A 56,366-nucleotide genomic window follows, 5' to 3' on the forward strand; every position below is an offset into this window, starting at 1 on the left:
ACCGAGCGCTCCTTCGGGCTGTGGAAGGTCTTGGCATCGGCCGTGCCGAGCTTGGCCAGGTCCGCTCCGGCAGGAGCGGACACCCCCTTGGCCACCGGCGCCGACGGCCCCCCGGCCGGGCCGGCCGCCTGGGCCAGGCCCGGGATGAAACCAACGCTGGCCGCGACGACAACGGCAGCGGAAACTACAAGACGGCGACTGCGCACCGGCCCCCCATTTTCTGTTACTGCTTGAACGCGTTCGAAAGCTCGCTCATCGTACAGAGTTCGAACAGCAATTCATCAGAAAATATGGGGCCTGATCGTACGCCTCATGCCGGGGAGCTAGCCGCGCACGGTCCGCAGGCCGTCGAGGGCCATGTGGACCACCGCGTCGGCCAGTTGGTCCGCGGTCGTACCGGGGTGCGGGCGGTACCACTCGACCAGCGAGTTCACCATGCCGAACAGCAGGCGGGTGGCCAGCCGGATGTCCACGTCCGCCCGCAGGTCCCCGTCCGCCGCCGCGGCCTTCAGGAGCTCCGCGACCTGGTGGTCGAACTCGCGGCGGCGCTCCAGGGCCCAGCGCTCCGTCCGCGTGTTGCCCCGCACCCGCAGCAGCAGCGTCACGTACGGGAGCTCGGAGACCAGGACCTCGACCGTGCGGCGCGTGACGTACTCGACCCGCTCGACCGCCCGGCCGCGTACCGCGCCCGGCTCCTCCAGTACGGCGAAGAGCCCGTCGAGCGCACGGCTGACGGCGCGCTGCAGGAGCTCCTCCTTGCCCGCCACGTGGTGGTAGATCGAGGACTTCGAGATGCCCGCCGCCTTGGAGAGGTGCTCCATGGAGGTGCCGTCGTACCCGCGCTCGTTGAAGACCTGGACGGCGACGGACAGGAGCGTCTCGGGGGTGTAGGTGTCCCGCTTGGCGGTGGTCACGCGGTCTCCTCGGCGGCGCTCTCGTCGCTGTCCTCGTCGCCCTCGGTGTAGCCGAGTTTGAACAGCGCCAGCGAGGGCGCGTAGCGGCCGCCGGGACAGCGCTCGTCGAGGTGGTGCAGCAGGTCGTACGCCCAGTCGCGGCCGAGCCGGTCATGCCATTCGGACGGGCCCAGCGGGTAGTTGACGCCGAGCCGCATCGCCGTGTCGATGTCCTCGGCGGTGGCCGCGCCGCGCGCGACGGCGTCGGCGGTCAGGTCGATCAGCATCGCGACGGTGCGGGCCACGATCATGCCGGGCACGTCGCCGATGACGGAGACCTTCTTGCCGAGCTTCTGGAAGAGGCCGACCGCCTCGGCGAGGGTCCGCTCGCTGGTGTCCTCGCCGGCGGAGAGGGCGATCCGGGTGGCCCCGCGGTAGTCGAGCGCGAGGTCGAAGTAGACGACGTCGGCGAACTCGATCGAGGTCTTGCCGTCCGCGAGCACCAGCTGGCCCTCGCCGGGCAGCTGGATGTACGGGCCCCCGTGCTCGGTGGAGGTGACCGCGATCCCGGCCTCCTCCAGCAGCTCGACGAGCCCGGCGGCGGGACCGAGGTCGCCGACCACGGTGACCTTCTCCGGGGCCTCCTCGGGACCGGCGGTGTGCGGGGCCGCGGCCTCGGCGTCCGGACCGTACGGGAACCAGCCGTGCCCCGACTTGCGGCCCAGGCGGCCCGACTGGACCAGCCGGCGCTGCGCGAGGGAAGGGGTGAACTTGGGGCTCCGGAAGAACGACTCCCACACGGAGCGGGTGACGGCCTCGTTGACGTCCTGGCCGATCAGGTCGGTCAGCTGGAACGGGCCCATCTTGAAGCCGCCGCTCTCGCGGAGCACGGCGTCGATGGTGGCCGGGTCGGCGCCCTGCTCCTCGTACACCGCGAAGGCCTCGGCGTAGAAGGGGCGGGCGATCCGGTTGACGATGAAGCCGGGGGTGTCGGCGCAGCGGACCGGCGTCTTCCCCCAGCCCAGCACGGTGCCGTACGCGCGCTCGGCGGCGGCCGGGTCGGTCGCGAAACCGCTGACCACCTCGACGAGCGGGAGCAGCGGGGCCGGGTTGAAGAAGTGCAGGCCGAGGAAGCGGCCGGGGTGCGTGAGGCCGGCGGCGAGCTCGGTGACGGAGAGGGAGGAGGTGTTGGTGGCCAGCAGGGCGTCCGGCGCAACCACCTCTTCGAGCGTTTCGAAGAGCGCGCGCTTGATGGCGACGTCCTCGACGACGGCCTCGATGACGAGCGCGGCGCCCGCGAGGTCCGCGAGGGCGGAAGCCGCTTCGATCCGGCCGATCGCGTCCTCGGCCTCGGCGCGATCGAGGCGGCCCTTGGCGGCCATGCGGTCGACGCGGTCCTGGACGATGCCGACTCCGCCGGCGGCGAGCGTGGCGTTGATGTCGTAGATCAGCACCCGGTGACCTGCGAGGAGGGCGACCTGGGCGATGCCCTGTCCCATGGTGCCGGCTCCGACGACCGCCACAGTGCGGGACCGCTCGATTGCTGTCATGTCCTGATCCTCCCGCACCGGGTTATCCACAGGCCTGCCGGGCCCTCTTGTCCCGACCGATCGTTCGGTTACTCTAACTCCAGTCTGCTCTTCTTCACCCGCCCCTGCCTGATCTCAGTCTGCGACCCAGCCTGATCTTGCCCGGCTCAACGAGGAGTTGGTCCCTGATGGCCGCCGAGCTCACCGTCCCCCTGCTGTCCGACAAGCACCGGTCCACCCTGGACCAGGCCCTGGCGGCCATCCGCAGCCGCGCCTACTGGTCCCCGCATCCGGAGCACCCCAAGGCCTACGGGGAGACCGCGCCGGCCGACGGGCTCGCCGCCTTCGAGGCCGTCCGCGGCACCCGGTTCGACCTGGGCCAGCCCGGCACCGACGGCTGGACCGGCGGCGAGGTGTCCCCGTACGGCCCCGAGCTGGGCGTCGAGTACCCGCACGCCGACCCGGACGTGCTGCTGCCCGCGATGAAGGCCGGCATGGGCGCCTGGCGGGACGCCGGGCCCGAGGCGCGCGCCCTGGTCTGCATCGAGATCCTGGCCCGCATCGGCGCCCGGACGCACGAGTTCGCGCACGCGGTCATGCACACCAGCGGCCAGGCCTTCATGATGGCGTTCCAGGCGGGCGGCCCGCACGCGCAGGACCGCGGCCTGGAGGCGGTGGCGTACGCGTACGAGGAGCAGACGCGCGTCCCCGGCCAGGCCGACTGGTCGAAGCCGCAGGGCAAGAGGGACCCGCTGGAGCTCGGCAAGACCTTCACGGCCGTCCCTCGCGGCATCTCCCTGATGATCGGCTGCAACACCTTCCCGACCTGGAACGGCTACCCGGGCCTGTTCGCCTCCCTGGCCACGGGCAACGCGGTGCTGGTCAAGCCGCACCCGCGCGCCGTGCTCCCGCTGGCGCTGACGGTGAAGGTGGCCCGCGAGGTCCTCGCCGAGACGGGCTTCGACCCGAACCTGGTGGCGCTGGCCGTGGAGCGGCCGGGCGAGGGCATCGCCAAGATCCTGGCCGTCCGCCCCGAGATCAAGCTGATCGACTACACCGGCTCTACCGGGTTCGGCGACTGGCTGGAGACCAACGCCCGCCAGGCCCAGGTCTACACGGAGAAGGCCGGCGTCAACACGGTCGTCGTGGACTCGACCTCGAACTACAAGGGGATGCTCTCCAACCTGGCGTTCTCGCTGTCCCTCTACAGCGGCCAGATGTGCACCACCCCGCAGAACCTGCTGATCCCGCGGGACGGCATCGAGACGGACGCCGGCCACAAGTCGTACGACGAGGTCGTCGCGGACCTCGCGGCCTCGGTCGGCGGCCTGCTGGGCGACGACGCCCGGGCCAACGCGCTGCTCGGCGCGCTGGTCAACCCGGACGTCAAGGCCCGCCTGGAGGCGGCTGCCGCCCTCGGGGAGGTGGCACTGGCCTCGCGCGAGGTGGTGAACCCGGAGTTCCCGGACGCGGTGGTCCGTACGCCGGTGATGGTGAAGCTGGACGCCTCCAAGCCGGATCCGGAGGCCCCGTACCTGTCGGAGTGCTTCGGTCCGGTGTCGTTCGCGGTGGCCGTGGACTCGACGGCGGACGCCCTGGACCTCCTGCGCCGCACGGTGCGGGAGAAGGGTGCGATGACGGTCGGCGCCTACACCACGTCGGCCGACACCGAGCGGGCCATCGAGGAGGTCTGCCTGGAGGAGTCGGCGCAGCTCTCCCTGAACCTGACGGGCGGGGTCTACGTGAACCAGACCGCCGCCTTCTCGGACTTCCACGGCTCGGGCGGCAACCCGGCGGCCAACGCGGCCCTCTGTGACGGGGCCTTCGTCTCCAACCGCTTCCGCGTGGTGGAGGTCCGCCGCCAGGCCTGAGGCCGCGGACGGGCGGGCCCGGCGTGGCGGCGCCGGGCCCGCTTGACCCTCGACCTGGTGGAGGTCCCAGAGTCGTGGGCGTGGAGAGCGACATGCGCAGCATCGGCGAGATGGGCCGGGACAGCGGGCTGGGGGTGAGCGCCCTGCGGTTCTACGACCGCGCGGGCGTCCTCGTACCGGCATGGGTCGATCCGGTGACCGGATACCGCTGGTACGCGCCCGAGCAGCTCGGCGAGGCGCGGCTGCTGGCCCGGCTGCGGCGCTCGGGGATGCCGCTCGCGGACATCCGGCTGGTGCTGGCCGGCTGGGCCGGCGGGGAAACCGGTCTGGTGCCCCGGCTGCTCGACGGGCATCTGCGCCGGCTCGAACGCGGGCTGGCCGAAGCGCGCGAAGAACTCTCCACGGTACGAGCCCTACTCGGACACCAGGAGACCTCCATGACCACCGCCCCCGCCACCGCCACCGCCCGGCTGACCGTGCCGGGCAGCGAGCTCGCGGCCGCGCTGGACGCCGTACGCTTCGCCGCCGGAACCGACCCCGAGCTCTCGATGCTCGGCGGGATCCACTTCGACATCGAGGGCGGGGCCCTTCACCTCGTGGCCACGGACCGCTACCGGATGGCCGTCGCCCGTACATCCGTCACCGGCCACGGCGGCGGGCGGGTCCGGGTGACCGTGCCCACCCCGCTCGCGGACGCGATGCGCGCCCTGCTGACCGGCGAAGCCCCGGCCCGCCTCACCGTGGACGGGGACAAGGTGGAGCTGGAGACCCAGGGCCGCCAGGTCGCCGGGCAGAGCCTCGGCGGGGAGTTCCCCGACTACCGCCGCCTCACCCGGCTGCCCGAGGGCCGCCGCCTCACCCTGGACGTACCGGCCCTGCGCCGGGCCCTCGGCGCGCAGGACGGCGAGGTGTGCGTCCTCGCCCTGACGGACACCGTGACCGTCGGCGACGAAGACTCCGCCGGTGACCGGGTGGGGGTCAACCCCGCCTTCCTGCTCGACGCGCTCGCCGCCGGGGAGGAAATGCTGCTGGAGTACGTCGGCCCCAGGGCCCCCGTCGTCCTCCTGCGCCCCGACGTCGAGGACGCCTTCTCGCTCCTGATGCCGGTCAGTCTTGAGGCATGACCTTCGGCCCGCCCCAGTGGAAGAGGGTCATGGCCACGCTGGTGGCCAGGTTGTAGCTGGAGACCTGCGGGCGCATCGGCAGGGCGACCAGGTGGTCGGCCCGTTCGCGCAGCTCGGGTGAGATGCCGTGCCGCTCCGAGCCGAAGGTGAGCAGGGCGTCGTCCGGGAGGGTGAGGGCGCGGATGTCCTCGCCCTCCGGGTCGAGCGCGTAGAGCGGCCCGGCGGGCAGGGTGTCGATCTCCACCCGGTCCACGGTGGTGGCGTAGTGCAGCCCCGCTCCGGCGCGGACCACGTTGGGGTGCCAGGGGTCGAGATCGCCGCGGGTGACGACGCCGGTGGCACCGAACCCCGCCGCGAGCCGGACGACGGCGCCGACGTTGCCGAGGTTGCGGGGGTTGTCGAGTACGACGACGGGCGCGGTGCGGGGCTGCCGATCGAGCCGGGCCCGCCCCTCGGCCCGGTCGGGCCGCACGGCCAGCGCCGCGACCCCGGTGGGATGCACCCGGTTCACGAGCGCCCGCAGCTCGCCCCCGCGCACCAGCCGCCCCACCTCACCCGCCACATCCGGAGCCAGCTCGCCGGCCAGCGCCCGTACGGCATCGGGATCGTCGGCCACGACGATCCGCACATCGGCCCCGAACCGCAGGGCGTGCTTCAACGCGTGAAACCCGTCGAGGAGTACGAGGTCCTCCCGCCCGGCGGCCTCGCGCCACTCCCGCCCGCTCTGCTCCAGCTCACTCATACCGCTGAGCGTAGTCAGCCGGTCAGCGCCCGCGCGGACTCGGACCCGCCTCCGCCGGCGGCAGCCGCCCACCGGCGCCCCACCACGCCGGAGGCCCTGGCTCCGAGCCAGACCAGGAACGCCGTCGGCAGGAACACCGCGTCGGCGGCGATCATCGCCAGCGAGAAGAACGGCAGCCCCAGCAGCACGGCGATCCCCGCATGCTCCAGCATCATCAACGCCAGCAGCACGTTCTTGATCCGCCGGTTGAACACCGTGAACGGAAACGCGACCTGCACCGCCACCGTCCCGTACGACAGCAGCATGACCAGCGTCCCGCTCCCCGCCAGCACCCCGGACAGCCCCGGCCACGGCGTGAAGTAGTCCAGCCCGAGCGGGTAGTACAGCGCGGTCCCGTCCTGCCACCGCGACCCCTGGATCTTGTACCAGCCGGCCGTCGCGTAGATCAGGCAGACCTCCGCCATGATCACCAGCAGCCCCGCGTTGTGGACCAGGTTCGCCAGGACGTCCAAGGCCGCCCGCCCCTCGCCCTCCGGCTCGTACCGGTCCACCATCCACCACAGCGCGCACACGACCCACAGCGCCGCGAAGGCAGCCAGCCAGCCGTAGCCGAACCGCTCCGTCACCCCGCCGTACGCGAACAAGACGCCCAGCACACCCCACAGCACCGGCCCGGCCGCCCCCGCCGAGGCCGACCCCCGCAGCCGTGCGCGCCGCGCGTCCAGCGACCACACCTGCGCGCACCGCGTCAGCACCAGGTAGATCGCCATCAGGTGGATGACGTTGTCCCCGCCGTCGCCCATGAACACGCTGCGGTTCTGCAGCGACAGCACTCCGACCATGAACACCACGGACGTCGCGCGCGTCCGCCAGCCCAGCATCAGCAGCAGGCTCGACAGCACCGACACCGCGTAGACGGTCTGGAACCACAACCCCGAGTCCGACCACATCAGCACCGAGAAGGCGTGGTTCGAGGCGATCAGCCGCTCCGCCAGCCCGAAGCTCCATGGCCCGTCCGGCCCGTACAGCTCGCCGCGGTTCGCGAACTCCCGCAGCAGGAAGAACAGCCAGGTCGCCGAGAAGCCGATCCGGACGACGGCGCTCTGGTACGGGCCCAGTGCCCGTCCGCTGACCTGGGCGACCGCCCGGCCGGCGGCGGCCCGGGCCCGTGCGGCAGCCCGCACAGCCGCTCGCGCAGCCACCGGTGCCCGCCTCACACCGTCCACCACGGCAGCTCCCGGTAGTACGTCTGGGTGTCGGTCTTCTCGTCGCTCCACGGCGGCGCCGCGACCGCCCGCGTCGCCGAGCGCAGCTGGATCCGTACGATCTCGTTCCGGGCGATCCCGTCGTCCTTGAGCCGGTTCAGCGCGATCCGCCGCAGGTACTGCTCCGACAGTTCGCCGCGCTCGCCGATCGGCTTGTTGTCCTCGTCGTGCGAGCCGGTGAAGAAGTCCCAGGCCCGCCGCAGCTCGTTCTGCCGCGTGTGGCTCGGCAGCAGGCTGTGCCGGATCGCCGCACCGTCCTGCGCGGACAGGTCGCGCCAGCCGCCGGCGGCCGGTGCGCCGCCGGGCGTGCGGAGCTCCGCCCGTACCTCCACCGCGATGTTCTGCTGGAGCGGGTTGGGGGCGAAGAGCTTCCAGTTCTGTTCGAACTCCGGATAGATCCAGTCGTCGACCGTCTGCGCGTGCTGCTTGCTCACCGTGTTGGACGGGGCGACGTGCAGGAAGACCAGCGCCAGGTGTCCGCAGGCGGCGAGGCCCACGGCCGCCAGGGCGAGGGCCGTGACGACCCGGTACGGAGCGGACAGACCCGCGATCCCGGGAGCCCGCGCCGGCTCCGCCGGGTCGACGGGCAGCTCGCCCGCCGGGTCGACGGGCAGCTCGGCCACCGGGTCGACGGGCAGCTCGGCCAGGGGCTCGACCGGTGGATCCGCCGGGGGGCGGGCCGACGGAACGGCTACTGCGGCGACCGGCGGATCGATCGGCGGATCGGCCGGCGGAGCAGCTGCTTCCGCGGGCTCGCGCTCGTTCGATTCCATCCCGCCCCGATCGTCCGGCTTCCACAGGGTTGACCTCAGAGGTTGACACCCTACGGGCCGCCGACCCACCATTGAAGAGTACGAACCGAACGATCGGTCGGTCGGGCGGTCAACAATCTCTGGCAGGGGGCCGGGATGGTGGCAGTGACCCCGGAAACGGGGCAGGACTCAGTCCTCGGGGCTGACCTCGGGGCACAGCTCGCGGCGGCCTTCGACGCCGCCGTGGCGGCCGAGGAGCGCGTCGAGCCGCGCGACTGGATGCCCGAGGCGTACCGCGCCTCGCTGGTCCGCCAGATGGCCCAGCACGCCCACTCCGAGATCATCGGCATGCAGCCCGAGGCCAACTGGATCACCCGCGCGCCCTCGCTGCGCCGCAAGGCGATCCTGATGGCCAAGGTCCAGGACGAGGCCGGGCACGGCCTCTACCTGTACAGCGCCGCCGAGACCCTGGGCACCAGCCGTGACGAGCTGCTCGACAAGCTCCACTCCGGCAAGCAGAAGTACTCCTCGATCTTCAACTACCCCACCCTGACCTGGGCCGATGTCGGCGCGATCGGCTGGCTCGTGGACGGCGCGGCGATCACCAACCAGGTGCCGATCTGCCGCTGCTCGTACGGGCCGTACGCCCGCGCGATGGTGCGGATCTGCAAGGAGGAGTCCTTCCACCAGCGCCAGGGCTTCGAGCTCCTCATGGCCCTGTCCAAGGGCACCGAGGCGCAGCACGCGATGGCGCAGGACGCCGTGAACCGCTGGTGGTGGCCCTCGCTGATGATGTTCGGCCCCCCGGACGACGAATCGGCGCACTCCGCACAGTCCATGGCCTGGCGGATCAAGCGGCACTCCAACGACGAGCTGCGCCAGCGCTTCGTGGACATCGCCGTTCCGCAGGCCGAGGCGCTGGGCCTGACCCTGCCCGACCCGGACCTGAAGTGGAACGAGGAGCGCGGGCACCACGACTTCGGCGCGATCGACTGGGCGGAGTTCTGGGACGTGCTCAAGGGCAACGGCCCGTGCAACGACCAGCGGATCGGCCAGCGCCGCCGGGCCCACGAGGAAGGCGCCTGGGTCCGCGAGGCGGCCGTGGCGTACGCGGAGAAGCACAGCGCACACCACGCCGTACAGAGCACGGCGACGAACGAGGAGGCAGGGGTATGACGCAGAACTGGCCACTGTGGGAGGTGTTCGTGCGCTCGCGCCGCGGCCTCTCGCACACGCACGCGGGCAGCCTGCACGCGCCCGACGCCGAGATGGCCCTGCGCAACGCCCGCGACCTCTACACCCGGCGCGGCGAGGGCATCTCGATCTGGGTCGTGCCCTCCACCGAGATCACCGCGTCCTCGCCGGACGAGCGGGACCCGTTCTTCGCCCCCTCGGCCGACAAGCCGTACCGGCACCCGACCTTCTACGAGATCCCCGAGGGGGTGAACCACCTGTGACCAGCACCGATGCCGTTCAGCCCGATGCGGTTCAGTCCGATGCCGTTCAGCCTGAGGTCGTCCGGTCGGCCGCCCTCGTGCTCGGGGACGACGCGCTGATCCTCTCCCACCGCCTCGGCGAGTGGGCGGGTCACGCCCCCGTCCTGGAGGAGGAGGTCGCCCTCGCGAACATCGCGCTCGACCTGCTCGGCCAGGCCCGCATCCTGCTGTCCATGGCCGGCGACGAGGACGAGCTGGCCTTCCTGCGCGAGGAGCGGTCCTTCCGCAACCTCCAGCTGGTCGAGCAGCCGAACGGGGACTTCGCCCACACCATCGCCCGCCAGCTCTACTTCTCCTTCTACCAGCACGAGCTCTACGCGGAACTGGCGGCCGGCGACGGCCCGTTCGCCCCGCTCGCGGCCAAGGCCGTCAAGGAGACCGCGTACCACCGCGACCACGCCGAGCAGTGGACCCTGCGGCTCGGCGACGGCACGCAGGAGAGCCGCGCCCGCATGCGGGCCGCCCTGGACGCGCTGTGGAAGTACACCGGCGAGATGTTCCAGCCGGTGGACGGCGTCGACGCAGTGGACTGGGCCGCCCTGGAGGGCCGCTGGCTGGCCGCCGTGGGCGGCGTGCTGGAGCGGGCCGGGCTCGCGCTCCCCGAAGGCCCGCGCACCGGCGCCTGGGCCGCCGGGGCGGGCCGCCAGGGCCTGCACACCGAGTCGTTCGGCAGACTGCTCGCCGAGATGCAGCACCTGCACCGCAGCCATCCGGGGGCGTCATGGTGACGGACACGCCCCGCGCCGCGGCCCCTGCGGGCGGGCCCGAGGCACAGGCACCGGAGGCCTCCGAGGCGATGACCCGCCTGGAGGCGGAGCTGGCCGAGCTGGCCGGCTCCGTCCCCGACCCCGAGCTGCCCGTCCTCAGCCTCGCCGAGCTGGGCGTGATGCGCGGGGTGCGGATGTACGAGGACGGCCACGTCGAGGTCACCCTGACCCCGACCTACACCGGCTGCCCCGCCATCGAGGCCATGTCCGCCGACATCGAGCGGGTCCTGACCGGCCACGGCATCCCGGACGTGCGGGTGCGCACCGTCCTGGCCCCGGCCTGGTCCACCGACGACATCAGCGCCGAGGGGCGGCGCAAGCTCGCCGAGTTCGGCATCGCCCCGCCCCGTCCGCACGCGGCCGGCGGGCCGGTCCCGGTCGCCCTCTCGGTCCGCTGCCCGAACTGCGGATCGACCGACACCGAACTGCTCAGCCGGTTCTCCTCCACCGCATGCAAGGCGCTGCGCCGCTGCACCGCCTGCCGTGAACCGTTCGACCACTTCAAGGAGCTGTAGATGGCCGCGTCCACGCCGTCGCCCACGTCGGGCTCCGGGCGCCCCGCGCGCCACGGCGCCTTCCACCCGCTGACGGTGGCGGCGGTCGACCGGCTCACCGACGACTCGGTGGCGCTGACCCTGCGCGTCCCCGAGGAGCTGCGCGGCGAGTACCTGCACGCCCCCGGCCAGCACCTCACGCTGCGCCGCCGCACCCCCGAGGGCACGGAGGTCCGCCGTACGTACTCGATCTGCTCGCCCGCCCCGGCCCCCGCGGGCCCGGGTCCGGCGGCGCTGCGGGTGGGTGTGCGGCTGGTGGAGGGCGGCGAGTTCTCCACGTTCGCCCACAAGGAGATCGCCGCCGGGGACGTGCTGGACGTGATGGTCCCGGCCGGGCGCTTCGTCCTGGAGCCTGCCGCCGCCCCGGCCGCCGGGCACTACGCGGCGATCGTCGGCGGCAGCGGGATCACCCCGGTGCTGTCGATCGCCGCCTCGCTGCTGGCGGCGCGGCCCGACGCCCGGTTCTGCCTGGTCCGCAGCGACCGTACGGCCGCGTCGACGATGTTCCTGGACGAGGTCGCCGACCTCAAGGACCGTTTCCCGGACCGGTTCCAGCTGGTGACCGTCCTGTCCCGCGAGGAGCAGGAGGCCGGGCTGCCGTCCGGCCGCCTCGACGAGGAGCGGCTGAAGGCCCTGCTGCCCGCGCTGCTGCCGGTCGCCGAGGTGACGGGCTGGTTCCTGTGCGGCCCGTACGGGCTGGTCATGGGCGCGGAGCGGGCGCTGGGCACGCTCGGCGTCGTCCGGACCCGGATCCACGAGGAGATCTTCCACGTCGAGGACACGTCTGCGCCGGCCCCCGCCGCGGCCCCGTCCCACGTACGGGTCACGGCCCGCCTCGACGGCCGCTCCGGGACCTGGCCGGTCCAGGACGGCGAGTCCCTGCTGGACGCCGTGCTGCGCAACCGCGCGGACGCCCCGTACGCCTGCAAGGGCGGGGTCTGCGGCACCTGCCGGGCGTTCCTGGTCACGGGCGAGGTCCGGATGGACCGGAACTTCGCGCTGGAGTCGGAGGAGACGGAGGCCGGGTTCGTGCTGGCCTGCCAGTCGCACGCGGTGACCGAGGAAGTGGAGATCGACTTCGACCGCTGAGGCCGTCCCCTTCCTCACCCTGTGCATTTTCAACCGCGTGCTCTATCTTGACGCACCGTCAGGCCCGGACCGGCCGGGCCTGGCCGGGATCCGGTGCGCGCGGGAGGACAGGCAGTGGACTTCACCTTCACCGAGGAGCAGCAGGCCGCCGTCGAGGCGGCGAAGGCCGTCTTCGCGGACGTCGCCCCGGACGGCGTGCCCAGCCCCGCGCTGACCCCGGGGGCCGTCGCCGAGGACTTCGACCGGCCGCTGTGGGCCAAGCTCGCCGCGTCCGACCTGCTGAGCCTGGTCCTCGCCGAGGAGCACGGCGGCGCGGGCCTCGACGCGATCGCCCTGTGCCTGGTGCTGCGCGAGGCGGCGAAGGTGCTGGCCCGGGTGCCGCTGCTGGAGCACTGCGCCACCGCCATGGCCGTCCAGGCCCACGGCAGCCCCGAACTGGCCGCCGCCCTGCTGCCCGGTGCCGGGCGCGGGACGCTCGTCCTCACCGCCGCCGCACACGGCCGCAGCGGCCACGATCCCGCCGAACTCGCCGTCACCGCCCGCCGCGAGGGCACCCGGTGGACCCTCGACGGGGTACAGACGGCCGTCCCGTGGGCGCACGGCGCCGACTGGATCGCCGTACCGGCCCACACCGGCGAGGGGGAGGCCGTTCTGGCGCTCGTCCCGCGCACCGCCGAGGGGCTCACCCTGGCCGGCCAGGTCTCCACGAGCGGGGAGCGGCTGGCCGAACTCGCCCTGGACGGCGTACAGGTGCCCGCGAGCCACCTCATCGACGCCCCGGGCGCCTGGGAGCGGCTGCGCCAGCTCCTCGCCACCGGGACCTGCGCCCTGGCGCTCGGCCTGGGCACGGGCGTGCTCACCATGACCAGCCAATACACCAGCAAGCGCGAGCAGTTCGGCTTCCCGGTGGCCACTTTCCAGGCCGTCGCCGTCCAGGCCGCCGACCGCTACATCGACCTGCGCGCCATGGAGGTCACCCTCTGGCAGGCCGCCTGGCGGCTCGACGCGGCGACCGGTGGAGCAGGCGGCCCGCTGCCGAGCGCCGGGGACGTCGCCGTCGCCAAGATCTGGGCCTCGGAGGGGGTACGACGGGTCGTGCAGACCGCGCAGCACCTGCACGGCGGCTTCGGCGCCGACACCGACTACCCGCTGCACCGCTACCACGCGTGGGCCAAGCAGCTGGAACTCCAGCTGGGCCCGGCCGCCGCGCACGAGGAGGCGCTGGGCGACCTGCTGGCCGCCCAGGCCCTCGCCTGAGGTTCGAGAGCTAGAGCACGAAGGCCGGATTCCCGTTGTCGGTCACCATCGGGCGCCCGACGCCGTCCCAGGCCTGCATGCCGCCGTCGATGTTCACGGCGTCGATGCCCTGGCGCACCAGGTACTGGGTGACCTGCGCGGAGCGCCCGCCGACCCGGCACATCACGTGCACGCGGCGGCCGTCCTCGACGGCCTCCGTCAGCTCACCGAAGCGGGCCACGAAATCGCTCATCGGGATGTGCAGGGCACCTTCCACATGTCCGGCAGCCCATTCGTCGTCCTCACGGACGTCGAGGACAAAGCCTTCGGAGGGCACCGCGGCGGCGTCCACCGAGGGAAGCGGTCCGAAGTTCATACGTCGCCTTCTCTCATCGCAGATCTATGTCCCAACCTATCCAACGAGCGCGGCGAGCTCCGCCTCACGCTTCGCGACATCCGCGAGCAGCTGCTCCGCGATCTCCTCCAGCAGCCGGTCCGGATCCTCCGGCGCCATCCGCAGCATCGATCCGATCGCGCTGTCCTCCAGCTCGCGGGCCACCGTCGACAGCAGCTCCTTGCGCCGTGCCAGCCACTCCAGCCGGGCGTACAGCTCCTCGCTCTCGTTGAGCCGCCGTACGGCCTCCGGCACGGGACCCGCCGCCCACTCCTCGGCCAGCTCGCGCAGCAACTGCTCCTCGCCGCGCCCGTACGCCGCGTTGACCCGCGCGATGAACGCATCGCGACGCTCGCGCTCGGCTTCGTCCCGGGCGAGGTCGGGGTGCGCCTGGCGGACCAGCTCGCGGTAGAGGCGGCGCACCTCCTCCGTCGGCCGCACCCGCTGCGGGGGCCGCACCGGCCGATCGGTGAGCATCGCCGACGCGTCGTCGGAGATGCCCTCCGAACCCATCCAGTCGTGGAACAGCTCGTCCACCCCGGGCATCGGCATCACCAGCGAGCGGGCGTCCCGGGCCCGTCGCAGATCCTCGGCGTCCCCGCTGCGCTCCGCCTTCGCTTCGGCGATCAGTGCATCCAGCTCGTCGAGCCGCGAGTACATCGGGCCGAGCTTCTGGTGGTGCAGCCGGGAGAAGTTCTCCACCTCCACCCGGAAGGTCTCCACCGCGATCTCGAACTCGATCAGCGCCTGCTCGGCGGCCCGAACGGCCCGCTCCAGGCGTGCCTCGGGACGCTCGTCGCCCGTCTCTTCAGTCTGCTGCTCGCTCACCCGGCCAGCCTACGGCCGGTAGGCCCGGGTCGATGTTTCACGTGAAACATCGACCCGCGACCGTGACCCGCTCAGACCCCGGCCTCCGCCGCGATCCGCCCGGACTTCACCGCTGCCACCAGATCCTCGTGGTCGGCCTCGCTCCGGTCGGCGTACGCCACCGCGAAGGTGGCCATCGCCTCGTCCAGCTCGTCGTTCTTGCCGCAGTACCCGGCCAGCAGCCGCGGATCGGCGCTGTGCGCGTGCGCCCGGGCCAGCAGGGCGCCGGTCATGCGCCCGTAGTCGTCGATCTGGTCGGGGGCCAGCGCCGCCGGGTCCACGCTGCCCTTGCGGTTGCGGAACTGCCGTACCTGGTACGGCCGCCCTTCCACCGTGGTCCAGCCCAGCAGGATGTCCGAGACCACCTGCATCCGCTTCTGCCCGGCCACCACCCGGCGGCCCTCGTGCTCCTCGACCGCGCTCTCGAAGCCCAGGGCGGGCAGGTACGGCAGCAGCACGGACGGCCGCGCCTCCTTCACCTGGAGCACCAGCGGCTCGCCGCGGTGGTCCAGCAGCAGCACCACGTACGAGCGGGTGCCTACGCTCCCGGTGCCCACCACCCGGAAGGCCACGTCATGGATGGCGTACCGGGCCAGCAGCGGCAGCCGGTCGCCCTGGAGGGTCTGCAGGTACGGACCCAGCGCGGCCGCCACGGCCGCCGCCTCCCCGTCGCCGACCCGGCGCAGCACCGGCAGCGCGTCCACGAAGCGACGGGCCCCGTCGGCGCCCGCCTCGGTGGACTTGGCGGCGAACCGCGCCGAAGTGTTGTTGCGGGCCTTCTCCGAGACCCGCTCCAGGGTGCCCAGCAGGTCCCGGGCATCGGTGTGCGAGACGAGCTCCTCGTCCGCGATGGCGTTCCAGGCGTCCAGCGCCGGCAGCTTGGCCAGCAGCCGCATGGTCCGGCGGTACGCGCCCACCGTGTCGTGCGCCGCGGCCCGGCAGGTGTCCTCGTCCGCGCCGGCCACCCGCCCAGCCAGGACCAGCGAGGTCGCGAGCCGCTTCACGTCCCACTCCCACGGGCCGAACACGGTCTCGTCGAAGTCGTTCAGGTCGATGACGAGCCGGCCGCGGGCATCCCCGTACAGCCCGAAATTCGCCGCGTGGGCGTCACCGCAGATCTGTGCGCCGACACCGGTCACCGGGCCGCCGGACAGGTCGTGCGCCATCAGCCCGGCCGCCCCCCGCAGGAACGCGAAGGGGTTCGCGGCCATCCGGCCGACCCGTATCGGCGCCAGCTCGGGGACCCGCCCGACGTTGGACTCCTCCACCGCCCGCACCGCGTCCGGCCGTCCGGCCGGGGCCTCGAAGTGCGCGTGCGCCGAGCGCGGCACCCGCAGCCGCAGAGCCTTGCCCGCCTCCTTGGGCGAACCCGCCACGGCCCGCGCCGCGAACCCGTCGACGGACGGGATCCGCCCGCCGGACGGCGCGCCCAGCGCCCCTGCCGGCTCCGCCACTCGCTGCTCCGGTACCAACACCATCCGTGCCGCCCCCGCCCGTACCCGTCGTACTGTCCCGGCCCGACGGCATCGATCCGCCCGGCTCCACCAACATCGATTCGGCCCGACCGTATCTACAGCCCGGCGTCCCTGGCCAGCAGGGCGGCCTGAACCCGGTTCTCACAGCCCAGCTTCGAGAGGATGCGGCTCACGTACGTCTTCACCGTCGCCTCGCTCATGTGCAGCCGACGGCCCGCGTCCGCGTTCGACAGCCCCTCACCCAGCAGTGCCAGCACCCCGCGCTCCCGCTCGCTCAGCTCCGCCACCCGCCGCCGGGCCTCCTCGCCGCGCGCCGCGCCCCGCCCCGAGGCCAGCTGGTCGACCACGTGCCGGGTCGCCCCCGGCGAGAGGTACGCGTCCCCGGCCGCGGCCGCCCGGACCGCGCCGATCAGCTCGCCCGGCGCCGTGTCCTTCAGCAGGAACCCCGCGCCGCCCGAGCCCAGCGCCCGCAGCACGTTCTCCTTCTCCCCGAAGGTGGTCAGGATCAGCGCCCGGACCTCCGGCACCGCCCGCCCCAGCTCGCCGAGCGCGGTCAGCCCGTCCATCACCGGCATCTGGATGTCCAGCAGCATCACGTCCGGCATGTGCGCGCGGGCCAAGTCCACGGCCTCGCGCCCGTTCGACGCCTCCGCGACGACCTCGATGTCCGGTGCCGAGGTCAGGATCATCCTGATCCCGGCCCTGATCAGCGGCTCGTCGTCAGCGATCACCACTCGGATCACCTTGGCTGTCACCCGCGCTCCTACTTCTCGGACTGGTACGCCTGCTTGTCGATCAGCTTGCCGTCCTTGAAGCAGAACCGGAAAACAGTATCGGTGGTCAGCCCCGAGTCATCCGAGGACAGCAGCGCCAGACAGTCCGAGCCCGCCGGCCGCTCCGGGCCCTTCCGGTCCAGGCCCTCGGTCATGAAGCTGTCGCCGTCGGGCAGCTTCTTGCGGACCGCCTCCTCCGACTCGCCCACCTGGACCTTGTCGTAGTCGGCCTGGCTGATCATCGCGCTGCCCGCGGAGCCCACGAGCAGCACCACCCCGGCCCCGATCACGATCACCAGCAGCACCACCGCCGCGACGGCGATCCCGCAGCCCATCGCGACGCCCCCGGCCCGGCTGCGGCCCCCCACGGCCAGCTCCTTGTCCACCGCCGCCCAGTCCATCGGCGGCGGCGCCACCGCGAACCCCCGGGCCTGGGCCTGGGCCTGCGCCTGCTGTCCGAAGTCGTCGGCGATGTCCTCGACCCCCGCCGGCTCCGCCCCGTACGGGAGCACGCCGGCCACCCGGAAGCCGCCGCCCTCGGTCCCGCCCGCGTGCACCATCCCGCCGACGAGCCGGGCCCGCTCCCGCAGCCCGGTGAGCCCCTGCCCACCCGAGACCACCGCGCCGACGCCCGGCCCGGCCGCCGGCCCGTTGGCGATCTCCACCACCAGCGAGTCGTCCTCGTACCGCAGTTCCACCGAGATCGGCGCCCCCGAAGCGTGCTTGTACGCATTGGTCAGCGCCTCCTGCACGATCCGGTACGCCGCGTGGTCACACGCCGCGACCAGCGGCCTCGGCCGCCCCGACACGGTCATCCGTACGTCGGTCCCCGCGCCCCGCGCCGCCTCCACGATCCCGGCGATCCCGGCCACCCCGCGCGCCGCCGGCTGCGCCTCCTCGGCCGGCAGCGGCGCCTCGACGCCGTCCCGCAGGATCCCGACGACCTCGCGCAGCTCGTGCATCGCCGCGACCGAGGCCTGCCGCAGCACCCCCACCGCCTCGCGCTGGCGCTCGGTGAGCTGCGGGTCCACCTCCAGGGCGCCGGTGTGCACCGCGATCAGCGCCAGCTGATGGCCCAGGCTGTCGTGCATGTCCTGGGCGATCCGCTGGCGCTCCCGCAGCCGGGCCTGCCCGGCGACCATCACGCGCTCGCGCATCAGCTGCCCGTTGCGCTCCTGGAGCGCCTGGAGCAGGGTCCGGCGCTGCGACCAGTAGCGGCTGGCCAGACCCGGCATCACCGTCGTCGCGAGGAAGATCAGCGTGGAGAACACGATCACCAGCACGGGCCGCTGGTCGGACCACGCCTGCACCACGCCGAAGCCGACCGCGGCGAGGAAGGCCACGGTGAACGCGGTCAGCGCCCGGCCCACCCCGACGATCCGGCGCCCCGCCGACCAGCCCAGCAGAATGGTGATCAGGAACGAGCCGGGCAGGAACGGGGAGACCGCCGACGCGACGATCAAAGTCGCGGCCGGCAGCCGGCGCCGCGCCAACGTGAGCAGCACCACAACCGCGGCGCTGGCCGCCATCCGCTCCACGCTGCCGTTGTCGAGCTCCTCGACCCCCAGCCCGAGCAGCGCGATCACCCCGGCGATCACCAGATCGCCCGCCAGCATCCGCCGGGTCCACGGCTCGGGCCCCTTCAGCCAGTCCCAGCCCGCCCGCATCCTCGCCGTCGCATCCACGCGCCCGACCCTAGACACCGCCGCCCCCGCCGGGCCGCCCTCTTTCGTCGCGCCCTGCCCGACGAAAGTCGTCCGGCGGACACCACGGCCACTCCACCCGTCACCGTGACCGGGACCGGTAGCGGAGCCCCAACTCCCCGGACACGGCACGGGATCGTCCCGCCCGCGATCAACACCCCACCAGCGCACGGGAAATGCGAAACGGCCGCCACCGCTTTCGCGATGACGACCGTTTCGTCGATGTGGGCGAGGGGGGATTTGAACCCCCACGTCCCGAAGGACACTGGCACCTGAAGCCAGCGCGTCTGCCGTTCCGCCACTCGCCCGAGCAGCTCCCCAGTGGATCTTCCCTTTCGGTCCGTTCCCCTGGCGACGTCGAAACATTAGCACGTCGGACGGGGTGGATTCACATCGCTTTCCCCGCACCCCCGGGCCCGGTTCCGGTTGCCCCTCCCGCACCGCGCTCCCGGTGCGGGACACTGTTCCCTGAGCGCCCCTACGATCCCTTGTGAGTACCAACACTCATGCGCATGGGACCCAGGGGGAACCACCCGAATCCGCCACGCGTGGATACGATCAGTAAGCAGTACAGGGCGACAACGACGGAGGAGGTGCCCCATGGGAGTCCTGAAGCGGTTCGAGCAGCGACTCGAAGGTCTGGTGAACGGCACCTTCGCCAAGGTGTTCAAGTCCGAGGTCCAGCCCGTCGAGATCGCCGGCGCCCTCCAGCGCGAGTGCGACAACAACGCGACGATCTGGAACCGGGAGCGGACGGTCGTCCCCAATGACTTCATCGTCGAGCTCAGCACCGGCGACTACGAGCGTCTGAGCCCCTACTCGGGGCAGCTCGGCGACGAGCTCGCGGGCCTCGTCCGCGACTACGCCAAGCAGCAGCGCTACAGCTTCATGGGACCGATCAAGGTCCAGCTGGAGAAGGCCGACGACCTCGACACCGGGCTCTACCGGGTCCGCAGCCGCACGCTCGCCTCCAGCACCTCCCAGGCGCCGCCGCAGGCGGCCCCCCAGAACCAGCAGGGCGGCTACGGTTATCCACCCGTCGCCGCACCGCCGATGCCGGCCGGACCGCCCCCGGGCGCACCCGCACGCCGGCCGGGCGCCGCGGAGCCGGCCCCCGTGGCCGCCGGAGGCGCCACCCGGCGCCACTGGATCGAGATCAACGGCACCCGCCACCAGATCTCGCGCCCCACGCTCGTACTCGGCCGAAGCACCGAAGCCGATGTGCGGATCGACGACCCCGGCGTCTCGCGCCGGCACTGTGAGATCCGGACCGGGACGCCCTCGACGATCCAGGATCTCGGGTCCACCAACGGCATCGTGGTGGACGGGCAGCACACCACCCGCGCTACGCTCCGCGACGGCTCGCGGATCGTCGTGGGCAGCACCACCATCATTTACCGGCAAGCCGAAGGGTGAAGCGGGGGCAATGTCAGAGCTGACCCTGACGGTCATGCGGTTGGGTTTCCTGGCCGTTCTGTGGCTGTTCGTCATCGTGGCCGTTCAGGTCATCCGGAGCGACCTCTTCGGTACGCGCGTCACCCAGCGCGGCTCGCGCCGCGGCGGGAACGCGCCCGGAGCGCCGGCGCAGGGCGGCCGCCAGGCCGCCGCGCCGCCACAGCAGCGCCAGCGCCGCGGAGCGCCGACCAAGCTCGTCGTCTCCGAGGGCACCCTCACGGGCACCACGGTCGCCCTCGCGGGGCAGACGATCACGCTCGGCCGGGCACATGACTCAACGATCGTGCTGGACGACGACTACGCGTCCAGCCGCCATGCCAGGATCTACCCCGACCGTGACGGCCAGTGGATCGTCGAGGATCTCGGGTCCACCAACGGCACGTATCTCGACCGGACCCGGCTGACCACCCCGACGCCCATTCCGCCGGGCGCCCCGATCCGCATCGGCAAGACCGTCATCGAGCTGCGGAAGTAGTACGAGAATGAGCGAGCGGAGCGAGCGAGCCGCGGCAGTCCGGACCACCCAGGACACGGACCCGAGCGCGCTCCCGACCGGAGGGTGGGCAGTGTGGCTCGAGACCGGTTGTACCCGGAGGAATCGACTGGGCAGGTGCGCATGAGTCTGTCCCTGCGGTTCGCCGCCGGATCCCACAAGGGCATGATCCGCGAGGGCAACGAGGACTCCGGCTATGCCGGTCCCCGTCTCCTCGCGGTCGCCGACGGCATGGGCGGCCAAGCCGCCGGCGAGGTCGCCAGCTCCGAGGTGATCTCCTCGCTCGTGCAGCTCGACGACGACGTCCCGGGCTCCGACATCCTCACGTCGCTCGCCACCGCCGTGCAGCGCGCGAACGACCAGCTGCGCGTCATGGTCGAGGAGGACGCCCAGCTCGAGGGCATGGGCACCACCCTGACCGCGCTCCTGTGGACCGGCCAGCGCCTCGGCCTCGTCCACGTCGGCGACTCCCGCGCCTACCTGCTCCGCGACGGCGTCCTCACGCAGATCACCCAGGACCACACCTGGGTGCAGCGCCTCGTCGACGAGGGCCGCATCACCGAAGAGGAAGCCACCACCCACCCGCAGCGCTCGCTCCTCATGCGGGCGCTCGGCAGCGGTGACACCGTCGAGCCCGACCTCTCCATCCGCGAGGTCCGCACCGGCGACCGCTACCTCATCTGCTCCGACGGGCTGTCCGGCGTCGTCTCCCACCAGACCCTGGAAGAGACCCTCGCCGACTACCACGGCCCCCACGAGACCGTGCAGGCCCTGATCCAGCTCGCCCTGCGCGGCGGCGGACCGGACAACATCACCTGCATCGTCGCGGACGTCCTCGACACCGACAGCGGCGACACCCTCGCCGCCCAGCTGAACGACACCCCGGTCATCGTCGGCGCGGTCGCCGAGAACCAGCACCAGCTCTTCGACGGCAACGCCATGCAGACCCCGGCGGGCCGCGCCTCCGGCCTGGGCCGCCAGGCCCCCCCGCCGGCCGGCGCCTTCGGGCCCCCCGGCAGCGGCGAGGCCCCCGGCTACGGATACCCCGACCAGAGCCAGGGCGGCGGCGCGTACGGCAGCTTCGGCGAACCCGACCCGTACGACGACGACTCGCGCTACGAGGACACGTACGACCACCCCCGCCGGCGCCGCAGCAAAGGGCGCAAGTGGACCACCCGCACCCTGATCCTGCTGATCGTCGCCGGTGTGGTCGGAGGCGGCCTCTACGCCGCCCACCGCTGGACCCAGACGCAGTTCTACATCGGCGTCAAGGGCGAGCACGTGGCACTCTTCCGCGGCATCAGCCAGAACCTCGGGCCGCTGGAGCTCTCCAAGGTGGAGACCGACCGCACCGACATCGAACTGAAGTACCTGCCGCCCTTCAAGCGGAAGCTGGTCGAGGCCACCATCACCGAGACCAGCCTCGACGGCGCCCGTCAGAAGATCGACGAACTCGGCGTCCAGGTCACCGCGTGCAAGAAGGACGAGGAGCGCCGCGCCGCGGAAGCGCAGAACCCACCGGCACTCGGCCCCAGCCTGACTCCCACGGAGCAGTCGCTGGTCGGCCTCTGCGGCAAGCAGTAGTACACACCCGCGGGCACAGGGGGCCTGCCACACCATGAGCGTTGTCACCAACACGACCACCATCGGCGCCATCGAGCTGCCGAGCCGGCGGAACACCGAGCTCCTGCTGCTCGCGTTCGCCGTGGTCATCCCGATCTTCGCCTACGCCAACGTGGGCCTGTCGATCCACGGCAAGCTGCCGCCGGGCATGATCGCGTACGGAGGCGGCCTGGCCGTCCTCGCCGGCATCGCCCACCTCGTGGTGCGCCGCTACGCGAAGTACGCCGACCCGCTGCTGCTGCCGATCGGCACGCTGCTCAACGGGCTCGGCTGCGTCCTGATCTGGCGGCTCGACCAGTCGGAGCGGCTGCAGAACCTGGCCAAGCGCCAGTTCGGCCAGTTCTCCGAGTCGGCCCCCCGCCAGATGATGTACACGGCGCTCGCGATCGCCCTGTTCGCCGCCGTGCTGCTGCTCCTCAAGGACCACCGCACCCTGCAGCGGTTCACGTACATCTCGATGGCCGCCTCGCTGGTCCTGCTGATCCTGCCGGTCATCCCGGGACTCGGCGCCGACGTCTTCGGCGCGAAGATCTGGATCAGCGTCGCCGGCTTCTCCATCCAGCCCGGTGAGTTCGCGAAGATCGTCATCGCGATCTTCTTCGCCGGCTACCTGATGGTGAAGCGCGACGCCCTCGCGCTGGCCAGCCGCCGCTTCATGGGCCTCTACCTGCCGCGCGGCCGCGACCTCGGCCCGATCCTGATGATCTGGGCGATGAGCCTGCTCGTCCTCGTCTTCGAGAACGACCTCGGCACCTCGCTGCTCTTCTTCGGCATGTTCGTGATCATGCTGTACGTGGCCACCGAGCGCACCAGCTGGATCGTCATCGGCCTCGTCATGAGCGTGGCCGGCGCGGCCGTCGTCGGCGCGACCGCCAGCCACGTCAAGGCCCGTGTCACGGCCTGGATCGACCCCTTCGCCTGCTACACGAAGTCGGGCGCCTGCGAGCAGGTCGGCCAGTCGATCATGAGCTTCGGCTCCGGCGGGGTCCTCGGCACCGGCTGGGGCCAGGGCAACTCCGACCTCATCGGATTCGCCGCCAACTCCGACTTCATCTTCTCCACGGTCGGCGAGGAGCTCGGCCTCGCGGGCGTCATGGCCTTCCTCCTGCTCTACGGCCTGATCATCGAGCGCGGTGTGCGCACCGCCCTCGCCGCCCGCGACCCCTTCGGCAAGCTCTTCGCCATCGGTCTCTCCGGCGCCTTCGCCCTGCAGATCTTCGTGGTCGCCGGCGGAGTCATGGGCCTCATCCCCCTGACCGGCATGACCATGCCCTTCCTCGCGTCCGGCGGCTCGTCCGTCCTCGCCAACTGGGCCCTCATCGGGATCCTCATCCGGATCAGCGACACCGCACGCCGCCCCGCCCCGGCCCCGGCTCCGTCCCCCGACTCCGAGATGACCCAGGTGGTCCGCCCGTCATGAACAAGCCCCTGCGTCGCATCTCGCTCTTCTGCGGGCTGCTCGTCCTCGCGCTGCTGATCCGGACCAACTGGCTCCAGTACGTCCAGGCCGACGAACTCAGCACCCGCAAGGAGAACCGCCGGGTCCAGATCGCCCAGTACGCCACCCAGCGCGGCAACATCATCGTCGCGGGCGGCCAGGCCATCACCGGGTCCGACACCACCGACGGCAGCGACTACAAGTACAAGCGGACCTACATCGACGGACCGCTCTGGGCGCCAGTGACCGGGTACGCCTCCCAGGCCTTCGGCTCCACCCAGCTCGAATCCCTCGAAGACAAGATCCTCACCGGCAACGACGACCGGCTGTTCTTCGACCGCACCATCGGCATGTTCACCGGCGAGAAGAAGGCCGGCGGCAACGTCGTCACCACGCTGATGCCCGACGTCCAGAAGGCCGCCTACGACAAGCTCGGCGACAAGACCGGAGCCGTCGCCGCGATCGACCCGCGCACCGGCGCCATCCTCGCCCTGGTCAGCACCCCCTCGTACGACCCGTCCCTCTTCGCCGGCAACTCCAAGACCGACGAGAAGAACTGGGTCGAGCTGAAGGACACCCCGGAGAAGAAGCTCGTCAACCGCGCCCTGCGCGAGACCTACCCGCCCGGCTCGACCTTCAAGGTCGTCACCGCCGCGGCCGCGCTGGAACACGGCATCGTCACCGACATCAACGCGCCGACGGACACCCCGGATCCGTTCTACCTGCCGACGACGAAGACCGAGATGGTCAACCACGCCAAGGGCTGCGAGAAGGCATCCCTCAACTTCGCGCTCCAGGTGTCCTGCAACTCCGTCTTCGCCAACGTCGCCGACAAGGTGACGAAGGACAAGATGCTGGAGACGGCGCAGAAGTTCGGCTTCAACAACGACAAGATCGACACCCCGGTCCGGGCGTTCGCCAGCATCTACGACAAGAACATGGACCGGCCGGGCAACTCGCTCTCCGCGATCGGTCAGTTCAACACCGCCGCCACCCCGCTCCAGATGGCGATGGTCGCCGCGGCCGTCGCCAACGACGGCAAGCTGATGAAGCCGTACATGGTCGACCAGCTCACCGCCCCGAACCTCGACGTCATCGAGAAGCACGAGCCGCAGGAGATGAGCCGGCCGCTCTCCCCGGCCAACGCGCAGAAGCTCCAGCAGATGATGGTCAACGTCGTCGAGAACGAGAACGGCACCGGCGGCAAGGCCAAGATCAAGGACGTCACCGTCGGCGGCAAGACCGGCACCGCCCAGCACGGTGAGAAGAACGCCAAGCGCCCCTACGCCTGGTTCATCTCCTACGCCAAGACCGACAAGGGCTCCCCGGTCGCCGTCGCCGTCGTCATCGAGGACAGCGAGGCCTCCCGCGAGGACATCACCGGTGGCGGCCTCGCGGCCCCCGTCGCGAAGGCCGTCATGGAAGCCGTGCTGAAGAACCAGAACAAGGGCTGACGGAGGAGCGCAAGGGCCGACAGCAGCGCAAGAGCCGAACCGGAGTGATCCACATCACTGTTCCCGCCCGGATCCGAGCGTACGGTACCGGTCCGGTATCAGCCTGTGGTCACGAACCGATCACCGACGATCGGCCGGTAGCCTTTGCGCGAACAGCACACCGCCGGACCACACACGGGTGCGGTCGGGACTGACGGAGAGGGCTGCAACGTTATGGAAGAGCCGCGTCGCCTCGGCGGCCGGTACGAGCTGAGCCACGTGCTCGGCCGCGGTGGCATGGCCGAGGTCTACCTCGCCCACGACACCCGGCTCGGCCGTACCGTCGCCGTCAAGACCCTGCGCGCCGACCTCGCCCGCGACCCGTCCTTCCAGGCCCGGTTCCGGCGCGAGGCCCAGTCGGCCGCTTCGCTCAACCACCCGGCGATCGTCGCGGTCTACGACACCGGCGAGGACTACGTCGACAACATCTCCATCCCGTACATCGTGATGGAGTACGTCGACGGCTCCACCCTGCGCGAGCTCCTGCACTCCGGCCGCAAGCTGCTGCCCGAGCGCACCCTGGAGATGACGATCGGCATCCTCCAGGCCCTCGAGTACTCGCACCGCGCCGGCATCGTGCACCGTGACATCAAGCCCGCCAACGTGATGCTCACCCGCACCGGCCAGGTCAAGGTCATGGACTTCGGCATCGCCCGCGCCATGGGCGACTCCGGCATGACCATGACGCAGACCGCGGCCGTCATCGGCACCGCCCAGTACCTCTCCCCGGAGCAGGCCAAGGGCGAGCAGGTCGACGCGCGCTCCGACCTCTACTCCGCGGGCTGCCTGCTGTACGAACTCCTCAGCGTCCGGCCGCCGTTCATCGGCGACTCCCCGGTCGCCGTGGCGTACCAGCACGTACGGGAAGAACCGCAGCCGCCGTCGAACTTCGACCCCGAGATCACGCCCGAGATGGACGCGATCGTGTTGAAGGCGCTGGTCAAGGATCCCGACTACCGCTACCAGTCCGCCGACGAGATGCGTGCCGACATCGAGGCCTGCCTCGACGGCCAGCCCGTCGCGGCCGCCGTGGCCATGGGTGCGCCCGGCTACGGCTACCCCGACCAGGGCCACGGCTACGGTCACCAGGGCTACGACCAGCCCACCACGGCCCTGCGCACGGCCGACGCCGGCCAGACCTCGATGCTCCCGCCGATGCCCCCGGGCGACGGCGGATACGGGTACGGGGACCCGGGCCAGGGCGGCTACGACCAGGGCGGCCACGGCCGGCGCCCGCAGAAGAAGAGCAAGGCCTCGACGATCCTGCTGGTCACGGCGGGCATCCTCGTCCTGGTCGGCGCGATCCTCATCGGGCGCTCCCTCTTCAGCGGCGGCGCCGACAACCGGCCCAGCGTGCCCAAGCTCATCGGCCAGACCTTGGAGCAGGCCCAGAAGACCGGCGACAACGTCGGCCTCAACGTCGAGAAGGAAGCCGACGAGGCCTGCGACAACCAGCCCAAGGGCAACATCTGCTCGCAGAACCCGGCGCCCGACACCAAGGTCGACAAGGGCTCCGCGGTCAAGGTCAAGGTCTCCTCGGGTGCCCCGAACCTGCCGGTGCCCAACGTCATCAACCTGACGTTCGACGACGCGGAGAAGGCGCTCAAGGACAAGGGCTTCGTGGTCGAGAAGAAGACCCAGGAGTCCGACCGGCCCGCCGGCACCGTCCTGGACCAGGACCCGAAGAGCGGCACTGCCCAGAAGGGCTCGACCGTCACGCTGACCGTCGCCAAGGAACAGGCGAAGGCCGCGATGCCGGACCTCCTCGGGAAGACCAGGGAGCAGGCGATCAAGGCGCTGAACGACGCCAAGCTCAAGCTGGGCAGCCAGACGGAGGTCGACTCCCCCGGAGCCGCGCCGAAGACGATCGTCCAGCAGCAGTACCAGCCGGGCGAGCAGCTCGCGGTGGGCACGACGGTCAACGTCCAGATCGCCAAGGCCTCGCAGCAGACCCAGGTCCCGCAGCTGCTCACCAAGACCGTCGCCCAGGCCAAGGCGGACCTCGCGAGCCGGGGCCTGAGCCTCCAGGTCATCGCGGGTCCGACGGACGACAAGGCGATCATCATGAACACCGACCCGCCGGCGGGCACCCCGGTCGAAGCGGGCCGCGTCATCAACGTCCAGACGATCGCCGGCCAGCAGAACGGCGGCAATGACGGCGGGGCGCTCTTCGGCGGTCTGACGGGCGGCCGGCGCTAGTCGGCACTCTCTCCCCGCAGAGACGCGGAAAAGCCCCTGTGGGCGGCCTCAGAGCCGCGCACGGGGGCTTTCCCGTATCAGCGCATCGTCGCCATCAGCCCATCGTCGCCATCAGCGCAGTTCCGCCGGGAGCGTGCGCTGCGCGTCCACCTTCTCCGTGCGCACCAGCTCGCCCCACACGATGTAGCGGAACTTCGACGTGTACACCGGTGTGCAGGTCGTCAGCGTGATGAAGCGGCCCGGCGCCGTCCGGCCCGACTCCTTCGGGACCGCGGAGATCACGTCCACGTTGTACTTCGACGTCTGGCGCAGCTCCGCGAAGACCTTGTACACGTACCAGGTGTCCCGCGTCTCGAAGACGACCGCGTCGCCGTTCTTCACCTTGTCGATGTTGTGGAACTTCGCGCCGTGCCCGTCCCGGTGCGCCGCCAGGGTGAAGTTCCCCGAGGCCTCCCACGGCAGGGCCGCCTTCACCGGGTCCGTGTAGTACCCGGCCACGCCGTCGTCGAGGACGTCCGGCGCCGTGCCCCGCTTGACCAGGACCTCGCCGTTCTTCATCGCCGGTACGTGCAGGAAGCCGATGCCGTCCTTGGTGTCCAGCGCCCCCGGCGCCGCGGCCCCGTTCGCCCCCGGGCCGGTCTGCCACTGCTGGCGGACCTCGTTGCCGCGCGCCGACGCCTGCCGGTCCGCGAGCACGTTCGTCCACCACAGCGAGTACGCGACGAACAGGCCGAGGACGAGGCCCGCGGTGATCAGGAACTCGCCCAGCAGGCTCAGGAACCCGGCGAGCACACTGCGGCTCGGGGGCGGCGACGCGGCACGTGACACTGCTTGTTCGTCCTTACGGGCTGGCCAGCGCGGGCGGAGCACCCTGGCTGCGGGGGCGTTCGTCGGTCATCCTGCCCCATACGATCATCCGGTAGGTGCTCGTGAACTCGGGGGTGCAGGTCGTCAGCGTGATGTACCGGCCCGGGGCGGTGAAGCCCGAGCCCTCCGGCACCGGTTTGATCACCGAGACGTTCGTCGGCGGGGTCTGCGCCAGCGACGAGGTGATCTCGTACGTGTAGTACGCGTCCCGCGTCTCGACCACGACCGGGTCCCCCGCCACCAGCCGGTTGATGAAGCGGAACGGTTCGCCATGGGTGTTTCGGTGGCCCGCCAGCGCGAAATTGCCCTGCTTGTCGGCCGGCATCGCCGTCTTCAGCGCGCCGTCCCCGTAGTGCCCGACCATCCCCTTGTCGAGCACCTTCGGCTTGCTGACACCCTCCGCCACCGGCACCTTCACGTCCAGTTTCGGGATGTGGAGGATCGCGAAGCCCTCCCCCGGCTCGAACGCCGAGACCTGCGGGGCGGCGGCCCCGCCAGGGTTGCGTTCCCAGTTCTTCTGCAGCGAGCCGGCCGCCCCGTTCGCCGTCCGCTCCGCCAGCACGTTCGTGTACCAGAGCTGGTAGGCGACGAACAGCAGCATCACCACACCCAGCGTGATGAACAGCTCCCCGGCGAGCCGGCTCGCGACGACCACCGGGCCGCCCGACGCGGGCCGCCTGCGCCGACGGCCCCCGCTGCGCCTGCGCGTGCGCTTCGCGGCCTCCTGAGCTGCCCTGCGCCGCGCGGCCCGGCCCTCCGTGGGCGCGGACGGCGCGACCGCGGTCACGCGACGGCCTTGCCCACCACCGGGGCCAGCCCCACCGAGCGCTCGACGGCCCCCGCGTCCCCGCAGCGCACCAGCCAGTTCGCGAGCATCCGGTGGCCCCATTCGGTCAGCACCGACTCGGGGTGGAACTGCACGCCCTCGACATCGTGCTCCCGGTGCCGCAGCCCCATGATGATCCCGTCCTCGGTGCGCGCGGTGACCTCCAGCACGTCCGGCAGGGTCCCCGGCTCGGCCGCGAGCGAGTGGTAGCGGGTCGCGGTGAACGGCGACGGCAGCCCCGCGAAGACGCCGAGGCCCTCGTGCACCACCGGCGAGGTCTTCCCGTGCAGCAGCTCGGGAGCCCGGTCCACGACGCCTCCGTACGCCACGGCCATGGACTGCATGCCGAGGCACACGCCGAAGACCGGGACACCGGTGTCGGCGCAGTGGCGGACCATGTCGACGCAGACGCCCGCCTGCTCCGGCGTGCCCGGTCCGGGCGACAGCAGCACGCCGTCGAAGCCGTCCTGCGCGTGGGCGAGTTCGACCTCGTCGTTGCGCAGCACCTCGCACTCCGCGCCGAGCTGGTACAGGTACTGGACCAGGTTGAAGACAAAGCTGTCGTAGTTGTCGACAACCAGAATGCGCGCGCTCACGGAGTGGCTCCCGATCCCTCGTCCACCGTTACGTCGTTGAACGGGAGGAGCGGCTCGGCCCACGGGAAGACGTACTGGAAGAGCACGAAGACCACTCCGAGGACCAGTACGAGAGAGATCATCGCGCGAACCCACGCGTTGCCCGGCAGATGCCGCCAGATCCAGCCGTACATGCCGTCTGTTTCCTATCCGTCCACGATCGACCACCGCACCGCGGGGGCGGTACGCCAACAGACTAAAGGCAGCGGCCCGGCCGGGTGGGTCAGCTCGGCAAACCCTCCGGCCGGCCCTGGGCGACCGTGCGGGTCTGGGTCAGCTCCGCCCAGACGACCAGCCTGTGGCTGTGTCCCCACTCCGGGTCGCAGGTCGTGAGCGTCAGGTACCGCCCGGGCGCGGTGAAGGGCGACCGGCGCGGCACCGGGTCGACCACCCCGATGTCGGTGGGCAGGGTGCGCAGCGGCCCGCCGCGGACCGTGTACGTGTACCAGGTGGTCGCGTCCTTGAGGATCACGGCGTCTCCGGGGCGCAGCTCCGGGAAGTCCTTGAAGGGGTCGCCGTACGTCCGCCGGTGGCCCGCGACCGAGAAGTTCCCGGTGCCGCCGAGGCGGGCGGTGCCCGCGTAGTGGCCCAGGCCCTTCTTCAGCAGCTCGGTGCCGGTGCCCTCCAGGACCGGCTTGTTCCAGTCCGGGCCGAAGCGCGGGACGTACATCTCGGCGAAGGCCTGGCCCGGCGGGTATCCGGGCTGCTCCTGCTCCTGCTCCGGCGGCGCGGGCTGCGGGGCGGCGGCGGGCGCCGGCGTCTGCTGCTGCGGTGGGGCGGGCGCGGCGGCCGGGGCCCCGGCCGAGGCCCAGCGGTCGCGCATCCGGGCCATCTCCCCGTCCATGGCCCGGTCGGCCTTGACCCCGGTCCACAGCAGGACGTACGCCACGAACAGCACGATCAGCGTGCCCGCCGTCAGGCACACCTCGCTGAACGTCCGCACCACCAGGCGCAGTACGACGTCACGGCGTACTGCTCGCGGAGGTGGCGTCCAGCGGCTTCGCATAGTGGAGGTCCACTGTGCCGGAGTAGCCGGGGAGTGTCAGCTCCTTGTGCTCGTCCACTTTCCAGCCCAGTCCGTACGCCGACACGTACAGCTGGTAGTTCTGCAGGGCCGGGGAGGCGGCGAGCGCCTTGCGCAGCGCGGCCGGGTCCCCGACCGCGCTCACCTTGTACGGGGGCGAGTAGACGCGGCCCTGGAGGATCAGCGTGTTGCCGACGCAGCGCACCGCGCTGGTGGAGATCAGCCGCTGGTCCATGACCTGGATCCCCTCGGCCCCGCCCTGCCACAGGGCGTTCACCACGGCCTGGAGGTCCTGCTGGTGGATCACCAGGTCGTTGGGCTGAGGCTCGGGCACGTTGGGGATGCGGGCGGTGGCGTTCGGCGGGGCGTCGTTCAGGGTGACCGTGAGCCCCTTGCCGGACAGCGGCTCGGTGCCCGAGGCGACCCGCAGGGCGGCCAGTTTCGCGTCCTCGGCCTTGGTGCTGCCGTCGTCGCGGTCGGCGAGGGTGTCCACCCGGCCGCGGGCGGCCGCGGTGCTCTGTTCGAGCAGCGCGTTGTTCTGGCTGCGCTCGTGGATGAGGTCCGAGAGCTTGAGGAGTGAGGCGTCCGTCCGGATGTTCGTACCCTTGGAGGTGTTGAAGCTGGTGACGAAGATGAGACCGGCCAGGGCGAAAACGGCGGCCGTCAGCAGCCGGACCGGTCTGGCCCGGCGACGGGGACCCGCGGAGGAGTCGTCGGAATTGCTCAACGTACCCTTCTCCTTCAACGCCACAGGTCCACTACGCTAACGGACGCCCGGGGCAGGCAAGGTCCCCAGCGCATCGACAGGAGAGCCCCTCGTGCCGAAGTCACGTATCCGCAAGAAGGACGACTACACGCCGCCGCCGGCGAAGCAGGCGCAGACCATCAGGCTGACCAACCGCAGCTGGGTCGCCCCGGTCATGCTGGCGTTCTTCCTGATCGGTCTCGCGTGGATCGTCGTCTTCTACGTGACCGAGACCCAGCTGCCGATCGAGGCACTGGGCAACTGGAACATCGTGGTCGGATTCGGCTTCATCGCGGCGGGATTCGGCGTGTCCACGCAGTGGAAGTGACCGGCCCCTGATCACGCGCCGGCAAGCACAGGCGCACCGGGTCCACAAGCTCTCCCCATGAGTTATCCACAGCGTCATCCACACCTGAGGAAAAGACAGAAGATCTGTGGATAACTCTGTGGAGTGTTGACGCCGGTGTGATCAGGTGAGTTCGGCCGTACGCACCAGGACCACCGCTGCTGCCAGCAGGAACGCCGCTCCACAGGTCCCCCACTGGACCAGTGTGCGCGTCCTGCCGGCGGCCGGTCCCACCATGCCCAGACCGACCAGCAGACCGGTCACCAGGCCGCCGATGTGGGCCTGCCAGGACACGGACAGGCTGCCGCCGAAGGGCACGAAGGTCAGCACCAGCATGAGCACGACCATGGTGATGACCGGCCGCATCTCGTAGCGCAGGCGGCGCACCAGCACGACGGTCGCGCCGAGCAGGCCGAAGATCGCGCCGGAGGCGCCGAGGGTCGGCGTGTTCGGCGCCGTCAGCAGATAGACGAGGGCGCTTCCGCCCAGCCCCGCCAGCAGGAACACGGCGAGGTAGCGGACCCGGCCCAGAGCCGCCTCCAGCGGGCCGCCGATCACCCACAGGGCCAGCATGTTGCCCCCGATGTGCCACCACTCCACATGCAGGAACACCGAGCTCATCAGCCGGTAGTACTGGCCGGTGGAGACCCCTTCGACGGGGCCGCCGAAGTATTCGACGTACCGCCCGAGCAGCTCCAGCTGGACCACGAACGCCGGCGCGAGCAGGCCCACCAGGAACACCGCGGCGTTGATCCCGATGAGGATCTTGGTGACCAGGTGCGGATCGGTGGCGACCACCCCGCCCGCGACGGTCCGCGGTGCGTTCGCGGCCGGGGCGTGCCCCGTACCGGAGCCGTCACGGACGCATTCGGGGCACTGGAAGCCGACCGAGGCGCTGATCATGCACTCGGGGCAGATGGGGCGCTCGCAGCGCGTGCAGCGGATCCCCGTGTCGCGGTCCGGGTGGCGGTAGCAGCCCGGCAGACGGTCGGTGTCCATCGGTCCCCTCGGTCAGCGGCGGGACGGGCGGTGCGCCCCGCCGGTCGTCCGGCTGTGGCCCCATCGGTCGCCACGCATGCAGGACGGACGGGCGGGGCGGAAAGGTTCCCGGGGCGACGGCTCGGGGGTCAGCGCTTCTCGACGACGACGGCCTGGATGATCACGTCGTCGAGGGGGCGCTCGGTGCGCGGGTTCGTCCGCAGGCCGGCGATGTCGTCCACGATCTTCTGGCTGGCCTTGTCGGTGACCTCGCCGAAGATGGTGTGCTTGCGGGTCAGCCAGGCCGTGGGCGCGACGGTGATGAAGAACTGGGACCCGTTGGTACCGGGGCCGGCGTTGGCCATGGCGACCAGGTACGGCTTGGTGAAGGCCAGGTCGGGGTGGAACTCGTCGGCGAACCGGTAGCCGGGGCCGCCGGTGCCGTTGCCGAGCGGGTCGCCGCCCTGGATCATGAAGCCGCTGATGACGCGGTGGAAGACGGTGCCGTCGTACAGCGGATCGGTGGTCTTCTGGCCGTCGGTGGGACGGGTCCATTCGCGGGCGCCCGTGGCCAGCTCCACGAAGTTCTTGACCGTCTTCGGAACGAAGTTCGCCAGGAGCTCGATCTCGATGTCGCCGTGGTTGGTCTTCAGGGTGGCGTAGAGCTTCTCGGCCACGGATCTGCCTTCCATAGTCATCACTGTCGGTCCAGATCCTCCCACGGAGCGCTGCGCGGCACAGAAATCCTCCACCCGTATGCCCTGTCACGCATGCCGCCCGGCGGTATGGCAGGCATGATCCGACAAAGGGTGGAAAGGTGAACTGTGTCCGCCACCGAGGAGGAGGATCCTGTGACCCGCAAGGACAGCGTGCACCTGGCCGCCGAAAGCGCCAGGGACACGGCGAGGCACGCAGCGGAAGCGGTGGCGCCGTACGCAGCGGCCGCCAGGGAAGCCGCTGTGCAATACGCGGCCGAGGCGAACGAGCGGCTGGCACCGAAGGTCTCGTACGCGACCGCCGAGGCGGCCCGGCAGGCCCGTACGGCGTACGACGCGCATCTGCACCCGAGGATGATGGCGGCCCGCACGCACGTGCCCCCGAACGTGGACCGCGCGGCGACGATGGCCGTGCACCACACGCGCCGTGCGGCGCGGCAGGCGGCCGACTACACGCAGCCGAAGCTGGAGAGTGCTCTGGCGGCGGCCCAGCCGGTGGCCGAGGAGGCCGCGTCCCGGTCGACCGCGGCCCTGGCGGCGCTGCGCGGCCAGGTGTCGGCCAAGGAGGTCCAGAAGCTGGTCAAGCGCCACGAGCGGCGGTGCCGGGCCGGCCGGACGTTCAAGTACGTGGCGGTGGTCGGCCTGGTGGCCGGCGCCGCGTACATGGCGTGGCGGTGGTGGGACCAGCAGTCGAACCCGGACTGGCTCGTCGAGCCGCCGGCCGCCACGGAAGTGTCGCGCGACCGCGAGCCGGCCAGCTTCGACGACGAGCTGGCGGCGAAGGAGCGCGAGGTCTCCAACGGCTCGGCCGACGAGTGAGCCGGCTCTGACCGCAGACGGCGAGAGGGCCCGGATCCGACGGATCCGGGCCCTCTCGCCATGTCCCGCCCTCAGTGGGGGAGGGTGAGCACCTGGCCGGGGTGGACGAGCTCGGGGTTCGAGCCGATGACGCCCCTGTTCATCGCGTAGAGCTCGCGCCAGCGGGCCTCGTTGCCCAGCTCCCGGCGGGCGATCGCGGAGAGCGAGTCGCCCTCCCGCACGGTGTACGTACGCTTCTTGGCGGCCGGCATCGGCTTGGGCGCCGGAGCCGCCGGCACCGCCTTGTGCGCGGCGGACGTGGGCGTCGGGGTGTGCGGCGCGGGCTTCGGCGGGGCCGCGGCGGCCATGCGCTCGGCGGCGGCCTTGGTGGCCGAGACGGCGTCGGTGTACTTCGCCGCGTAGTCGGCGGACGCGGCCGCCGCGGCCTTCTCCGCGGCCTCGTGCTTCTTCTTGTCGGACTTGAGGAAGTCGAAGAGTCCCATTGGTCTGTACGCCTCCGGCGTGGTGTCGCCCCCTGGCTCGGTGCCTTCCCCCACTGTCGGACAGTCGGGGCCGCCCGGCCCTGTGACAGGGCCAACCGGGGGACCGTGGCGGGGCCCGCCCTGCTGTTACCGTCAACGGATGCCCGAGCTCGTCCTCCCCTCCCCCCGCCTGCACGCCTCCTGGCTCGCCGCCCGCGAGGAATGGGGCCCCGACGCCCACATGGACGGCGCCGGACTCGGCTCGCAGGACGACGTGGACAGCCCCGGGGGCTTCGCCGCCTGGACGGAGCGGCTGCGCGGGTACGGGGACCGGACCCGCCCCGTCGAGCAGGGCCGCGTGCACGCCACGTACTGGTGGATCGCCGAGGACGACACCTATCTGGGTGCCATCGACCTGCGCCACTACCTGAACGGCTTCCTCCTCGACGCCGGCGGCCACATCGGCTACGGCATCCGGCCCTCCGCGCGCCGCCGCGGCCTGGCCGCCTGGGCCCTCGGCGCGGTCCTGTACGAGGCCCGGCTCCTGGGGATGGACCGGGTACTCCTGACGTGCGACCCCGACAACACGGGGTCGGTGCGCACGATCGAGCGGTCCGGCGGCGTCCTGGAGGACGTGCGCGACACCCTCGTCGGCCCCAAGCGCCGGTACTGGATCGACCTCTAGCCGGGGCCCCGCCGCGCGCACCACACCACGCAAAGAGGCCACCTGACCTGCGTTTCCGCTGGTCAGGTGGCCTCTGATGCTGTGGAGCTTAGGAGATTCGAACTCCTGACATCTGCCTTGCAAAGGCAGCGCTCTACCAACTGAGCTAAAGCCCCGAAAAGATGGACGCGACCGCCTCCCGTGAAGGTGTGGCCGTTCCGCAGAACAGAGTACCGGGTGTACCCCCGCATCTCGCAAAATTATGGGGGCTCCCGCCACGCGACCACGCTCCGTAAGATGCTCGCGAGGTTCGCACCAGCGAAGTAGGGGAGTACTAAGAGTGGACGCTGTTCAGCAAGAGGCCACGGCCAGAGCCAGAGAGCTTCAGCGCAGTTGGTACGGGGAGCCGCTGGGCGCTCTCTTCCGCCGGCTCATAGATGACCTCGGCTTGAACCAGGCCCGCCTCGCTGCCGTCCTCGGACTGTCGGCGCCCATGCTGTCCCAGCTGATGAGCGGCCAGCGGGCCAAGATCGGGAACCCGGCCGTGGTGCAGCGCGTACAGGCCCTCCAGGATCTCGCGGGCCAGGTGGCGGACGGAAGCGTCAGCGCGGCCGAGGCCACCGACCGGATGGACGAGATCAAGAAGACCCAGGGAGGCTCCGTCCTCAGCAACAGCGGGCAGACCACGACCAGTTCGGGCGCGCCCACCGTCAAGCGCGTCGTCCGCGAGATCCAGTCGCTGCTGCGCTCGGTCTCCGCGGCCGGCGACATCATCGACGCGGCCGACTCCCTCGCCCCCAGCCATCCCGAACTGGCAGAGTTCCTCCGGGTCTACGGCGCGGGCCGCACCGCCGACGCGGTCGCCCACTACGAGTCCCACCAGAACTGACGCGGGAACGCACGCACGAGACGCACGCACGCACGAGACGCACGCACGAGACGGGGGACGGGCGCAGCGATGGGTGAGATATTCGCCGGTCGGTACGAGCTGATCGATCCGATCGGACGCGGTGGCGCGGGCGCCGTGTGGCGGGCCTGGGACCACCGGCGCCGCCGGTACGTCGCCGCCAAGGTGCTCAGGCAGAGCGACGCCCACACCCTGCTGCGGTTCGTCCGGGAGCAGGCCCTGCGCATCGACCACCCGCACGTGCTGGCCCCAGCCAGCTGGGCGGCGGACGACGACAAGGTCCTGTTCACGATGGACCTCGTCGCGGGCGGCTCCCTCGCCCACGTGATCGGGGACTACGGCCCGCTGCCGCCCCGTTTCGTGTGCGCGCTGCTCGACCAGCTCCTGTCGGGGCTGGCGGCGGTGCACGCGGAGGGCGTCGTCCACCGCGACATCAAGCCCGCCAACATCCTGATGGAGGCCACCGGATCCGGACGGCCGCACCTGCGGCTGTCCGACTTCGGCATCTCGATGCGCAAGGGCGAGCCGCGCCTCACCGAGACCGACTACGTGGTCGGCACCCCCGGCTACTTCGCCCCGGAACAACTGCTCGGCTCCGAACCCGACTTCCCCGCCGACCTCTTCGCCGTCGGGCTGGTCGCCCTCTACCTCCTGCGGGGCAGCAAGCCCGATTCCCGGGCCCTGGTCGAGCACTTCCTCGCCCATGGCACCCCCGGCGCCCCCGAGGGCGTTCCGGCGCCGCTCTGGGACGTCATCGCGAACCTTCTCCAGCCGGACCCCCAGAGCCGGTTCAAGACCGCCACAGGGGCCCGCAAGGCCCTTGCCGAGGCCGTGGAGCTGCTCCCGCAGCCCGCGCCGGGCGAGGAACCGGTGGAGGTGTTCGACCAACTCGGCCCGCTCCCCGCCGGTTTCGGGCCCCAGGGGCCGCAGAGCACGGCCGCGGTGACCCCCGAGTCACCGACCGCGGCGGGGATCCCGGCGCAGGCGCACGCGGCCGCGGCCGTGCCGGCCGCCCCGGCCGGGTTCGGGCCGCCCCCGCCGGCCGGGGCGTTCGGGCCCTCGGAGACGGGGAGCTTCCACCTCCCGCCGCCGGTGCGCTCCGATGCAGCGGGCGCCCCGGGCACGACCGCCGCCACCGCCGTCGCCACCCCGTACGCGGCGCCCGCGCGGTCCGGCCGGATCGCCCCGCCGTCGGCGAAGGCCGCCGCCGGGATCCTCACCGCGGCGCTGCTCTGCTTCGCCGTGGGCGTCTGGGCGCTGACCCGGATCTGACCCGGACCAGACCCGGATCCGATCCGGACCAGACCCGGATCCGATCCGCCTTACGCGGTCGGCCCGTGACGCCGGCCCAGCAGGAACCATCCGCCGAGTACGAGGAGCAGCACGGTCCCGGTGCCGAAGCCCGCACCGGCCACCACCCGCATCACCGAGCGCCCGTCGGCCGCCGCCGCGGCCTCGGGGGCGGTGAGCCCGTCCTTGGCGGCCGCCCGTTCGTCCGCACCGACCCCGAACCCGGCCGCGGTCAGGCTCTCCTTGTACGCGGGCCCCTTGGCCGGGCCGCCGGTCACGTCCATGCGCAGCGTCAGCGGCACCGGGCTCGCGTCCTCGGTGAACTCGGCGACCTTCGCGCCCAGGGTCACCGCGATGTAGTACCAGCCCGCCAGCCGGACCCCCCGTACCTCGCCGGTGTCCGAGAAGCGGTTCTCGTACGCCACCGGCGCCGTCTTCGGCAGGGTGACGCCCGCCTGCTTGCCGGCGTACGGGATGTCCTTGTCCTCGACCAGGCTCCGGTACGGGCTGTACAGCGCGACGCTGAGCCCGCCCGAGGCCGACCCGTACGACTTGGTCATCCTGGCGCCGGCGAGCTCGGCGCTGAGCCCCAACTGCTGTCCCCAGTCGAGCGGGACCCGGTAGAAGCGGGTCTGCCCGGGCCGCAGGTCGTCCCGCCAGACCCCGCTGCCCAGCGCCCGGGCGTCGTTGAAGCCGGTGCCCCCGCTGCGCGCCACCGGCTCGCTGCCGGGCAGCGTCGGCGAGGCCGAGGGCCAGACGCTGGGCGCGGTGGTGGGGGCGCTGCCGGTGGCGAGGCCGGGCTCGCGCTGGAGCAGCAGTTCCACCGGCCACGCGCCCGGGTCGGAGTCCTTGGCGGCGGTGCGGGTGACCTTCGCGAAGTAGACGCCGGCGCCCTGGCATTCGGCGTCCTCCGCCAGCCGCCGGACCCCGACCGCGCCGAGGGGGACCGGGTCGTAGCCGAAGCCGGCCCGGCCGGGGTTGTTCGGGCAGCGCTCGCCCTCCTTGGTCATGATCTCGACCTCCAGGCCGTCGCCGTAGCCGACCTTGGCGCCGCGCGGGGGCTGGAGAACGGCCGAGAAGTACGCGCTGGAGGCGTCGTCGAGATTCAGCCGGTACACGCGCTCGCCGGGCCCGATGGTGTCCGCGTAGGCCTGCCCGGCCGCCACGAGCGGGGCGTCCGCGCTGCTGGGACTGCCCTCGATCCTCTTGGCGCCCTCGGCACCCTGATACGCCGGCACCGGCTGCGGGGGCGCCGTGGCGGCCTGCACCGCCCCCGGAAGGCCCCCGGCCAGCGCCAGGGCCGCCGCCCCCACCAGCACCGTCGTCCGTACCCGCCCCATCACGCCACCCCGATTTTGCTAGCGCAAGCCAAATCTTTGCAGAACGTAATTTTTCGTCACAGAACAGCACAAAGCCCCGGCCGCAGCGGCAGCCGGGGCTTCATGAGATCAGCTTTCGGTCTCACACACCGGAACCAGAGGGCACGGAGTCAGTTGCCTCCGTCCACAGGTCCTGCTCGGCGCGGTCCGCCTGGATCTGGCGGTACACGAGGAGCCCGCCGATGGCGGCCAGTGCGACCAGGAGCAGCTTCTTCACCGCGCGACCTCGTCTTTCGTTGACGTTGGGGACTTCTGACGGCCAACAATACACACGCACCGATACCGTTCGGTGACCTGGGAAGCCCTCAACTGACCCTACGAAGAAGACCCCCAGGCCGGGGGCCTGGGGGTCTTCTTCACTGTGGGGCTAACAGGATTTGAACCTGTGGCCTCATCCTTATCAGGGATGCGCTCTAACCAACTGAGCTATAGCCCCATCCGCGCTGCGCGCTGACTCCTGAAGATTAGCGCACAGACACGGTCCCGCCAAAATCCGTTCCTCCGGGCAGTCCCCGCAGGTCAATCAGCGGTCATTCGTCCTCGGCGAGCGTGAGCTCCACACCGCCGACGAAGCCCGCCGACAAGTTGTAGATGAACGCGCCCAGCGTCGCCAGCGCCGTCGCCAGCACCACGTCGATGACCGCGATCACCGACGTGAAGATCAGAACGCGCGGCAGCGACAGGAACGACTGGAGGTCGAAGCCGTTGCTCTCGTTCGACCCGGTCGCCTCGCTGATGGTGCCGCCGACGGTCGTGAAGACGCCCATGGCGTCCATGACCATCCACAGCACCGCCGCCGCCACGATCGTGCACACGCCCAGCGCGATCGACAGCAGGAAGCTGACCTTCATCACCGACCACGGGTCGGCCTTGGCCACCCGAAGCCGCGCCTTGCGCGTCCTGGGCGTCGTACGGGCCCCCGTGCGCGGCTTGCGCTGCGCAGCGGCGTCCCCGGCGCCCCGCGGCGCACCAGGGGCCGTGGGCGCCGCGTACGCCTGCGGCGGGTGGTACGGCTGCTCCGTCGGCCGGCCGGCCGGCGCGGCGGCCGGCGCGGGCGCGGCCGCCGGGGCGGCCTTCTCCTGCTTCGGCTTGCGGGTGTCCGTCACGGTCCTCCCCTTGACCTCGGCGGCCTCGGCGCCCCCGTCCGGGGAGTCCGCGGCGGGGCCACGGGTACCGTCCTCCCCAGTCTTGGCCGGTCCGGCGCCCGTGGCTCCACTCACGACTTACTCCTCGTGCTCCCCGGCCGAGGGCTGCGTGCCCTCGGCGGCCTCGGCGGCCTGTCCTTCGGCTGCCTCGGTCTCCTCGACCTCGTCAGCATCCTGACCGGCCTCGGCGTTACGAGCGATACCGACCACGGCATCGCGCTTGCCCAGGTTGATCAGCTGGACGCCCATGGTGTCACGGCCGGTCTCCCTGACTTCGTTGACTCGCGTACGAATCACACCACCGCCGAGCGTGATGGCGAGAATCTCGTCCGTCTCGTCCACGACGAGCGCCCCGACGAGCGATCCGCGGTCCTCCACGATCTTGGCGGCCTTGATGCCCAGACCGCCACGGCCCTGGACGCGGTACTCGTCGACCGGCGTCCGCTTGGCGTAGCCGCCGTCGGTCGCGGTGAAGACGAACGTACCCGGCCTCACCACGCTCATGGAGAGCAGTTCGTCACCTTCGCGGAAACTCATGCCCTTCACGCCCGAGGTGGCGCGGCCCATCGGGCGCAGCGCGTCGTCGGTCGCCGTGAAGCGGATCGACTGCGCCTTCTTGCTGATCAGCAGCAGGTCGTCCTCGGCGGACACCAGCTCGGCGCCGATCAGCTCGTCGGCCGTGCCGTCGGCGCCGTCGGCGCCCGTCTCCCGGAGGTTGATCGCGATGACACCACCCGAACGGGGCGAGTCGTAGTCCTTGAGCGCCGTCTTCTTCACCAGGCCGCCCTTGGTGGCCAGGATCAGGTACGGCGCGGCCTCGTAGTCGCGGATCGCGAGGATCTGGGCGATCTTCTCGTCCGGCTGGAAGGCCAGCAGGTTGGCCACGTGCTGCCCGCGGGCGTCGCGGCCGGCGTCCGGCAGCTCGTACGCCTTGGAGCGGTAGACCCGGCCCTTGTTCGTGAAGAACAGCAGCCAGTGGTGCGTGGTGGACACGAAGAAGTGGTCGACCAGGTCGTCCTGCTTCAGCTTCGTGCCGCGTACGCCCTTGCCGCCGCGCTTCTGCGAGCGGTAGTCCTCGGTCTTGGTGCGCTTGACGTAGCCGCCGTGAGTGATCGTGACGACGATGTCCTCTTCGGCGATCAGGTCCTCCATGGACATGTCGCCGTCGAAGGGGACCAGCTTGGAGCGCCGGTCGTCGCCGAACTTCTCGACGAGGGCCGCCAGCTCCTCGCTGACGATCGAGCGCTGCTTCTCCGGCGAGGCCAGGATCGCGTTGTACTCGTTGATCTTCGCCTGGAGTTCGTCGTGCTCGGCGACGATCTTCTGCCGCTCCAGGGCCGCCAGGCGCCGCAGCTGCATCTCGAGGATCGCGTTGGCCTGGATCTCGTCGATCTCCAGCAGGCCCATCAGGCCCTCGCGCGCGATCTCGACGGTGTTGCTCCGCCGGATCAGCGCGATGACCTCGTCGATCGCGTCCAGCGCCTTGAGCAGGCCGCGCAGGATGTGCGCCCGCTCCTCCGCCTTGCGCAGGCGGAACTTCGTACGCCGGACGATGACCTCGATCTGGTGCTGCACCCAGTGCCGGATGAACGCGTCGATCGACAGCGTGCGCGGCACGCCGTCCACGAGCGCCAGCATGTTCGCGCCGAAGTTCGTCTGGAGGTCGGTGTGCTTGTACAGGTTGTTCAGCACGACCTTGGCGACGGCGTCGCGCTTGAGCACGATCACCAGGCGCTGGCCCGTGCGCGACGAGGTCTCGTCGCGCACGTCGGCGATGCCGCCGATCTTGCTGTCCTTCACCAGGTCGGCGATCTTCTGGGCCAGGTTGTCCGGGTTCGTCTGGTACGGAAGCTCCGTGACCACCAGGCACTGGCGGTTCTGGATCTCCTCGACCTCGACCACCGCGCGCATCGTGATCGAGCCGCGCCCGGTCCGGTACGCCTCCTCGATGCCCTTGCGGCCCACGACCAGCGCGCCCGACGGGAAGTCGGGGCCCTTGATCCGCTCCAGGAGCGCGTCGAGCAGCTCCTCGTGCGAGGCCTCCGGGTGCTCCAGCGCCCACTGGGCGCCGGCCGCGACCTCGCGCAGGTTGTGCGGCGGGATGTTGGTGGCCATGCCGACCGCGATACCGGCGCTGCCGTTGACCAGCAGGTTCGGGAAGCGGGCCGGCAGGACGGTCGGTTCCTGGTTGCGGCCGTCGTAGTTGTCCGTGAAGTCGACGGTCTCCTCGTCGATGTCCCGGAGCATCTCCATGGCCAGCGGCATCAGCTTGCACTCGGTGTAGCGCATCGCGGCCGCCGGGTCGTTGCCCGGGGAGCCGAAGTTGCCGTTGCTGTCCACCAGCGGCATGCGCATCGACCACGGCTGGGCCAGGCGGACCAGGGCGTCGTAGATCGAGCTGTCGCCGTGCGGGTGGTACGTACCCATGACGTCACCGACGACGCGGGCGCACTTGTAGAAGCCCTTCTCGGGCCGGTAGCCGCCGTCGTACATCGCGTACAGCACGCGGCGGTGGACCGGCTTGAGGCCGTCCCGTACGTCGGGCAGCGCGCGCGAGACGATGACGGACATCGCGTAGTCGAGGTAGGAGCGCTGCATCTCCGTCTCGAGCCCGACGGGCTCGATGCGCACCACGGGCTGCTCCTCCGCGGAATTCTCGGCGGTGGGGGTGGTTTCGTCGGCCATTGCTGGTCAGAAGTCCTTTCAGGCGGTCAGCGGAGGCCGACTCAGATGTCGAGGAACCGAACGTCCTTGGCGTTGCGCTGGATGAAGGAGCGCCGGGCTTCGACGTCCTCACCCATGAGCACCGAGAACAGGTCGTCGGCCTGGGCCGCGTCGTCCAGGGTGACCTGGCCGAGCACGCGGTGGTCCACGTCCATGGTCGTGACGCGCAGCTCCTCGGCGTTCATCTCGCCCAGACCCTTGAAGCGCTGGATCGAGTCTTCCCTGATCCGCTTGCCGTTCTGCTTGCCCAGTTCGACGAGGGCGTCGCGCTCACGGTCCGAGTACGCGTACTCGAAGTCGTCCCGGCCCCACTTGATCTTGTAGAGCGGCGGGCGCGACAGGTACACGTGACCGGCCTCGACCAGCGGCCGCATGAAGCGGAACAGGAAGGTCAGCAGCAGGGTGTTGATGTGCTGGCCGTCGACGTCGGCGTCCGCCATCAGGATGATCTTGTGATAGCGGAGCTTGGCGATGTCGAAGTCCTCGTGCACACCGGTGCCGAAGGCGCTGATCAGCGCCTGGACCTCGGTGTTCTGGAGGATCTTGTCGATACGGGCCTTCTCGACGTTCAGGATCTTGCCGCGGATCGGCAGGATGGCCTGGTACATCGGGTTGCGGCCGGACTTCGCGCTGCCACCGGCCGAGTCACCCTCGACGATGAAGATCTCGCACTTGGTCGGGTCGTTCGACTGGCAGTCCGACAGCTTGCCCGGCAGCGAGGCGCTCTCCAGCAGGCCCTTGCGGCGGGTCAGATCGCGGGCCTTGCGGGCCGCGACGCGGGCCGTGGCCGCCTGGATCGACTTGCGGATGATGTCCGCGGCCTCGACCGGGTTGCGGTCGAACCAGTCGTTGAGGTGCTCGTGGACGACCTTCTGCACGAAGGTCTTGGCCTCCGTGTTGCCCAGCTTGGTCTTCGTCTGGCCCTCGAACTGCGGCTCGCCCAGCTTCACCGAGATGATCGCCGTCAGACCCTCGCGGATGTCCTCGCCGGCGAGGTTGTCATCCTTCTCGCGGAGCAGCTTCTTGTCACGCGCGTAACGGTTCACCAGACCCGTCAGCGCGGCCCGGAAGCCCTCCTCGTGCGTACCGCCCTCGTGCGTGTGGATCGTGTTCGCGAAGGAGTACACGCCCTCCGTGTACTGCGAGTTCCACTGCATCGCGATCTCGACCGAGAGCATGCGCTCCTTGTCCTCGGCCTCGACGTCGATGACGGTCGGGTGGATGAGCTCGCCCTTGCGCGAGTTCAGGTACTTCACGAAGTCGACGATGCCGCCCTCGTAGTGGTACTTGACCGTGCGCGCCTGGGGCTCCTCGGCCTCGGCCTCGGCGGAGTCCGCGCCGACGGTCGCCTTCGCCGACTCGCGCTCGTCGGTCAGCGTCAGGGTCAGGCCCTTGTTGAGGAAGGCCATCTCCTGGAAACGGCGCGAGAGCGTCTCGAAGGAGTACTCGGTCGTCTCGAAGATGTCGCCGTCGGCCCAGAACGTCACGGACGTGCCGTGCTCGTCGGTCTCCTCGTTCTTCGCGAGGGCCGCCGTCGGGACACCGAGCTTGTAGTCCTGGGTCCAGCGGTAGCCGTCGGTCTTGACCTCGACCGACACCTTCGTCGACAGGGCGTTCACGACGGACACACCCACACCGTGCAGACCGCCGGAGACGGCGTAGCCGCCACCGCCGAACTTGCCGCCCGCGTGCAGGACCGTCAGGACGACCTCGACCGCCGGCTTCCCCTCGGACGGCACGATGCCGACCGGGATGCCACGGCCGTTGTCGATGACCCGCACACCGCCGTCGGCGAGGATCGTGACGTCGATGGTGTCCGCGTGCCCGGCCAGGGCCTCGTCGACCGAGTTGTCCACCACCTCGTACACGAGGTGGTGCAGCCCGCGCTCACCGGTCGAGCCGATGTACATGCCCGGCCGCTTGCGGACCGCGTCCAGGCCCTCGAGGACCTGGATCGCATTGGCGTCGTACGAGGCGGTGACCTCGCCGTTCTCGCCGGCTGTGGACTGGTTGTCGTTGGGGTTGCCGGAATCGGCCACGAAGCGCCCTTTCTGGCACAGCACAGGCCGTACTCCGGGCCAGCAGGCATGCAAGCAGGAGCGGCTGCGTCGATCTGCGTTGTCAGCGTTTGTCAGCGAGATCCCGCCCGAAGGCGGGATTCGATTCAGTCTACCGGTACCACGGACATGAATGGGGGTTTGCCGGTACCTGAGTCCGCATGTGCCGCCCTGAACCTCCTCTCTCCGACTCCCCATATCCGGGAAGGGGCTCAAAGAGGCTCACGCGGGCGTCCAGCGCTTCGGCCTGTCAACCTCTCGCTACCGTGAGGGACGCCACGCGATCCGGGGCTATCCGTACGTGTCCCCCGGACCCGTACTGCCCGGCGCGCGCAGCGGCCCGTACCGCTTCGGGCGCCCGCCCGGGCCCTGGACCTTGATCATCCGGACGGTGCCCTGGCCCAGGTCCGCGTTGAGCCGCGCCACCAGCTGCGGGGCCAGCAGCTTCAGCTGCGCCGCCCAGGCCGAGGAATCACAGCGCACGACCAGTTCACGGTCCTCGTACCGTTCCGGTTCACAGTGCGCAGCGATCTCCGGCCCGACGATCTCCGGCCAGCGCTCCATCACGCCCGCGACCGCCATCGGCATCTCCCAGCCGCGCTCGGTGCGCAGCCGGTCCAGCGCCGCCATCAGCGGCATCGGGTCGCGGCCGTCCGCGCGGGCGCCCGAGCGCAGGCCGGGGCGGTACTTGTTCTTCCCGCCGGCCGCGTTGCCCCGGGCCCGCGCCTGCTCGCGGGCCGCCGCCAGTGCCTGCCGGGCGAGGTCCACGCCCGAGGGCTCGGGGACCTTGCGGGGTTCGGTCGTACGGGGTTCCGTCGTACGGGGTTCCTGCTCGTCGCCGCCGCTCACAGCCGGGTCACCTCACCGCCGGACACCCCGAACCGGGTCCCCGCCAGCACCCCCGGAACGTCGTCGTCCACCGCCGCCGTCACCAGCACCTGCTCGCCCGGGGCCACCAGCTCCGCGAGCCGCTCCCGGCGCCGCGCGTCCAGCTCGGCGAACACGTCGTCCAGGATCAGCACCGGCTCGGCGCCCTCCGAGCGCAGCAGCTCGTACGAGGCCAGCCGCAGCGCCAGCGCGTACGACCAGGACTCGCCGTGGCTGGCGTACCCCTTCGCCGGGAGGTCGCCCAGGCGCAGCAGCACGTCGTCCCGGTGCGGGCCCACCAGGGTCACGCCGCGCTCGATCTCCTGCTTGCGCACCTCGGCCAGGGCGGCGAGCAGCACCTCGTACAGGGCTTCGCGGGTGCGGGCCCCGCCGTTGTCCACAGCGTCCCCGGCCTCGCCGGCGGCCGAGGACTTGTACGCGAGCCCCAGCGGGCCGCCGCCGGGCGCGAGCTGCTCGTACGCCTTGTCCGCGAGCGGCAGCAGCGTCGCGATCAGGTCGAGGCGCTGCGCCAGCAGCTCCGCGCCCGCGCGCGCGAGGTGCTGGTCCCAGACGTCGAGGGTGGAGAGGTCCATGGAGCGGCCGCCGTGCCGCCGGGCCATCGCCGCCGACTTCAGCAGGGTGTTGCGCTGCTTGAGCACCCGCTCGTAGTCCGACCGGACGCCCGCCATCCGCGGCGAGCGGGCCGTGACGAGCTCGTCGAGGAACCGCCGGCGCTCCCCGGGGTCCCCCTTCACCAGCGCCAGGTCCTCCGGCGCGAACAGCACCGTCCGTACGATCCCCAGCACGTCCCGGGGCCTGACCTGCGAGGACCGGTTGATGCGGGCACGGTTGGCGCGCCCCGGGTTCAGCTCCAGCTCGACCAGCTGCTGGCGCGCGCCGTGGGTGACGGCCGCGCGGATGACGGCGCGGTCCGCGCCCATCCGGACCAGCGGGGCGTCCGAGGAGACGCGGTGGCTGCCGAGGGTGGCCAGGTAGCCGATGGCCTCGACCAGGTTCGTCTTGCCCTGGCCGTTGGGGCCCACGAAAGCCGTGACGCCCGGGTCGAGGGGAACCTCGGCCCGGGCGTACGAGCGGAAGTCGGCCAGTGAGAGATGCGAAACATGCATACGGCGCCGACCTCCCCCGGCTTCCTGCTGCTCTGCTCTGTGCTGCTGTGTGCTCCTGTGGAGGAGCTGTGGAGCGGTTGTGGACTAGACCTTCTCGACCGCGTGGCCGCCGAACTGGTTGCGCAGCGCGGCGATCATCTTCATCTGCGGCGAGTCGTCCTGGCGGGACGCGAACCGCGCGAAGAGCGAGGCGGTGATCGTGGGCAGCGGTACGGCGTTGTCGATCGCCGCCTCCACCGTCCACCGGCCCTCGCCCGAGTCCTGCGCGAAACCGCGCAGCTGCTCCAGGTGCTCGTCCTGGTCGAGGGCGTTCACGGCCAGGTCCAGCAGCCAGGAGCGGATGACGGTGCCCTCCTGCCAGGAGCGGAAGACCTCGCGGACGTCGGTGACCGAGTCCACCTTCTCCAGGAGCTCCCAGCCCTCGGCATAAGCCTGCATCATGGCGTACTCGATGCCGTTGTGGACCATCTTCGCGAAGTGGCCCGCGCCGACCTTGCCGGCGTGCACGGAGCCGAACTCGCCCTCGGGCTTGAGGGCGTCGAAGACCGGCTGGACGCGTGCGACGTGGTCCTTCTCGCCGCCGTACATGAGCGCGTAGCCGTTCTCCAGGCCCCACACGCCGCCGGAGACACCGCAGTCGACGAAGCCGATGCCCTTGGTGGCCAGCTCGGCGGCGTGCTTCTCGTCGTCGGTCCAGCGCGAGTTGCCGCCGTCGACGACGACGTCGCCGATCGAGAGCAGCTCGGCGAGTTCGTCGACGGTGGACTGCGTCGCCGCACCTGCCGGGACCATCACCCACACGACGCGGGGGGCCTGCAGGCTGTCCACAAGTTCCCGCAGGCTGTGGACATCGGCAAGGTCCGGGTTGCGGTCGTATCCGATGACGGTGTGGCCTGCGCGGCGGATGCGCTCGCGCATGTTGCCGCCCATCTTGCCGAGACCGACGAGACCAAGCTCCATCAGGTGGTTCCTTAAGCGTTGTGGCCGTCTGTGCCGGGTTCCCCTGAATCACCGGGGGCACACCCAGGCTCCGAGCCTACGCCGGGCGCTGCCGCGGGGCGCCACGGGCGCTCCAGGGACGGCTGTACGAGGGGCCGGACGGGCTCTGCGGCCGACGCGTCGTAGCGGCTCGTCGTACGGGTTCTGCGTGCGGGTCCTGCGTACGGGGCGAACGCCGTCGGGCCCGGCCCCGCGCCTGCGAGACCGGGCCCGACGTGAGCGCGCGTCAGCCGGACAGGCGCACCGGCATGATCAGGTACTTGTACGCCTCGTCCGCCTCGGCGTCGACCGCCGGACGGCCGCTCAGCAGCGCCGGCTTGGTGGACGTGGTGAAGCTCAGCTGCGCGGCCGGCGAGTCGATCGCGCTCAGGCCGTCCAGCAGGAAGGTCGGGTTGAAGGCGATCGAGATGTCGTCGCCCTCGAGCTTGGCGTCCACACGTTCCACAGCCTGTGCATCGTCGGAGGAGCCGGCCTCCAGGATCAGCACGCCCTGCTCGAAGCTGAGGCGGACCGGGGTGTTGCGCTCGGCGACCAGGGCCACGCGCTTGACGGCCTCGACGAACGGGGCGGTCTCGATGACGGCGATGGAGTTGAACTCCGTCGGGAACAGCGTGCGGTACTTCGGCAGGTCGCCTTCAAGCAGGCGGGTGGTGGTGCGGCGGCCGGCGCCCTCGAAGCCGATGAGGCCCTCGCCCGCGCCGGAGCCGGACAGCGCCAGGGTGACGGTGTCACCGCTGGTCAGGGACTTGGCGGTGTCCAGGAGCGTCTTCGCGGGCACCAGGGCCACGGCGGAGGCGTCCGGGTTCTCCGGCTTCCACAGGAACTCGCGGACCGCGAAGCGGTAGCGGTCGGTGGAGGCCAGGGTGACGCGGTCGCCCTCGATCTCGATGCGGACACCGGTCAGCACGGGCAGCGTGTCGTCGCGGCCGGCGGCGATGGCGACCTGGGCGGCGGCGGAGGCGAAGACCTCACCGGGCACGGTGCCGGTCGCGGTCGGCATCTGCGGCAGCGCCGGGTACTCCTCCACAGGCAGGGTGTGGAGTGTGAATCGCGAGGAGCCGCAGACCACGGTCGCCCGTACACCGTCTGTGGAAATCTCCACCGGGCGGTTGGGGAGGGCGCGGCAGATGTCGGCGAGCAGCCGGCCGGAGACGAGGACGGTGCCGTCCTCCTCGACGTCCGCCTCGACGGAGACGCGGGCCGAGACCTCGTAGTCGAAGCCGGAGAGGGACAGCAGGCCCTCCTCGGCCTTCAGCAGCAGGCCCGCGAGAACGGGCACCGGCGGCCGGGCCGGGAGGCTACGGGCAGCCCAGGCCACCGCCTCCGCGAGTACGTCGCGCTCCACCCGGATCTTCACCGGAACCGCCTCCTGCTGTTGCTCGCTCGTCTGCCGGCCTTCGTTCTCGGCCCGATGCCTCGATGCCCTCGATGGCTCGGAGCCTCGGTGCCGGGCACCAGTCTGACGTACGGCGCCGACAGTCGGTGCTGCCGGAGGTCAAGTCGGGAGCGAGGTGTCGGGGAGGCGTCCCCACCGAGTTGTGCACAGGACCCGCTTGAAAACCGAAACCGGGCTAACTCTCTATGGGGGTAGTAGTAGGGCCTGTGGAAACGGTGGATAAGCCCGTTTTCGCAGGTCAACCCGCGTTTTTTATCCACCGACCCTGTGGGTGACACCGGTGGACAACGCCGGGTGTCTGTGGAGAACAAAAACTTCTGCACAGGCCATCCCCAGGTGACCCCGACTACTCCACAGGTGTGTCCCCAGGTTTCCCCCAGTACTCCACAGCCCAAACGTCGACTTCCGTGTGACGGCTTTCACTCCGGGTGGTGACGGGAGGTGGAATGTTGCCGAACAGTGGACAGCGGTGTGGGTAACTCGTCGGATCCTGTGCACAGAGTGCGGGAACCTGTGGGTCGGCGGTGGACAGAGGAGTGGACGGCCCTGTGGATGAAAGTTCTGTCCACAGCCTGTGGATGGCGCTTGCGCACAAATCCACAGGGGGCTGACCAGTGCTGATGGTGCCTCATCCCGCAGCCCTGTGGACAAATTGTGGGTGACGGAAGCAGTCCCCAGCCTGTGGACGGAAGAAAGTCGGGAAATCTGTGGATGAGTTGCTCCACAGGGGGCGTATTCGAACAGACCAGGGGCGCGCGGACGAAGAAGGGCGCCCCCGAAGTACCCCGGGAGCGCCCTGTGGAAGCGTTTGAAGAGGCTCGGCCGAGCCCGCCGGCTCGGCCGAAGAGGCCCCTGGCTCAGCCGTTCTTGATGCGGTTGGTGAGCTCGGTGACCTGGTTGTAGATGGACCGCCGCTCCGCCATCAGGGCCCGGATCTTGCGGTCCGCGTGCATGACCGTGGTGTGGTCGCGGCCGCCGAACTGCGCCCCGATCTTGGGCAGGGACAGGTCCGTGAGCTCCCGGCACAGGTACATGGCGATCTGCCGGGCGGTGACCAGGACGCGGCTGCGCGAGGAGCCGCACAGGTCGTCCACGGTGAGGCCGAAGTAGTCCGCGGTGGCCGCCATGATGTCCGTGGCCGTGATCTCGGGGGCGGAGTCCTCGCCGCCGGGGATCAGGTTCTTGAGGACGTCCTCGGTCAGGCCCAGGTCGACCGGCTGCCGGTTCAGGCTCGCGAAGGCCGTGACCCGGATCAGCGCCCCCTCCAGCTCGCGGATGTTGCGCGAGATGCGGGAGGCGATGAACTCCAGTACCTCCGGCGGGGCGTTGAGCTGCTCCTGTACGGCCTTCTTGCGCAGGATCGCGATACGTGTCTCCAGCTCGGGCGGCTGGACGTCGGTGATGAGGCCCCACTCGAAGCGGTTGCGGAGCCGGTCCTCCAGGGTGACGAGCTGCTTGGGCGGCCGGTCGGAGGACAGCACGATCTGCTTGTTGGCGTTGTGGAGCGTATTGAAGGTGTGGAAGAACTCCTCCTGCGTCGACTCCTTGCTCGCGAGGAACTGGATGTCGTCGACGAGCAGGATGTCCATCTCGCGGTAGCGCTTGCGGAACGCGTCGCCCTTGCCGTCGCGGATCGAGTTGATGAACTCGTTGGTGAACTCCTCGGAGCTCACGTACCGCACCCGGGTGCCGGGGTACAGGCTCCGCGCGTAGTGCCCGATGGCGTGCAGAAGATGCGTTTTGCCAAGGCCCGATTCCCCGTAGATGAAGAGGGGGTTGTACGCCTTGGCGGGCGCCTCGGCGACGGCCACCGCGGCGGCGTGCGCGAAGCGGTTGGACGCGCCGATGACGAACGTGTCGAACAGGTACTTGGGGTTGAGCCGGGCGGTCGGCTCCAGCGGGCCCGAGGTCGATCCGCCCGACGGGGACGGGGGCGGCGCGGGTCGGCCGGGCGCCGGGCGCGGGGCCGGCTGCTCGTACTGCTGCTGCTCGTACTGGTGGGACTGCGGAGGCTGGCGGGACTGCTGAGGCTGGCGGGGCTCGTACTGCTGCTGGTCGAAGGAGCCCTGCTCGTACCCGCCGGAGTCGGACTGCTGGAGGTAGCCCGGCTGCGGGGAGGCGTACGGATCGCGCTCGGGGAAGCCGCCGAGGCGCGGCTGCTGCCAGCCGTAGTCGTCCTGCTGACCGCCGCGGGGCCAGGAGCCTGGCTCGGGGCGCGACTGCTGGTAGTCCGGGTAGGCGGGGCGGGCGGTCGGGAGCTGGTCGTCGGAGGGCCCGCCGGGGCCGTTGTGGCCGCCGCCGCGCTGGCCGCCGTACGGCTCGTACGACTCGGGGCGCTGCTGGGGGGATGGGGGCAGGGGCGCGGGCTCGCCGGCGGAGTCGTCCACGGTGATCGCGATGCGGATGGGGCGGCCGCACTCACGGCTGAGCGCATCGCTGATCAGCGGGGCGAGCCGGCCCTCCAGGACGCGCTTGCCGTATTCGTTGGGGACGGCGAGCAGCGCGGTGTCGGCGACGAGGGCCAGGGGCTGGCAGCGCTCGACCCACTGCTTGTCCTTGGGCTCGATCGCCTGCTGTCCCTCTCCGAGGAGCTTTTCGAGCACCCTTGGCCACACTGCGGCAAGATCGGCAGGTACGTCAGCCACAGAGCACGCTCTCTCACAGGGGTCCCACGAATGTGTGGTTCTTTGGGACGGTCGGGACAAAAAATCCGGGATCAGACAACGGTAGTCAGGCCGACGGGTACGGTTCAAGTCGTTGTCCACAGCCTGTGCACAGTGTGAGGGCACGTCGCCTCGGTTTGACCGGATGGCGTAGCCGCGCGTACCGTAACGAGGTCGAGTTGTCGATGGCTGCTGCCGCCTGCCTACCGATGGGCGAAGATCACGTTTTGTGATCGTTTAGCGGTGCCACTCGGGCGAACACGCGAGTTTCCTCGTGGGCGCACGGTGACAGCCAGGCGATGTCCCGCCACAACGATTCATTCTCTGGAGCCCCCGAGTGAGCAAGCGCACCTTCCAGCCGAACAACCGCCGTCGTGCCAAGACCCACGGCTTCCGTCTCCGGATGCGTACCCGTGCCGGTCGCGCGATCCTGGCGAACCGCCGCAGCAAGGGCCGCGCCGCCCTCTCCGCGTAACAACGCGCAGGTCGTGACGTCGTGCTGTCTCCCGAAAATCGGCTGAGGCGGCGTGAGGACTTCGCGAGCGCGGTACGTCGAGGCAGGCGGGCAGGTCGCCCGCTCCTCGTCGTCCATCTACGTACAAGCGGTGCAACGGACCCGCACGAGCCGGGGGAGATCGATCCCTCGACGCGTGCGGGTTTCGTCGTCAGCAAGGCCGTGGGTGGTGCCGTCGTCCGTAACCGGGTGAAGCGCCGTTTGCGCCATCTTGTCCGCGAGCGGCTCTCCCAGCTGCCCGCCGGTAGCCTGGTGGTGGTGCGGGCATTGCCCGGAGCGGGTGACGCCTGTGCCGACGAACTGGCCCGGGACCTGGATGCCGCTCTGACGCGGCTCCTGGGAGGCGTGGCTCGATGAAGTACCCGCTGCTCGCATTGATCAAGCTGTACCAGTGGACGATCAGTCCGCTGCTCGGGCCGGTGTGCCGTTATTACCCCTCGTGCTCGCACTACGGGTTCACGGCCATCGACCGGCATGGTGCGGTGAAGGGGACGGTTCTCACCGGCTGGCGGATCCTGCGGTGCAATCCGTGGTCCGCCGGTGGTGTCGATCATGTCCCACCCCGTAAACGCCCGCGTTGGCACGAGCAGCTGCGCAGTGCGTTGCGTAGATCTCGCAATGCTCAAGGAGCCTGATTAGTGGACACGATTGCCAGTCTGTTCAGCTTTATCACCACGCCCGTGTCGTGGGTCATCGTCCAGTTCCACAGCTTGTACGGTGCGATCTTCGGCCCGGACAGCGGCTGGGCCTGGGGCCTGTCCATCGTGTCCCTGGTGGTCTTGATCCGCATCTGCTTGATCCCGCTCTTCGTGAAGCAGATCAAGGCGACGCGTGGCATGCAGGCGCTCCAGCCGAAGATGAAGGCGATCCAGGAGCGCTACAAGAACGACAAGCAGCGCCAGTCCGAAGAGATGATGAAGCTGTACAAGGAGACGGGTACCAACCCGCTCTCCTCGTGTCTTCCCATCCTGGCGCAGTCCCCGTTCTTCTTCGCGCTGTACCACGTGCTCTCGGCCATCGCCAACGGTCAGACCATCGGCGTCATCAACCAGTCGCTGCTGGAGAGTGCGCGTCAGGCGCACATCTTCGGTGCCCCGCTGGCGGCGAAGTTCACGGACAGCGCCGAGAAGGCTGCCTCCCTGGGCGCCTCGATCACGGATGTCCGCATCGTGACCGCGGTCATGATCGTCATGATGTCGCTGTCGCAGTTCTACACCCAGCGCCAGCTGATGCAGAAGAACGTCGACCTCTCGGTCAAGACGCCGTTCATGCAGCAGCAGAAGATGCTGATGTACATCTTCCCGCTGATCTTCGCGGTCATGGGCATCAACTTCCCCGTGGGTGTTCTCGTCTACTGGCTGACCACGAACGTGTGGACCATGGGCCAGCAGATGTACGTGATCAACCAGAACCCGACCCCGGGAAGCAAGGCTCAGGACCAGTACCTGACCCGTCTGCTGAAGCACGTCAGCACGCACGGAGACGTCAAGGGCCGGGGCAAGAAGAAGATCGTCGCGGTGATCGTGGCCAAGGGCCCGGACCGCAACGACAACGAGCGCAAGTTCATCACGGCTCTCACGAAGCAGGGTCTGGCTGCGCAGGCGGACGGGTCTGTGATCAAGAGTGCCGAGGCCACGGCCGACGCGGACGCGGCGAGCGGCGGTGCCGCCAAGCGGCAGCAGCCGAAGCGGCAGACGAAGTCGCAGCGCCAGACGCCCCCCAAGCCCTCTTCCAAGAAGTAAGAAGGAGTCCCTCCCGTGACGGAAGGCACCACCACCGCCGCCGCTGAGAGTGGCGACACCCTGACCCGCCTTGAGCAGGAGGGTGAGATTGCGGCCGACTACCTCGAAGGTCTGCTGGACATCGCCGACCTGGACGGGGACATCGACATGGACGTCGAGGCCGACCGAGCCGCGGTGTCGATCGTCAGTGACTCTGCCGGCCGTGATCTCCAGAAGCTCGTGGGGCGCGACGGTGAGGTCCTGGAGGCTCTGCAGGAGCTGACCCGCCTCGCCGTGCACCGCGAGACCGGGGACCGCAGCCGGCTGATGCTGGACATCGCGGGCTTCCGTGCGAAGAAGCGCGAGGAGCTGACGGCGCTCGGTGCCCAGGCGGCGGCGGACGTGAAAGCGTCCGGTGAGCCGCTGAAGCTGGCGCCGATGACGCCCTTCGAGCGCAAGGTCGTCCACGACGCCGTGGCGGCTGCCGGTCTGAAGAGCGAGTCGGAGGGCGAGGAGCCGCAGCGCTTCGTCGTCGTGCTCCCGGCCTGACCGCAAGCCTGAGTGTTCGGCCCCGTCTGTGTCGCAGACGGGGCCGAAGTTTGTCAGCCTGGCAGTGCCGGTCCCGGCGGTGCCAGTTCGAGCAGTGCGTTTTCAACGATCCATGCGGTACGGAAGGACGGTCCCCGTGACGGAGGCAGCGGAGCTTCCCCCGGCGCCTGAAGAGGCGCGCGCGGTGTTCGGCGAGTTTTTCCCGGAAGCTGTGCGGTATGCGGAGCTGCTGGCGGACGCGGGGGTCAAGCGCGGCCTGATCGGCCCGCGTGAGGTGCCGCGCCTGTGGGAGCGGCACCTGCTGAACTGTGCGGTGCTCTCGGAGGTGGTGCCCGAGGGCGTCACCGTCTGCGATGTCGGTTCGGGTGCCGGCCTGCCCGGCATTCCGCTGGCTCTGGTGCGGCGGGATCTGAAGATCACGCTGCTGGAGCCGCTGCTGCGGCGGACGACCTTCTTGCAGGAGGCCGTGGAGCTGCTGGGCCTGGACCATGTCACGGTGGTGCGCGGCCGGGCCGAGGAGATGCTCGGCAAGGTGCAGCCGGTGCACGTGGTGACGGCGCGAGCCGTGGCTCCGCTGGACCGGCTGGCGGGCTGGGGCGTGCCCCTGCTGCGTCCGTACGGGGAGATGCTGGCGCTCAAGGGCGACACCGCCGAGGAGGAGCTGGTGGCGGCGAAGACCGCACTGGCGAAGCTGGGTGTGGTGAAGACCTCGGTACTGCATGTGGGCGAGGGTGTGGTGGATCCCCTGTCCACCGTCGTCCGGGTGGAGGTCGGAGAAAGCCCCGGCGGGGTGAGGTTCGCGGCCAAGCGGGCTAAGGCCGCTCGTACCAGCCGGACCCGTCGGCGTCGCTGATTTCCGGGGCATTGCGCCCTATAGGTATGGCTTTCGGAGTGTCGTAGCGGCCCGAAGACCCTGTCTGGGCACTGTCCGGGCATCGTGTTTCACGTGAAACGTCGCTCTCTGCTGCACGGAATCATCAGCCGCGGCCGTGCGGCTGCGTCCCCTCGTCACCGTAAGGGCGAAGGGGGGACGGAGTTGTCCACAACGGTGGATTCATCCACAGGAGTACGGGCCCCGCTGGTTCGCGACCCGGGTGTCATGGCAGGCTCTGTTCATCGCGAGCCTGATGTCGAGGAGAGTGACACCGTGCGGTCCGACGCCAACCTCGCGGGGCCGATGGCCGACCCGGTCCCCGGTCCCCGCTCTGAATCAGAGAGCGACGATGTTTCACGTGAAACATCGTCGCCCCTTGTAGACAACGACACGCCCATCGGCCGTGCCGCCCAGCTGGCGGTCGAGGCGCTGGGGCGCGCCGGTGAGGGGCTGCCCCGCCCGGCGCAGACTCGGGTCATCGTGGTCGCCAACCAGAAGGGCGGAGTGGGCAAGACCACGACGACCGTGAACCTGGCGGCCTCGCTGGCCCTGCACGGTGCGCGGGTCCTGGTGGTCGACCTCGACCCGCAGGGCAACGCGTCCACGGCGCTCGGGATCGACCACCACGCGGATGTGCCCTCGATCTACGACGTGCTCGTGGACAGCCGGCCGCTGCTGGAGGTCGTCCAGCCGGTGGTGGACGTGGAGGGGCTCTTCTGTGCTCCGGCCACGATCGACCTGGCGGGTGCGGAGATCGAGCTGGTGTCCCTGGTGGCTCGCGAGAGCCGGCTCCAGCGGGCCATCCAGGCGTACGAGCAGCCGCTGGACTACATCCTGATCGA

56 protein-coding genes and 3 tRNA genes (2 of these 59 only partly in view) are annotated in these 56,366 nt (G+C 70.7%); 26 read left to right on the plus strand and 33 right to left on the minus strand.

Annotation, left to right across the window (positions count from 1 at the left end):
• From ACIQU4_RS23340 to ACIQU4_RS23350, 3 genes are all read right to left on the minus strand, one after another.
• Positions 1-83 carry the 5' portion of a PKD domain-containing protein gene (locus ACIQU4_RS23340; protein ID WP_403733859.1) on the minus strand. It extends 1,492 nt beyond the left edge of the window, so only the first 83 of its 1,575 coding nucleotides appear in the window; it begins with the start codon at positions 81-83; the stop codon falls past the left edge of the window.
• Positions 84-323: 240 nt separating this feature from the next.
• Complete coding sequence (locus ACIQU4_RS23345; protein ID WP_385587115.1) at positions 324-914, minus strand: TetR/AcrR family transcriptional regulator; 591 nt, start codon at positions 912-914, stop codon at positions 324-326.
• Positions 911-2,443, minus strand: coding sequence for a 3-hydroxyacyl-CoA dehydrogenase (locus ACIQU4_RS23350; RefSeq protein ID WP_403733862.1), 1,533 nt, complete (start codon positions 2,441-2,443; stop codon positions 911-913). The genes ACIQU4_RS23345 and ACIQU4_RS23350 overlap by 4 nt, the downstream gene beginning before the upstream one ends.
• 167 nt (positions 2,444-2,610) lie before the next feature.
• Here ACIQU4_RS23350 and paaN point away from each other — a divergent pair, with 167 nt between their 5' ends.
• The gene (paaN, locus tag ACIQU4_RS23355) at positions 2,611-4,293 is read left to right on the plus strand and encodes a phenylacetic acid degradation protein PaaN (RefSeq protein WP_403733874.1); all 1,683 of its coding nucleotides are present in this window, start codon (positions 2,611-2,613) and stop codon (positions 4,291-4,293) included.
• Between the two features lie 80 nt (positions 4,294-4,373).
• Positions 4,374-5,417, plus strand: coding sequence for a MerR family transcriptional regulator (locus ACIQU4_RS23360; protein ID WP_403733876.1), 1,044 nt, complete (start codon positions 4,374-4,376; stop codon positions 5,415-5,417).
• Here the strand turns inward: ACIQU4_RS23360 and ACIQU4_RS23365 are convergent.
• Genes ACIQU4_RS23365 through ACIQU4_RS23375 form a run of 3 tightly spaced genes read right to left on the minus strand, consistent with a single transcriptional unit; the run spans position 5,401 to position 8,197 of the window.
• A complete protein-coding gene (locus ACIQU4_RS23365) occupies positions 5,401-6,159 on the minus strand; it encodes a TrmH family RNA methyltransferase (RefSeq protein WP_403733879.1) in 759 nt (252 codons plus the stop codon). The two genes, ACIQU4_RS23360 and ACIQU4_RS23365, sit on opposite strands and share 17 nt — an antisense overlap.
• 14 nt (positions 6,160-6,173) lie before the next feature.
• Positions 6,174-7,361 carry an HTTM domain-containing protein gene (locus ACIQU4_RS23370; RefSeq protein ID WP_403733881.1) on the minus strand — a complete coding sequence of 396 codons (1,188 nt, stop codon included), beginning with the start codon at positions 7,359-7,361 and terminating at the stop codon, positions 6,174-6,176.
• 11 nt (positions 7,362-7,372) lie between these two features.
• Positions 7,373-8,197 carry a DUF5819 family protein gene (locus tag ACIQU4_RS23375; protein WP_403733884.1) on the minus strand — a complete coding sequence of 275 codons (825 nt, stop codon included), beginning with the start codon at positions 8,195-8,197 and terminating at the stop codon, positions 7,373-7,375.
• Positions 8,198-8,332: 135 nt separating this feature from the next.
• Between ACIQU4_RS23375 and paaA the strand changes: the two genes are divergently transcribed.
• From paaA to ACIQU4_RS23405, 6 genes are all read left to right on the plus strand, one after another.
• Positions 8,333-9,352 carry a 1,2-phenylacetyl-CoA epoxidase subunit PaaA gene (gene paaA, locus ACIQU4_RS23380; protein ID WP_403733887.1) on the plus strand — a complete coding sequence of 340 codons (1,020 nt, stop codon included), beginning with the start codon at positions 8,333-8,335 and terminating at the stop codon, positions 9,350-9,352.
• The gene (gene paaB / locus ACIQU4_RS23385) at positions 9,349-9,633 is read left to right on the plus strand and encodes a 1,2-phenylacetyl-CoA epoxidase subunit PaaB (protein ID WP_030153111.1); all 285 of its coding nucleotides are present in this window, start codon (positions 9,349-9,351) and stop codon (positions 9,631-9,633) included. The genes paaA and paaB overlap by 4 nt, the downstream gene beginning before the upstream one ends.
• Before the next feature lie 77 nt (positions 9,634-9,710).
• Positions 9,711-10,400 carry a 1,2-phenylacetyl-CoA epoxidase subunit PaaC gene (gene paaC, locus ACIQU4_RS23390; RefSeq protein ID WP_403734071.1) on the plus strand — a complete coding sequence of 230 codons (690 nt, stop codon included), beginning with the start codon at positions 9,711-9,713 and terminating at the stop codon, positions 10,398-10,400.
• A gap of 68 nt (positions 10,401-10,468) precedes the next feature.
• Positions 10,469-10,954 (plus strand): 1,2-phenylacetyl-CoA epoxidase subunit PaaD, encoded by a 486-nt coding sequence (gene paaD / locus ACIQU4_RS23395; protein ID WP_048477967.1) that lies wholly within the window; start codon positions 10,469-10,471, stop codon positions 10,952-10,954.
• Positions 10,955-12,082, plus strand: coding sequence for a 2Fe-2S iron-sulfur cluster-binding protein (locus ACIQU4_RS23400; RefSeq protein WP_403733890.1), 1,128 nt, complete (start codon positions 10,955-10,957; stop codon positions 12,080-12,082). It abuts the gene before it with no gap.
• Positions 12,083-12,196: 114 nt separating this feature from the next.
• Positions 12,197-13,339, plus strand: a complete 1,143-nt coding sequence (locus ACIQU4_RS23405; protein WP_403733893.1) for an acyl-CoA dehydrogenase family protein — start codon at positions 12,197-12,199, stop codon at positions 13,337-13,339.
• Positions 13,340-13,349: 10 nt separating this feature from the next.
• On the opposite strand, the gene ACIQU4_RS23410 is transcribed toward ACIQU4_RS23405, so the two are convergent.
• The 6 genes from ACIQU4_RS23410 to ACIQU4_RS23435 all read right to left on the minus strand — a co-directional run bounded on the left by ACIQU4_RS23410 (position 13,350) and on the right by ACIQU4_RS23435 (position 18,838).
• The gene (locus ACIQU4_RS23410; RefSeq protein WP_403733896.1) at positions 13,350-13,694 is read right to left on the minus strand and encodes a rhodanese-like domain-containing protein; all 345 of its coding nucleotides are present in this window, start codon (positions 13,692-13,694) and stop codon (positions 13,350-13,352) included.
• A 36-nt stretch (positions 13,695-13,730) separates the two neighbouring features.
• Complete coding sequence (locus ACIQU4_RS23415) at positions 13,731-14,540, minus strand: J domain-containing protein (RefSeq protein ID WP_403733900.1); 810 nt, start codon at positions 14,538-14,540, stop codon at positions 13,731-13,733.
• Positions 14,541-14,611: 71 nt separating this feature from the next.
• Positions 14,612-16,057, minus strand: coding sequence for a DUF2252 domain-containing protein (locus ACIQU4_RS23420; protein WP_403733903.1), 1,446 nt, complete (start codon positions 16,055-16,057; stop codon positions 14,612-14,614).
• A 92-nt stretch (positions 16,058-16,149) separates the two neighbouring features.
• The gene (locus tag ACIQU4_RS23425) at positions 16,150-16,809 is read right to left on the minus strand and encodes a response regulator (RefSeq protein WP_403733906.1); all 660 of its coding nucleotides are present in this window, start codon (positions 16,807-16,809) and stop codon (positions 16,150-16,152) included.
• Positions 16,810-16,817: 8 nt separating this feature from the next.
• Positions 16,818-18,512, minus strand: coding sequence for a sensor histidine kinase (locus ACIQU4_RS23430; protein ID WP_403733908.1), 1,695 nt, complete (start codon positions 18,510-18,512; stop codon positions 16,818-16,820).
• Positions 18,513-18,755: 243 nt separating this feature from the next.
• Positions 18,756-18,838: transfer RNA gene (locus ACIQU4_RS23435), tRNA-Leu, on the minus strand.
• A 292-nt stretch (positions 18,839-19,130) separates the two neighbouring features.
• Here ACIQU4_RS23435 and ACIQU4_RS23440 point away from each other — a divergent pair.
• From ACIQU4_RS23440 to pknB, 6 genes are all read left to right on the plus strand, one after another.
• Positions 19,131-19,946 carry an FhaA domain-containing protein gene (locus tag ACIQU4_RS23440; protein WP_403733911.1) on the plus strand — a complete coding sequence of 272 codons (816 nt, stop codon included), beginning with the start codon at positions 19,131-19,133 and terminating at the stop codon, positions 19,944-19,946.
• 10 nt (positions 19,947-19,956) lie between these two features.
• Entirely contained in the window at positions 19,957-20,460 is a 504-nt protein-coding gene (locus tag ACIQU4_RS23445) for an FHA domain-containing protein (protein WP_030153127.1), read from the plus strand.
• Positions 20,461-20,601: 141 nt separating this feature from the next.
• The gene (locus ACIQU4_RS23450; protein ID WP_403733914.1) at positions 20,602-22,062 is read left to right on the plus strand and encodes a Stp1/IreP family PP2C-type Ser/Thr phosphatase; all 1,461 of its coding nucleotides are present in this window, start codon (positions 20,602-20,604) and stop codon (positions 22,060-22,062) included.
• 34 nt (positions 22,063-22,096) lie between these two features.
• Positions 22,097-23,521, plus strand: coding sequence for an FtsW/RodA/SpoVE family cell cycle protein (locus ACIQU4_RS23455; protein ID WP_403733917.1), 1,425 nt, complete (start codon positions 22,097-22,099; stop codon positions 23,519-23,521).
• Positions 23,518-24,993, plus strand: coding sequence for a peptidoglycan D,D-transpeptidase FtsI family protein (locus ACIQU4_RS23460; protein WP_403733921.1), 1,476 nt, complete (start codon positions 23,518-23,520; stop codon positions 24,991-24,993). The genes ACIQU4_RS23455 and ACIQU4_RS23460 overlap by 4 nt, the downstream gene beginning before the upstream one ends.
• A 213-nt stretch (positions 24,994-25,206) precedes the next feature.
• Positions 25,207-27,231 (plus strand): Stk1 family PASTA domain-containing Ser/Thr kinase, encoded by a 2,025-nt coding sequence (gene pknB / locus ACIQU4_RS23465; RefSeq protein WP_403733923.1) that lies wholly within the window; start codon positions 25,207-25,209, stop codon positions 27,229-27,231.
• A gap of 111 nt (positions 27,232-27,342) precedes the next feature.
• Here pknB and ACIQU4_RS23470 read toward each other — a convergent pair whose 3' ends face one another.
• The 6 genes from ACIQU4_RS23470 to ACIQU4_RS23495 all read right to left on the minus strand — a co-directional run bounded on the left by ACIQU4_RS23470 (position 27,343) and on the right by ACIQU4_RS23495 (position 31,310).
• On the minus strand, positions 27,343-28,059 hold the full coding sequence (locus tag ACIQU4_RS23470; RefSeq protein ID WP_403733926.1) for a class E sortase: 717 nt from the start codon (positions 28,057-28,059) through the stop codon (positions 27,343-27,345).
• A gap of 13 nt (positions 28,060-28,072) precedes the next feature.
• Positions 28,073-28,885: a class E sortase gene (locus ACIQU4_RS23475; RefSeq protein ID WP_403733929.1), complete on the minus strand. Its 813-nt coding sequence runs from the start codon at positions 28,883-28,885 to the stop codon at positions 28,073-28,075.
• Positions 28,882-29,520 (minus strand): aminodeoxychorismate/anthranilate synthase component II, encoded by a 639-nt coding sequence (locus ACIQU4_RS23480; protein WP_403733932.1) that lies wholly within the window; start codon positions 29,518-29,520, stop codon positions 28,882-28,884. Before ACIQU4_RS23480 ends, ACIQU4_RS23475 begins: the two co-directional genes overlap by 4 nt.
• Positions 29,517-29,693 carry a hypothetical protein gene (locus ACIQU4_RS23485; RefSeq protein WP_403733935.1) on the minus strand — a complete coding sequence of 59 codons (177 nt, stop codon included), beginning with the start codon at positions 29,691-29,693 and terminating at the stop codon, positions 29,517-29,519. The genes ACIQU4_RS23480 and ACIQU4_RS23485 overlap by 4 nt, the downstream gene beginning before the upstream one ends.
• An 89-nt stretch (positions 29,694-29,782) precedes the next feature.
• Entirely contained in the window at positions 29,783-30,565 is a 783-nt protein-coding gene (locus tag ACIQU4_RS23490) for a class E sortase (RefSeq protein ID WP_403733938.1), read from the minus strand.
• Complete coding sequence (locus ACIQU4_RS23495) at positions 30,522-31,310, minus strand: DUF881 domain-containing protein (protein ID WP_403733941.1); 789 nt, start codon at positions 31,308-31,310, stop codon at positions 30,522-30,524. The genes ACIQU4_RS23490 and ACIQU4_RS23495 overlap by 44 nt, the downstream gene beginning before the upstream one ends.
• A 91-nt stretch (positions 31,311-31,401) precedes the next feature.
• Between ACIQU4_RS23495 and crgA the strand changes: the two genes are divergently transcribed.
• Positions 31,402-31,656, plus strand: a complete 255-nt coding sequence (crgA, locus tag ACIQU4_RS23500) for a cell division protein CrgA (RefSeq protein ID WP_030153143.1) — start codon at positions 31,402-31,404, stop codon at positions 31,654-31,656.
• Between the two features lie 141 nt (positions 31,657-31,797).
• Here the strand turns inward: crgA and ACIQU4_RS23505 are convergent, their stop codons facing one another.
• Positions 31,798-32,673 (minus strand): rhomboid family intramembrane serine protease, encoded by an 876-nt coding sequence (locus tag ACIQU4_RS23505; protein WP_403733944.1) that lies wholly within the window; start codon positions 32,671-32,673, stop codon positions 31,798-31,800.
• 128 nt (positions 32,674-32,801) lie between these two features.
• Positions 32,802-33,329, minus strand: coding sequence for a peptidylprolyl isomerase (locus tag ACIQU4_RS23510; protein ID WP_403734075.1), 528 nt, complete (start codon positions 33,327-33,329; stop codon positions 32,802-32,804).
• 174 nt (positions 33,330-33,503) lie between these two features.
• Between ACIQU4_RS23510 and ACIQU4_RS23515 the strand changes: the two genes are divergently transcribed.
• Positions 33,504-34,187 carry a DUF5324 family protein gene (locus ACIQU4_RS23515; RefSeq protein WP_403733947.1) on the plus strand — a complete coding sequence of 228 codons (684 nt, stop codon included), beginning with the start codon at positions 33,504-33,506 and terminating at the stop codon, positions 34,185-34,187.
• 71 nt (positions 34,188-34,258) lie between these two features.
• On the opposite strand, the gene ACIQU4_RS23520 is transcribed toward ACIQU4_RS23515, so the two are convergent.
• On the minus strand, positions 34,259-34,669 hold the full coding sequence (locus tag ACIQU4_RS23520) for a LysM peptidoglycan-binding domain-containing protein (protein WP_387290672.1): 411 nt from the start codon (positions 34,667-34,669) through the stop codon (positions 34,259-34,261).
• A gap of 139 nt (positions 34,670-34,808) precedes the next feature.
• Between ACIQU4_RS23520 and ACIQU4_RS23525 the strand changes: the two genes are divergently transcribed.
• Positions 34,809-35,333, plus strand: coding sequence for a GNAT family N-acetyltransferase (locus ACIQU4_RS23525; protein WP_403733951.1), 525 nt, complete (start codon positions 34,809-34,811; stop codon positions 35,331-35,333).
• Between the two features lie 82 nt (positions 35,334-35,415).
• On the opposite strand, the gene ACIQU4_RS23530 is transcribed toward ACIQU4_RS23525, so the two are convergent.
• Positions 35,416-35,488 (minus strand) — tRNA-Ala (locus ACIQU4_RS23530).
• 164 nt (positions 35,489-35,652) lie between these two features.
• On the opposite strand from ACIQU4_RS23530, the gene ACIQU4_RS23535 reads away from it, so the two are divergent.
• A complete protein-coding gene (locus ACIQU4_RS23535; protein ID WP_030292665.1) occupies positions 35,653-36,201 on the plus strand; it encodes a transcriptional regulator in 549 nt (182 codons plus the stop codon).
• Between the two features lie 69 nt (positions 36,202-36,270).
• Positions 36,271-37,491 (plus strand): serine/threonine-protein kinase, encoded by a 1,221-nt coding sequence (locus tag ACIQU4_RS23540; protein WP_403733954.1) that lies wholly within the window; start codon positions 36,271-36,273, stop codon positions 37,489-37,491.
• Positions 37,492-37,541: 50 nt separating this feature from the next.
• Here the strand turns inward: ACIQU4_RS23540 and ACIQU4_RS23545 are convergent, their stop codons facing one another.
• From ACIQU4_RS23545 to dnaA, 11 genes are all read right to left on the minus strand, one after another.
• Positions 37,542-38,849, minus strand: coding sequence for a hypothetical protein (locus ACIQU4_RS23545; protein ID WP_403733957.1), 1,308 nt, complete (start codon positions 38,847-38,849; stop codon positions 37,542-37,544).
• Between the two features lie 121 nt (positions 38,850-38,970).
• Positions 38,971-39,105 (minus strand): DLW-39 family protein, encoded by a 135-nt coding sequence (locus tag ACIQU4_RS23550; protein ID WP_208809277.1) that lies wholly within the window; start codon positions 39,103-39,105, stop codon positions 38,971-38,973.
• Between the two features lie 145 nt (positions 39,106-39,250).
• A tRNA-Ile gene (locus ACIQU4_RS23555) sits at positions 39,251-39,324 on the minus strand.
• A 94-nt stretch (positions 39,325-39,418) separates the two neighbouring features.
• Positions 39,419-40,108 carry a DUF3566 domain-containing protein gene (locus ACIQU4_RS23560; protein ID WP_403733959.1) on the minus strand — a complete coding sequence of 230 codons (690 nt, stop codon included), beginning with the start codon at positions 40,106-40,108 and terminating at the stop codon, positions 39,419-39,421.
• 3 nt (positions 40,109-40,111) lie between these two features.
• Positions 40,112-42,718 (minus strand): DNA gyrase subunit A, encoded by a 2,607-nt coding sequence (gyrA, locus tag ACIQU4_RS23565; protein ID WP_403733962.1) that lies wholly within the window; start codon positions 42,716-42,718, stop codon positions 40,112-40,114.
• A gap of 41 nt (positions 42,719-42,759) precedes the next feature.
• Positions 42,760-44,820: a DNA topoisomerase (ATP-hydrolyzing) subunit B gene (gene gyrB / locus ACIQU4_RS23570; protein WP_403733964.1), complete on the minus strand. Its 2,061-nt coding sequence runs from the start codon at positions 44,818-44,820 to the stop codon at positions 42,760-42,762.
• Positions 44,821-45,105: 285 nt separating this feature from the next.
• On the minus strand, positions 45,106-45,663 hold the full coding sequence (locus tag ACIQU4_RS23575) for a DUF721 domain-containing protein (RefSeq protein ID WP_403733967.1): 558 nt from the start codon (positions 45,661-45,663) through the stop codon (positions 45,106-45,108).
• Positions 45,660-46,808 carry a DNA replication/repair protein RecF gene (recF, locus tag ACIQU4_RS23580; RefSeq protein WP_403733970.1) on the minus strand — a complete coding sequence of 383 codons (1,149 nt, stop codon included), beginning with the start codon at positions 46,806-46,808 and terminating at the stop codon, positions 45,660-45,662. Before recF ends, ACIQU4_RS23575 begins: the two co-directional genes overlap by 4 nt.
• Before the next feature lie 84 nt (positions 46,809-46,892).
• Positions 46,893-47,768 carry a phosphogluconate dehydrogenase (NAD(+)-dependent, decarboxylating) gene (gnd, locus tag ACIQU4_RS23585; RefSeq protein ID WP_403733972.1) on the minus strand — a complete coding sequence of 292 codons (876 nt, stop codon included), beginning with the start codon at positions 47,766-47,768 and terminating at the stop codon, positions 46,893-46,895.
• A gap of 265 nt (positions 47,769-48,033) precedes the next feature.
• A complete protein-coding gene (gene dnaN / locus ACIQU4_RS23590) occupies positions 48,034-49,164 on the minus strand; it encodes a DNA polymerase III subunit beta (RefSeq protein ID WP_385232090.1) in 1,131 nt (376 codons plus the stop codon).
• Positions 49,165-50,060: 896 nt separating this feature from the next.
• Positions 50,061-51,992 carry a chromosomal replication initiator protein DnaA gene (gene dnaA, locus ACIQU4_RS23595; RefSeq protein WP_403733975.1) on the minus strand — a complete coding sequence of 644 codons (1,932 nt, stop codon included), beginning with the start codon at positions 51,990-51,992 and terminating at the stop codon, positions 50,061-50,063.
• Positions 51,993-52,203: 211 nt separating this feature from the next.
• On the opposite strand from dnaA, the gene rpmH reads away from it, so the two are divergent.
• The 7 genes from rpmH to ACIQU4_RS23630 all read left to right on the plus strand — a co-directional run.
• A complete protein-coding gene (gene rpmH, locus ACIQU4_RS23600) occupies positions 52,204-52,341 on the plus strand; it encodes a 50S ribosomal protein L34 (protein WP_018547628.1) in 138 nt (45 codons plus the stop codon).
• Positions 52,342-52,362: 21 nt separating this feature from the next.
• The gene (gene rnpA, locus ACIQU4_RS23605) at positions 52,363-52,737 is read left to right on the plus strand and encodes a ribonuclease P protein component (RefSeq protein WP_403733978.1); all 375 of its coding nucleotides are present in this window, start codon (positions 52,363-52,365) and stop codon (positions 52,735-52,737) included.
• Entirely contained in the window at positions 52,734-53,015 is a 282-nt protein-coding gene (gene yidD, locus ACIQU4_RS23610) for a membrane protein insertion efficiency factor YidD (RefSeq protein WP_078613072.1), read from the plus strand. The genes rnpA and yidD overlap by 4 nt, the downstream gene beginning before the upstream one ends.
• Before the next feature lie 3 nt (positions 53,016-53,018).
• A complete protein-coding gene (gene yidC, locus ACIQU4_RS23615; protein ID WP_403733981.1) occupies positions 53,019-54,122 on the plus strand; it encodes a membrane protein insertase YidC in 1,104 nt (367 codons plus the stop codon).
• A gap of 15 nt (positions 54,123-54,137) precedes the next feature.
• Entirely contained in the window at positions 54,138-54,650 is a 513-nt protein-coding gene (locus ACIQU4_RS23620) for a protein jag (RefSeq protein ID WP_403733983.1), read from the plus strand.
• Between the two features lie 136 nt (positions 54,651-54,786).
• Positions 54,787-55,503, plus strand: coding sequence for a 16S rRNA (guanine(527)-N(7))-methyltransferase RsmG (gene rsmG, locus ACIQU4_RS23625; protein ID WP_403733986.1), 717 nt, complete (start codon positions 54,787-54,789; stop codon positions 55,501-55,503).
• A gap of 246 nt (positions 55,504-55,749) precedes the next feature.
• Positions 55,750-56,366, plus strand: the 5' portion of a protein-coding gene (locus tag ACIQU4_RS23630; protein WP_403733989.1) for an AAA family ATPase. It continues 469 nt past the right edge of the window; only the first 617 of its 1,086 coding nucleotides appear in the window; its start codon is at positions 55,750-55,752; its stop codon lies beyond the right edge, outside the window.

Source organism: Streptomyces sp. NPDC090741 (assembly GCF_044769045.1).
In the GTDB taxonomy this organism is placed as follows: Bacteria; Actinomycetota; Actinomycetes; order Streptomycetales; family Streptomycetaceae; genus Streptomyces.

Bases quoted from the DNA above. Each gene is read 5' to 3' on its own strand.
- ACIQU4_RS23350 (WP_403733862.1), bottom strand. From the start codon at position 2,443: ATGACAGCAATCGAGCGGTCCCGCACTGTGGCGGTCGTCGGAGCCGGC.
- paaN (WP_403733874.1), top strand. From the start codon at position 2,611: ATGGCCGCCGAGCTCACCGTCCCCCTGCTGTCCGACAAGCACCGGTCC.
- ACIQU4_RS23365 (WP_403733879.1), bottom strand. From the start codon at position 6,159: ATGAGTGAGCTGGAGCAGAGCGGGCGGGAGTGGCGCGAGGCCGCCGGG.
- ACIQU4_RS23375 (WP_403733884.1), bottom strand. From the start codon at position 8,197: ATGGAATCGAACGAGCGCGAGCCCGCGGAAGCAGCTGCTCCGCCGGCC.
- paaA (WP_403733887.1), top strand. From the start codon at position 8,333: ATGGTGGCAGTGACCCCGGAAACGGGGCAGGACTCAGTCCTCGGGGCT.
- paaB (WP_030153111.1), top strand. From the start codon at position 9,349: ATGACGCAGAACTGGCCACTGTGGGAGGTGTTCGTGCGCTCGCGCCGC.
- paaD (WP_048477967.1), top strand. From the start codon at position 10,469: ATGACCCGCCTGGAGGCGGAGCTGGCCGAGCTGGCCGGCTCCGTCCCC.
- ACIQU4_RS23400 (WP_403733890.1), top strand. From the start codon at position 10,955: ATGGCCGCGTCCACGCCGTCGCCCACGTCGGGCTCCGGGCGCCCCGCG.
- ACIQU4_RS23410 (WP_403733896.1), bottom strand. From the start codon at position 13,694: ATGAACTTCGGACCGCTTCCCTCGGTGGACGCCGCCGCGGTGCCCTCC.
- ACIQU4_RS23420 (WP_403733903.1), bottom strand. From the start codon at position 16,057: ATGGTGTTGGTACCGGAGCAGCGAGTGGCGGAGCCGGCAGGGGCGCTG.
- ACIQU4_RS23440 (WP_403733911.1), top strand. From the start codon at position 19,131: ATGGGAGTCCTGAAGCGGTTCGAGCAGCGACTCGAAGGTCTGGTGAAC.
- ACIQU4_RS23445 (WP_030153127.1), top strand. From the start codon at position 19,957: ATGTCAGAGCTGACCCTGACGGTCATGCGGTTGGGTTTCCTGGCCGTT.
- ACIQU4_RS23450 (WP_403733914.1), top strand. From the start codon at position 20,602: ATGAGTCTGTCCCTGCGGTTCGCCGCCGGATCCCACAAGGGCATGATC.
- ACIQU4_RS23455 (WP_403733917.1), top strand. From the start codon at position 22,097: ATGAGCGTTGTCACCAACACGACCACCATCGGCGCCATCGAGCTGCCG.
- ACIQU4_RS23460 (WP_403733921.1), top strand. From the start codon at position 23,518: ATGAACAAGCCCCTGCGTCGCATCTCGCTCTTCTGCGGGCTGCTCGTC.
- pknB (WP_403733923.1), top strand. From the start codon at position 25,207: ATGGAAGAGCCGCGTCGCCTCGGCGGCCGGTACGAGCTGAGCCACGTG.
- ACIQU4_RS23485 (WP_403733935.1), bottom strand. From the start codon at position 29,693: ATGTACGGCTGGATCTGGCGGCATCTGCCGGGCAACGCGTGGGTTCGC.
- ACIQU4_RS23490 (WP_403733938.1), bottom strand. From the start codon at position 30,565: ATGCGAAGCCGCTGGACGCCACCTCCGCGAGCAGTACGCCGTGACGTC.
- ACIQU4_RS23505 (WP_403733944.1), bottom strand. From the start codon at position 32,673: ATGGACACCGACCGTCTGCCGGGCTGCTACCGCCACCCGGACCGCGAC.
- ACIQU4_RS23520 (WP_387290672.1), bottom strand. From the start codon at position 34,669: ATGGGACTCTTCGACTTCCTCAAGTCCGACAAGAAGAAGCACGAGGCC.
- ACIQU4_RS23525 (WP_403733951.1), top strand. From the start codon at position 34,809: ATGCCCGAGCTCGTCCTCCCCTCCCCCCGCCTGCACGCCTCCTGGCTC.
- ACIQU4_RS23540 (WP_403733954.1), top strand. From the start codon at position 36,271: ATGGGTGAGATATTCGCCGGTCGGTACGAGCTGATCGATCCGATCGGA.
- ACIQU4_RS23545 (WP_403733957.1), bottom strand. From the start codon at position 38,849: ATGGGGCGGGTACGGACGACGGTGCTGGTGGGGGCGGCGGCCCTGGCG.
- gyrA (WP_403733962.1), bottom strand. From the start codon at position 42,718: ATGGCCGACGAAACCACCCCCACCGCCGAGAATTCCGCGGAGGAGCAG.
- recF (WP_403733970.1), bottom strand. From the start codon at position 46,808: ATGCATGTTTCGCATCTCTCACTGGCCGACTTCCGCTCGTACGCCCGG.
- gnd (WP_403733972.1), bottom strand. From the start codon at position 47,768: ATGGAGCTTGGTCTCGTCGGTCTCGGCAAGATGGGCGGCAACATGCGC.
- yidD (WP_078613072.1), top strand. From the start codon at position 52,734: ATGAAGTACCCGCTGCTCGCATTGATCAAGCTGTACCAGTGGACGATC.